The 56,005-nt window shown below is 67.3% G+C and carries 54 protein-coding genes and 2 pseudogenes (1 of these 56 cut by a window edge); 25 read left to right on the top strand and 31 right to left on the bottom strand.

Annotated features, from left to right (window positions below; genetic code table 11):
• The 5 genes from AC1DFC_RS18485 to AC1DFC_RS18465 all read left to right on the top strand — a co-directional run.
• Nucleotides 1-98 carry the final stretch of an FAD-dependent oxidoreductase gene (locus tag AC1DFC_RS18485; RefSeq protein WP_413335435.1) on the top strand. It extends 1,150 nt beyond the left edge of the window, so the window shows 98 of its 1,248 coding nt (coding positions 1,151-1,248); its start codon lies beyond the left edge, outside the window; the stop codon is at nt 96-98.
• Nucleotides 99-211: 113 nt separating this feature from the next.
• Nucleotides 212-922 carry a DUF3348 domain-containing protein gene (locus AC1DFC_RS18480; protein WP_007837265.1) on the top strand — a complete coding sequence of 237 codons (711 nt, stop codon included), beginning with the start codon at nt 212-214 and terminating at the stop codon, nt 920-922.
• Nucleotides 919-3,279, top strand: coding sequence for a DUF802 domain-containing protein (locus AC1DFC_RS18475; protein ID WP_478179761.1), 2,361 nt, complete (start codon nt 919-921; stop codon nt 3,277-3,279). The genes AC1DFC_RS18480 and AC1DFC_RS18475 overlap by 4 nt, the downstream gene beginning before the upstream one ends.
• Entirely contained in the window at nt 3,279-3,932 is a 654-nt protein-coding gene (locus tag AC1DFC_RS18470) for an OmpA family protein (RefSeq protein ID WP_478179781.1), read from the top strand. Before AC1DFC_RS18475 ends, AC1DFC_RS18470 begins: the two co-directional genes overlap by 1 nt.
• A complete protein-coding gene (locus AC1DFC_RS18465) occupies nt 3,907-4,590 on the top strand; it encodes a DUF2894 domain-containing protein (protein ID WP_478179760.1) in 684 nt (227 codons plus the stop codon). Before AC1DFC_RS18470 ends, AC1DFC_RS18465 begins: the two co-directional genes overlap by 26 nt.
• A gap of 4 nt (nt 4,591-4,594) precedes the next feature.
• Here the strand turns inward: AC1DFC_RS18465 and AC1DFC_RS18460 are convergent, their stop codons facing one another.
• From AC1DFC_RS18460 to AC1DFC_RS18445, 4 genes are all read right to left on the bottom strand, one after another.
• The gene (locus AC1DFC_RS18460) at nt 4,595-5,125 is read right to left on the bottom strand and encodes a C40 family peptidase (RefSeq protein ID WP_007837260.1); all 531 of its coding nucleotides are present in this window, start codon (nt 5,123-5,125) and stop codon (nt 4,595-4,597) included.
• Between the two features lie 123 nt (nt 5,126-5,248).
• Nucleotides 5,249-5,539 (bottom strand): HU family DNA-binding protein, encoded by a 291-nt coding sequence (locus tag AC1DFC_RS18455; protein ID WP_056593546.1) that lies wholly within the window; start codon nt 5,537-5,539, stop codon nt 5,249-5,251.
• A gap of 182 nt (nt 5,540-5,721) precedes the next feature.
• Nucleotides 5,722-6,348 carry a DUF938 domain-containing protein gene (locus AC1DFC_RS18450; protein ID WP_478179759.1) on the bottom strand — a complete coding sequence of 209 codons (627 nt, stop codon included), beginning with the start codon at nt 6,346-6,348 and terminating at the stop codon, nt 5,722-5,724.
• Between the two features lie 150 nt (nt 6,349-6,498).
• Nucleotides 6,499-8,646 carry a carboxypeptidase regulatory-like domain-containing protein gene (locus AC1DFC_RS18445; RefSeq protein WP_478179758.1) on the bottom strand — a complete coding sequence of 716 codons (2,148 nt, stop codon included), beginning with the start codon at nt 8,644-8,646 and terminating at the stop codon, nt 6,499-6,501.
• A gap of 239 nt (nt 8,647-8,885) precedes the next feature.
• On the opposite strand from AC1DFC_RS18445, the gene AC1DFC_RS18440 reads away from it, so the two are divergent.
• From AC1DFC_RS18440 to AC1DFC_RS18420, 5 genes are all read left to right on the top strand, one after another.
• Nucleotides 8,886-9,554 carry a response regulator transcription factor gene (locus AC1DFC_RS18440; protein ID WP_007837248.1) on the top strand — a complete coding sequence of 223 codons (669 nt, stop codon included), beginning with the start codon at nt 8,886-8,888 and terminating at the stop codon, nt 9,552-9,554.
• A gap of 19 nt (nt 9,555-9,573) precedes the next feature.
• Complete coding sequence (locus AC1DFC_RS18435) at nt 9,574-11,379, top strand: sensor histidine kinase (RefSeq protein ID WP_478179757.1); 1,806 nt, start codon at nt 9,574-9,576, stop codon at nt 11,377-11,379.
• A 214-nt stretch (nt 11,380-11,593) separates the two neighbouring features.
• Nucleotides 11,594-12,322 (top strand): hypothetical protein, encoded by a 729-nt coding sequence (locus tag AC1DFC_RS18430; RefSeq protein WP_007837246.1) that lies wholly within the window; start codon nt 11,594-11,596, stop codon nt 12,320-12,322.
• 169 nt (nt 12,323-12,491) lie between these two features.
• Entirely contained in the window at nt 12,492-13,070 is a 579-nt protein-coding gene (locus AC1DFC_RS18425) for a DUF4189 domain-containing protein (RefSeq protein ID WP_478179756.1), read from the top strand.
• A 7-nt stretch (nt 13,071-13,077) separates the two neighbouring features.
• A complete protein-coding gene (locus AC1DFC_RS18420; protein WP_007837244.1) occupies nt 13,078-13,203 on the top strand; it encodes a hypothetical protein in 126 nt (41 codons plus the stop codon).
• A 90-nt stretch (nt 13,204-13,293) separates the two neighbouring features.
• On the opposite strand, the gene AC1DFC_RS18415 is transcribed toward AC1DFC_RS18420, so the two are convergent.
• The 9 genes from AC1DFC_RS18415 to AC1DFC_RS18375 form a co-directional block, all read right to left on the bottom strand.
• Nucleotides 13,294-13,971: a methyltransferase family protein gene (locus AC1DFC_RS18415; RefSeq protein WP_478179755.1), complete on the bottom strand. Its 678-nt coding sequence runs from the start codon at nt 13,969-13,971 to the stop codon at nt 13,294-13,296.
• Between the two features lie 340 nt (nt 13,972-14,311).
• The gene (locus AC1DFC_RS18410; RefSeq protein ID WP_007837242.1) at nt 14,312-14,977 is read right to left on the bottom strand and encodes a response regulator transcription factor; all 666 of its coding nucleotides are present in this window, start codon (nt 14,975-14,977) and stop codon (nt 14,312-14,314) included.
• The gene (locus tag AC1DFC_RS18405; RefSeq protein ID WP_007837241.1) at nt 14,974-16,350 is read right to left on the bottom strand and encodes a cache domain-containing protein; all 1,377 of its coding nucleotides are present in this window, start codon (nt 16,348-16,350) and stop codon (nt 14,974-14,976) included. Before AC1DFC_RS18405 ends, AC1DFC_RS18410 begins: the two co-directional genes overlap by 4 nt.
• A 37-nt stretch (nt 16,351-16,387) precedes the next feature.
• The gene (locus AC1DFC_RS18400; protein WP_007837240.1) at nt 16,388-17,374 is read right to left on the bottom strand and encodes a hypothetical protein; all 987 of its coding nucleotides are present in this window, start codon (nt 17,372-17,374) and stop codon (nt 16,388-16,390) included.
• Nucleotides 17,375-17,386: 12 nt separating this feature from the next.
• Nucleotides 17,387-18,607 carry an MFS transporter gene (locus AC1DFC_RS18395; RefSeq protein WP_413335419.1) on the bottom strand — a complete coding sequence of 407 codons (1,221 nt, stop codon included), beginning with the start codon at nt 18,605-18,607 and terminating at the stop codon, nt 17,387-17,389.
• A gap of 97 nt (nt 18,608-18,704) precedes the next feature.
• Entirely contained in the window at nt 18,705-19,631 is a 927-nt protein-coding gene (locus AC1DFC_RS18390) for a VTT domain-containing protein (protein ID WP_237726160.1), read from the bottom strand.
• A gap of 401 nt (nt 19,632-20,032) precedes the next feature.
• Nucleotides 20,033-21,043, bottom strand: a complete 1,011-nt coding sequence (locus AC1DFC_RS18385) for an aldo/keto reductase (RefSeq protein ID WP_413313700.1) — start codon at nt 21,041-21,043, stop codon at nt 20,033-20,035.
• A gap of 86 nt (nt 21,044-21,129) precedes the next feature.
• Nucleotides 21,130-22,683 (bottom strand): alkaline phosphatase D family protein, encoded by a 1,554-nt coding sequence (locus AC1DFC_RS18380; protein ID WP_478179754.1) that lies wholly within the window; start codon nt 22,681-22,683, stop codon nt 21,130-21,132.
• A gap of 60 nt (nt 22,684-22,743) precedes the next feature.
• Entirely contained in the window at nt 22,744-24,000 is a 1,257-nt protein-coding gene (locus AC1DFC_RS18375; RefSeq protein WP_478179753.1) for a YVTN family beta-propeller repeat protein, read from the bottom strand.
• 142 nt (nt 24,001-24,142) lie between these two features.
• Between AC1DFC_RS18375 and AC1DFC_RS18370 the strand changes: the two genes are divergently transcribed.
• Together AC1DFC_RS18370 and AC1DFC_RS18365 are read left to right on the top strand one after the other, a co-directional pair.
• Nucleotides 24,143-24,718 carry a sigma-70 family RNA polymerase sigma factor gene (locus tag AC1DFC_RS18370; protein WP_007837233.1) on the top strand — a complete coding sequence of 192 codons (576 nt, stop codon included), beginning with the start codon at nt 24,143-24,145 and terminating at the stop codon, nt 24,716-24,718.
• Nucleotides 24,705-25,388 carry an anti-sigma factor family protein gene (locus tag AC1DFC_RS18365; protein WP_007837232.1) on the top strand — a complete coding sequence of 228 codons (684 nt, stop codon included), beginning with the start codon at nt 24,705-24,707 and terminating at the stop codon, nt 25,386-25,388. Before AC1DFC_RS18370 ends, AC1DFC_RS18365 begins: the two co-directional genes overlap by 14 nt.
• A 12-nt stretch (nt 25,389-25,400) precedes the next feature.
• Here AC1DFC_RS18365 and AC1DFC_RS18360 read toward each other — a convergent pair whose 3' ends face one another.
• From AC1DFC_RS18360 to AC1DFC_RS18320, 9 genes are all read right to left on the bottom strand, one after another.
• Entirely contained in the window at nt 25,401-26,651 is a 1,251-nt protein-coding gene (locus AC1DFC_RS18360) for an MFS transporter (protein WP_478179752.1), read from the bottom strand.
• Between the two features lie 132 nt (nt 26,652-26,783).
• Nucleotides 26,784-27,476, bottom strand: coding sequence for an urea ABC transporter ATP-binding subunit UrtE (gene urtE, locus AC1DFC_RS18355; RefSeq protein ID WP_413336235.1), 693 nt, complete (start codon nt 27,474-27,476; stop codon nt 26,784-26,786).
• Nucleotides 27,477-27,488: 12 nt separating this feature from the next.
• Nucleotides 27,489-28,367: an urea ABC transporter ATP-binding protein UrtD gene (gene urtD / locus AC1DFC_RS18350; RefSeq protein WP_478179751.1), complete on the bottom strand. Its 879-nt coding sequence runs from the start codon at nt 28,365-28,367 to the stop codon at nt 27,489-27,491.
• Complete coding sequence (gene urtC / locus AC1DFC_RS18345; protein WP_478179750.1) at nt 28,364-29,602, bottom strand: urea ABC transporter permease subunit UrtC; 1,239 nt, start codon at nt 29,600-29,602, stop codon at nt 28,364-28,366. Before urtC ends, urtD begins: the two co-directional genes overlap by 4 nt.
• Nucleotides 29,599-31,146: an urea ABC transporter permease subunit UrtB gene (gene urtB / locus AC1DFC_RS18340; RefSeq protein WP_478179749.1), complete on the bottom strand. Its 1,548-nt coding sequence runs from the start codon at nt 31,144-31,146 to the stop codon at nt 29,599-29,601. Before urtB ends, urtC begins: the two co-directional genes overlap by 4 nt.
• Before the next feature lie 185 nt (nt 31,147-31,331).
• Entirely contained in the window at nt 31,332-32,600 is a 1,269-nt protein-coding gene (gene urtA / locus AC1DFC_RS18335) for an urea ABC transporter substrate-binding protein (RefSeq protein ID WP_007837226.1), read from the bottom strand.
• Nucleotides 32,601-32,716: 116 nt separating this feature from the next.
• The gene (locus tag AC1DFC_RS18330; protein ID WP_007837225.1) at nt 32,717-33,043 is read right to left on the bottom strand and encodes a nucleotide pyrophosphohydrolase; all 327 of its coding nucleotides are present in this window, start codon (nt 33,041-33,043) and stop codon (nt 32,717-32,719) included.
• 87 nt (nt 33,044-33,130) lie between these two features.
• Nucleotides 33,131-34,609, bottom strand: coding sequence for an MFS transporter (locus AC1DFC_RS18325; RefSeq protein WP_478179748.1), 1,479 nt, complete (start codon nt 34,607-34,609; stop codon nt 33,131-33,133).
• 73 nt (nt 34,610-34,682) lie between these two features.
• Nucleotides 34,683-35,069, bottom strand: coding sequence for a hypothetical protein (locus AC1DFC_RS18320; protein ID WP_007837222.1), 387 nt, complete (start codon nt 35,067-35,069; stop codon nt 34,683-34,685).
• 116 nt (nt 35,070-35,185) lie between these two features.
• Here AC1DFC_RS18320 and AC1DFC_RS18315 point away from each other — a divergent pair, with 116 nt between their 5' ends.
• Nucleotides 35,186-36,112, top strand: coding sequence for an AraC family transcriptional regulator (locus AC1DFC_RS18315; RefSeq protein ID WP_478179747.1), 927 nt, complete (start codon nt 35,186-35,188; stop codon nt 36,110-36,112).
• A gap of 21 nt (nt 36,113-36,133) precedes the next feature.
• Here AC1DFC_RS18315 and AC1DFC_RS18310 read toward each other — a convergent pair whose 3' ends face one another.
• Together AC1DFC_RS18310 and ppk2 are read right to left on the bottom strand one after the other, a co-directional pair.
• Entirely contained in the window at nt 36,134-37,174 is a 1,041-nt protein-coding gene (locus AC1DFC_RS18310) for an extracellular catalytic domain type 1 short-chain-length polyhydroxyalkanoate depolymerase (protein ID WP_042674074.1), read from the bottom strand.
• A gap of 63 nt (nt 37,175-37,237) precedes the next feature.
• Nucleotides 37,238-38,158 (bottom strand): polyphosphate kinase 2, encoded by a 921-nt coding sequence (gene ppk2, locus AC1DFC_RS18305; protein WP_007837216.1) that lies wholly within the window; start codon nt 38,156-38,158, stop codon nt 37,238-37,240.
• Between the two features lie 146 nt (nt 38,159-38,304).
• Here ppk2 and AC1DFC_RS18300 point away from each other — a divergent pair, with 146 nt between their 5' ends.
• From AC1DFC_RS18300 to AC1DFC_RS18265, 8 genes are all read left to right on the top strand, one after another.
• Nucleotides 38,305-39,948 (top strand): inorganic phosphate transporter, encoded by a 1,644-nt coding sequence (locus AC1DFC_RS18300; protein ID WP_413334369.1) that lies wholly within the window; start codon nt 38,305-38,307, stop codon nt 39,946-39,948.
• A 9-nt stretch (nt 39,949-39,957) separates the two neighbouring features.
• A complete protein-coding gene (locus tag AC1DFC_RS18295; protein WP_007837212.1) occupies nt 39,958-41,001 on the top strand; it encodes a transporter in 1,044 nt (347 codons plus the stop codon).
• A gap of 97 nt (nt 41,002-41,098) precedes the next feature.
• Nucleotides 41,099-41,956: a 3',5'-nucleoside bisphosphate phosphatase gene (locus tag AC1DFC_RS18290; protein WP_056593640.1), complete on the top strand. Its 858-nt coding sequence runs from the start codon at nt 41,099-41,101 to the stop codon at nt 41,954-41,956.
• Nucleotides 41,953-42,930 carry a DMT family transporter gene (locus AC1DFC_RS18285; protein ID WP_413334367.1) on the top strand — a complete coding sequence of 326 codons (978 nt, stop codon included), beginning with the start codon at nt 41,953-41,955 and terminating at the stop codon, nt 42,928-42,930. Before AC1DFC_RS18290 ends, AC1DFC_RS18285 begins: the two co-directional genes overlap by 4 nt.
• 18 nt (nt 42,931-42,948) lie before the next feature.
• A complete protein-coding gene (locus tag AC1DFC_RS18280; protein ID WP_413315671.1) occupies nt 42,949-43,584 on the top strand; it encodes an L-threonylcarbamoyladenylate synthase in 636 nt (211 codons plus the stop codon).
• Between the two features lie 40 nt (nt 43,585-43,624).
• Nucleotides 43,625-44,281, top strand: a complete 657-nt coding sequence (locus tag AC1DFC_RS18275; protein ID WP_413334365.1) for a site-2 protease family protein — start codon at nt 43,625-43,627, stop codon at nt 44,279-44,281.
• A 12-nt stretch (nt 44,282-44,293) separates the two neighbouring features.
• Nucleotides 44,294-45,625, top strand: a complete 1,332-nt coding sequence (locus AC1DFC_RS18270) for a tryptophan--tRNA ligase (protein ID WP_413334363.1) — start codon at nt 44,294-44,296, stop codon at nt 45,623-45,625.
• 73 nt (nt 45,626-45,698) lie between these two features.
• Nucleotides 45,699-46,301, top strand: coding sequence for a LuxR C-terminal-related transcriptional regulator (locus tag AC1DFC_RS18265; RefSeq protein ID WP_007837193.1), 603 nt, complete (start codon nt 45,699-45,701; stop codon nt 46,299-46,301).
• Nucleotides 46,302-46,386: 85 nt separating this feature from the next.
• Here AC1DFC_RS18265 and shkS read toward each other — a convergent pair whose 3' ends face one another.
• On the bottom strand, nt 46,387-47,802 hold the full coding sequence (shkS, locus tag AC1DFC_RS18260; RefSeq protein WP_007837192.1) for a surface-behavior sensor histidine kinase ShkS: 1,416 nt from the start codon (nt 47,800-47,802) through the stop codon (nt 46,387-46,389).
• A 168-nt stretch (nt 47,803-47,970) separates the two neighbouring features.
• Here shkS and AC1DFC_RS18255 point away from each other — a divergent pair, with 168 nt between their 5' ends.
• Complete coding sequence (locus tag AC1DFC_RS18255; protein WP_413334361.1) at nt 47,971-48,372, top strand: phage holin family protein; 402 nt, start codon at nt 47,971-47,973, stop codon at nt 48,370-48,372.
• A 40-nt stretch (nt 48,373-48,412) separates the two neighbouring features.
• On the opposite strand, the gene AC1DFC_RS18250 is transcribed toward AC1DFC_RS18255, so the two are convergent.
• From AC1DFC_RS18250 to AC1DFC_RS18235, 4 genes are read right to left on the bottom strand one after another with little or no spacing between them, the layout of a single operon-like run.
• Entirely contained in the window at nt 48,413-49,525 is a 1,113-nt protein-coding gene (locus AC1DFC_RS18250; RefSeq protein WP_007836015.1) for an ABC transporter substrate-binding protein, read from the bottom strand.
• The gene (locus AC1DFC_RS18245; RefSeq protein WP_413334360.1) at nt 49,522-50,619 is read right to left on the bottom strand and encodes an ABC transporter permease; all 1,098 of its coding nucleotides are present in this window, start codon (nt 50,617-50,619) and stop codon (nt 49,522-49,524) included. The genes AC1DFC_RS18250 and AC1DFC_RS18245 overlap by 4 nt, the downstream gene beginning before the upstream one ends.
• The gene (locus AC1DFC_RS18240) at nt 50,616-52,136 is read right to left on the bottom strand and encodes a sugar ABC transporter ATP-binding protein (RefSeq protein ID WP_413334358.1); all 1,521 of its coding nucleotides are present in this window, start codon (nt 52,134-52,136) and stop codon (nt 50,616-50,618) included. The genes AC1DFC_RS18245 and AC1DFC_RS18240 overlap by 4 nt, the downstream gene beginning before the upstream one ends.
• Entirely contained in the window at nt 52,133-53,056 is a 924-nt protein-coding gene (locus AC1DFC_RS18235) for an SMP-30/gluconolactonase/LRE family protein (RefSeq protein ID WP_413334356.1), read from the bottom strand. Before AC1DFC_RS18235 ends, AC1DFC_RS18240 begins: the two co-directional genes overlap by 4 nt.
• Nucleotides 53,057-53,330: 274 nt before the next feature.
• Here AC1DFC_RS18235 and AC1DFC_RS18230 point away from each other — a divergent pair, with 274 nt between their 5' ends.
• Nucleotides 53,331-54,341 carry a LacI family DNA-binding transcriptional regulator gene (locus tag AC1DFC_RS18230; RefSeq protein WP_478179780.1) on the top strand — a complete coding sequence of 337 codons (1,011 nt, stop codon included), beginning with the start codon at nt 53,331-53,333 and terminating at the stop codon, nt 54,339-54,341.
• 191 nt (nt 54,342-54,532) lie between these two features.
• Nucleotides 54,533-54,775: a tannase/feruloyl esterase family alpha/beta hydrolase gene (locus tag AC1DFC_RS18225; RefSeq protein ID WP_007836020.1), complete on the top strand. Its 243-nt coding sequence runs from the start codon at nt 54,533-54,535 to the stop codon at nt 54,773-54,775.
• Between the two features lie 10 nt (nt 54,776-54,785).
• Here AC1DFC_RS18225 and AC1DFC_RS18220 read toward each other — a convergent pair.
• Nucleotides 54,786-54,914, bottom strand: a pseudogene (locus tag AC1DFC_RS18220) (LysR family transcriptional regulator); the annotation flags it as partial.
• A 46-nt stretch (nt 54,915-54,960) separates the two neighbouring features.
• Between AC1DFC_RS18220 and AC1DFC_RS18215 the strand changes: the two are divergent.
• Complete coding sequence (locus tag AC1DFC_RS18215) at nt 54,961-55,419, top strand: Rossmann-fold NAD(P)-binding domain-containing protein (protein WP_478179746.1); 459 nt, start codon at nt 54,961-54,963, stop codon at nt 55,417-55,419.
• A 205-nt stretch (nt 55,420-55,624) separates the two neighbouring features.
• On the opposite strand, the pseudogene AC1DFC_RS18210 reads toward AC1DFC_RS18215, so the two are convergent.
• Nucleotides 55,625-56,005 (bottom strand): annotated as a pseudogene (locus tag AC1DFC_RS18210) (TetR/AcrR family transcriptional regulator); the annotation flags it as partial.

Raw genomic sequence — 56,005 nt, 5'->3', positions numbered from 1 at the left:
TGCGGCTGCTGGCGCGCTGGCCGCTGCTGCGCAGGCTGCCGGCGCGGACCGTGGGCATGGGCGTGCGGCCCGAGCACGTGAAGTCGCCGCGGGCGTGATGGAACTGGCATTTCGTTACACAGCCGGGGCCTGGGGAGGCCGCCGGGCAGGCCTCTGCGAGAGGTCGCTGTTGTAGACTGCCAAGTTTTTCGATCAGGCGCGTTCAAGCGGTATGGGGCAAGTTTTCAGGCGCACAAGTTTCAACGGCTCGGCGCTCATTCGCTTGCTTTCCCGACTGGCTGACATCGATGCTCGCGAACCCGCACAACCCACCGCCGACCGACTGAGCCAGTGGTTCGGCTGGACCGATGCCATCTCGCTGTCCGCGGCGCTCGATGGCGCACCGGCAACGATGGCACAGCCCGGCACCCGCGCTCCCCGCAACACCGAAGAAGGCGAATGCCAACGCGTGCGAACCGCCCTGGCGAATGCCATCGCCGAAGACAGCACCTTCGGCACCGGCAAGGACGCGACGCCCGAGTTCACCCCGTACCGCCGGCGCTACCTTGCCCGGCAACAGGCGATGGAGGCCGGTGTCGGTTCGCTGCGCAGCCGGCTGCGCTCGGCGCTGGCAGCCAGATCGCCGGCCATGGCCCGGCTGGCATCGGTGGACGTGGTCATGGCGCAGGTGCTGGAGGCGCGCGAGCACAGCCTGCTGTCGGCCGTGCCCGGGATGCTCGAAAAGCACTTCGAGCGCTTGCGCAAGGCCGCCGGGACGCCTGACGAAGCAGAGACAGACAGCGGCACCCAGCCCCCCGATGCGTGGCTGGACGTGTTCCGCAAAGACGCCCAGGACGTGCTGCTCGCCGAACTGGACTTTCGATTTCAACCGGTCGAAGGGCTGCTCGAAGCACTTCGCACCCAGGCCACCAGGACCCCATGACCCGCTTCCTTCAATACGCCGTCTTTGTCGCAGGCCTGGCCGTCGTCGGCTGGGTGGGCGCCGGATACATCGGCACGAACCCGCTGGCGCTGGCCGTCACCGCGATCATTGGCGCGTCCTACCTCATGGGCGCGCTGGAACTTCATCGCTTCCAGCAGGCCACCTCCACATTGACGCAGGCCGTGGCGGACCTCTCCACCCCGCCAGAGAACCTCGGCGCATGGCTCGGCCGGCTGCATCCTTCGCTGCGCAACGCGGTGCGCCTGCGCATAGAGGGCGAACGCGTCGGCCTGCCCGGCCCGGCGATGACGCCGTACCTCGCCGGCTTTCTCGTGCTGCTGGGCATGCTCGGCACCTTCGTCGGCATGGTGGTCACGCTCAAGGGCACCGGCCTCGCGCTGGAAAGCTCGACCGACCTGCAGACCATCCGCGACTCGCTGTCCGCTCCCGTGAAAGGCCTCGGACTGGCCTTCGGCACCTCCGTGGCAGGCGTGGCCGCGTCGGCGATGCTGGGCCTGGCCTCGGCGCTGAGCCGGCGCGAGCGGCTGCAGGCCGGGCAATTGCTCGACACCCAGATCGCGACCACCCTGCGCGTCTTCTCGCTCACGCATCAGCGTGAGGAATCGTTCAAGCTGCTGCAGCAGCAGGCCCACGCCATGCCCGAGCTGGTCGGCCAGCTGCAGGCCATGATGCTGGCGATGGAACGCCAGAGCCACGCGCTGAACGAACGCCTCGCCACCAGCCAGGACCTCTTCCACAGCAAGGCCGAGGCCGTGTACGGCAGCCTCGCCACTTCCGTCGACCAGTCGCTGAAGCAGAGCCTGACCGAGAGCGCACGCGTCGCCGGCGCGGCAATCCAGCCGGTCGTCGAAGCCACCATGGCCGGCATCGCGCGCGAAACGGCCACGCTGCACGACACCATCTCGCAGACCGTGCAGCAGCAGCTCGACGGCCTGTCGACCCGCTTCGAGGCCACCACCACCCGCGTGGCCGATACCTGGAAAACAGCGCTCGCTGAACACCAGCGCACGAGCGAAGCCTTGTCGAAGGACATGCGCAGCTCGCACGACCAATTCGCGCAGACCTTCGAGCAACGCTCGGCTGCGCTGGTCGACACCGTCTCCGCCCGCCTCGAGAGCGCCGTGGGCAACGTGTCGGACACCTGGGGCAGCGCGCTTGCGCAGCATCAGCGCATGAGCGAAAAACTCTCGGGCGATGCGCGCCAGGCCCTGTCGTCGGCCGCCGCCGCCTTTGCACAGCACTCCGCGTCGCTGCTGGACACGGTCGATGGCGCACACGCGAGGCTGCAGACCGACATGGCATCGCGCGACGAGCAACGCCTCGCGGCCTGGACGCAATCGCTCACGGCCATGGCCGCCTCGCTGCAAAAGGAATGGCAGCAAGCCAGCGCACACAACGCGGGCCAGCAGCAACAACTCCTCGGCACCATGGCGCAGGCCGCGCGCGACATGTCGGCCCAGACCGAAGCGCACGCGAAGAACACCGTCGCCGAGATCGCCCAGTTGCTGCAGGCGGCTTCGGAAGCTCCACGGGCCGCGGCCGAGATCGTGTCCGAGATGGCATCGCGCGACGAACAGCGCCTCTTGGCGTGGACGCAATCGCTGGCCACCATGGCCGCATCGCTGCAGCAGGAATGGCAGCAGGCCGGCGCACACAACGCGAGCCAGCAGCAGCAACTGATCGACGCCATGGCGCAAACCGCGCGGGAAATGTCGGCCCAGACCGAGGCGCATGCGAAGAACACCGTTGCCGAGATCGCGCAGCTGCTGCAAGCCGCAGCGGAAGCACCGCGCGCCGCAGCCGAGGTTGTCACCGAGCTGCGCCAGAAACTCGCCGACAGCATGACCCGCGACAACGCGATGCTGGAAGAGCGCAGCCGCATCCTCGAAACGCTGGCCACCCTGCTCGATGCCGTGAACCATGCCTCCACCGAACAGCGCACGGCCATCGACACGCTGGTGTCCGCATCGGCCGACCTGCTGGAGCGCGTGGGCAGCCGCTTCACCGAAAAGGCCGATGCGGAGTCCGAGAAGATGGCCGCCGTTGCCGCGCAGATCACCGGCAGTGCCGTCGAAGTTGCGAGCCTCGGTGAAGCCTTCGGCCTTGCCGTGCAGCTGTTCAGCCAGTCGAACGACAAGCTCGTGGGCCACCTGCAGCGCATCGAAGGCGCGCTGGGCAAGTCCATCACGCGCAGCGACGAGCAATTGGCCTACTACGTTGCGCAGGCGCGCGAAGTCATCGACCTGAGCATCATGTCGCAAAAGCAGATTGTCGAAGACATGCAGCAGATCGCCAGCCGGCAGCAACAGCAGGCACCGGTGGACAGCGAAGCATGATGCGCGAAGACCTCGATGCCGGCTTCGACGAACCGGGCGTGCCGGTGTGGGCGGTGTTCGGCGACCTGATGGCGGGCCTGCTCGGTGCCTTCGTGCTGATCCTGGTGTGCGCGATCGGCATGCAGCTGGAGCTCGCGTCCAGGCTGGAGACCGAGGTCAAGCAGCGGCAGGCCGAGGCCAAGCGCCGGCAAACGCTGGAGCAAGCTCTCGCGGGGCCGCTCGCAGCCGGCCGCGTGACGCTGAACAACGGCCGCATCGGCATCAGCGGCAGCGTGCTGTTTGCCTTCAATTCCGCGGAGCTTCAGCCCGAGGGCCGGCAACTGCTCAAGAGCCTGGCCGCGCCGCTGAGCGCGTACCTCAAGTCGCGCGACGAGATCCTGATGGTGAGCGGCTTCACCGACGACCGGCAGATGCGCGACAACGCGCGCCAGTTTGCAGACAACTGGGAGCTCTCGGCGCAGCGTGCCTTGACGGTGACGCGGGCGCTGATCGAATCGGGCATACCGTCGTCGTCGATCTTCGCGGCGGCGTTCGGATCTGAGCAGGCAGTGGCCTCGAATGCAGATGCCGATGGGCGCTCGAAGAACAGGCGCGTGGAAATGGCGCCCACGCCGAGGCCCTCCAACAATGCCGGCGCAAAGCCCCGTGACTGATCACGAGACGTGCCTCGACACCGCCGCGATGGTCGCCGCATCGATCAAGCGCGGCGATCATCGTTTCGATCCCGTGCGCTTTCGTGTCATCGAAGCGATGGCCAGGCGCGCGGCCGCGTACAGCGGCGAGGCCCGGCGCATCCTCGACGACAAGGTTGCCACGCTGCTTGCCGTGTACGGCGAGGATCTTGGAAAGGCACAGCCATCGGATGTGGCGAAGCAGGAAGCCGCACCAGAGCGCGGGGCGCTCGCCGGCCTCGTCGATCACATTGCCCGGCATGCACCGGTGCCTGGCGACAGCTCGCCGCCCGCGGCGGGCAATGCGGCACGCGGCCTCCCCGCCTTTTCGCCTTCCACCGAACTGAAGTCGATCCGCTACTTCAAGAGCACATGGTCCAGGCTCAGCGCGGATCGGCGCTTGACGCAATCACTGGCGAAGGTGCCGGAGAACGCGGGCCCCCTCAACTCGCATCACCTCGTGCACCGTTCGCTCACGCTGATGCGCGACCTGTCGCCGGAATACCTCAACCGGTTCATGTCGTATGTCGATGCGTTGTCGTGGGTCGATCAGTTGAACGGCAGCAGCGCCGCGGCGGGCGCGGCGAGCCCGCGCACCGAGGGCCCTGCCAGGAAGAGCGGTCGCGGCAAGTCCGCCTGAACCCTCAGGGCCGCCGAGCCTGCGTCGGCTGGCGCGACCAATACACGCCGTCGAGCCTGTCGAGCCGCACCTCGCCACCGGTCGACGGCGCATGCACGAAGCGGCCTCCGCCCACGTAGATGCCGGCATGCGTCGGTGCGAACGAACCGAAGAGCACGAGGTCGCCGGTGCGAACGTCGGACATCGCCACCGGACTGCCGAAGGACGCCATCCGCGCCACCGTGCGCGGCGGCGACTGCCCCACGCTGTTGAGATAGACGTAGCCGATGAGGCCGCTGCAGTCGAAGCCGCCATCCGGCGTGTTGCCCCCATAGCGGTACGGCGTGCCGACCAGCCCCAGTGCATGGATCGCGATGCTGTTGGTTTGTTCGGCCGTCAGCGTGCTGGTGACGGCGGCTCCCGGCCGTGGCCCGGTGGGGCCTGCGCAGCCCAGAACCAGAAGACAGGCCCCTATCGGAAGGAGTCGAAGCAGCCACTGCGACAGCGGCAGCAAGAGCGCGTGGGAACGTTGCGTTGGCACAGGTGCGTCGGGCATGTCTGATGGCTGAGCTTGTGAACGTGCACGGACTCTAGCGCGGAACGCGACGGCTACCTGAAGACGGCCCCTCCGCAGACCGTGCGCTGCTGCGCCGGCGCCACGGAGGAAGGAAAGAAGCTCTTACTGGCCTGCGGCGGGCGCGTTGACCGCGTCCTTCAGCGCCTTGCCGGCGGTGAACTTGGGCGCTTTGCTGGCCTTGATGGTCATCGGCTCGCCGGTCGACGGATTGCGGCCCGTGCGCTCGGGGCGGCTCGCCACGGCGAAGGTGCCGAAGCCGATCAGTTGCACCGTGTCGCCGCCGGCCAGGGCGCGCGACAGGTTTTCGATGGTGGAGTCGAGCGCGCGGGCGGCGTCGGCCTTGCTGAGGTTGGTGTCGGCGGCAATGGCCGTGATGAGGTCGGTCTTGTTCAAGATGAGGTTCTTTCTTCGATCGGACGGTTGAAGGGAAATGAGTGGCGCGGAGCGCACCGGGCTCGAACTTTAAACGCCCCGCCGAGGGAGCGGGACATGCGCGCGTTTCAAAAGTGAAACATCGTGATCGATGCACGCTGGCGCGGGAAGAATCTGCAGCGCAACGGACTGCACCCACGCATTCACCGGAAGCCGAAGACCAGCAGCAGGTTGTTCGCGGGCATCGCGTGCCGCTCGCGCAACACGAGGCCTGCTCGGTGCGCCTCTGCCGTCACGTCTTCCACGCGGCGAATGCCCCATGCGGAATTTCGGGCGCGCAGATCTTCGTCGAACGCGAGGTTGCCCGGCGCCGTTGGAACTTCATCTTCCAGATACGGCCCGTACGTGATCAACACGCCGCCAGGAAGCAGATGCCGCGCGGCCCCCTGCATCAAGGCAGCGCATGTGGTCCAGGGCGCGATGTGCAGCATGTTGGCGCAGTAGATCGCGTCGAACTTCTTTTCTTCTTCAGCGGGTGCGGAACCCTGCAATGGCCATCGAGGGGCCATCACGTCGAGCAGGAGCGGCGGGCGGAGATTCGGTAGCGCGGCTTCCGCGACTCGGCTTGCAATCGCGGGGAGCATGCGGGCATCTGCGTCGGTGGGTTGCCATACCCATTGAGTCATGGTTGCCGCGAACCAGGCGGCGTGCTGCCCCGTACCGGACGCAATCTCCAACACAGTGCCACGCTCGCCGAGGAGGTGGATCAGCGCGTCCAGAATGGGCTGCTTGTTGCGGTCGGCGGCGGGGCTATGGGGAAGGTCGGGCATTCGAGGGGATTTTGATGAGGTTGTTTGAAGGACATCGGGGCAAGGGTATTTCGATGTTGCCATGAAGGCCTGGCTACCGTGCATCGAGCGCCAACCCGCAATTGAAAAAGCCCCGCCAAGGCGGGGCCGTGCAACGGGCTCGATGCCGATTCAGTGGAACTCGTAGAGCGCCACTTTCTTGCTCATCTCCAATTGGCGGGACGTGCGTGCCCAGAGCTCGAAGTTGTTGACCGACGTGCCTGCGGCGTACTGCAGCCCGAGGCTGTTGTCGCAGTGCAGATCGTTCACGGTCTGCGTCGAACAGCGCAGGACCACCGAGCGTGCCTGGCTCGCAACGCCCGTGCTGTCGTTGAAGCGCGCGCCCTGCTGGCCAGGGCCGGGGTTCGGTGCGCGCCCGTACGCCGTGAACGACGTGGGGGGAAGCGCGCCTTGCGGCACGGTCCATGCGTCCAGGTTGCCGTCGGCGCTGAAGTCGATGAGGTTCGGATCGTTCTGGCTTGGCGCACCGAAGACGAGGTTGCCCGTGGCCGAGCTTGCCGAGATCAGCTGCGAGCGCATCGCCGCCGTCAGGCCGACGAAGGCGACCTGACGGATCTCCCCGATGCTCTGCGCCCGCGACAGCGTGCGGTAGGACTGCGTCACGTTGCCGGGATTGCCGACAGCGCCGCCCACCGGCACGAACTCGAGCTTCCAGACGCTCTGGTCGTTCAGCGCGCTGATCTGCGCGTCGCTGTACTGCGGGTTCAGGAAGAACAGGCTGCTCTCCCTGTCGCTCGGGTTGCCCGCCGTCGCGGTGTTCTGGTACTCGCCGCGCAGACGGAAGACGCTGCCGGATGTCGGCGTCACGCCATCGTCCTTCGCGGCGACGAGATAGGACAGCCCCGCGGTCGGCAGGTAGACCCGCGTCGAGCCGGTGGGGGTCGTCAGCACCACCTGGCTGAAGATCGAATTGCCGTTGCCGTCCGTCTTGTTGTCGATGTTGACGTTGTAGCCCGTCGTGTAGTAGCTGAAGTCCGGCGTGTTGATCAGCTCGCGATGTTCGGAATAAGGCCGCACGCGGGCGGCGTAGGTGTAGCCGTTGCCCGACAGCTTGAGCGTGCCATTCACGTTGCGCGCAACGATGGTGTCGTAGTCGACGTTGCCGGACACGTCCGTCGTGCGGTAGCTCAGGAGCAGGTCGCCGTTCGCGCGAACGTGCTCGAAGTTGCCGCGGTCCCACTTGAGTCCGGTGGTGCCGGGCCTGAACAGGCCCGCGAAGGCGCCGGCGTTGCTGCCGTCGCGCCCCACGTACGAGCCGTTCTGGTAATAGGTGCCGGGGTCGTCGCCGACGAACATCGTGCGGCAGGCGGGCGCGATCACGTCGGTGGCGGTGCCCGTCACGGCCGACGTGTCGTTCGGCGCATTGACGCGCTGCGACAGCGGCAGTGCAAAGCATGCCGTGACCTTGTCGAACAGCGCCGCGACCGCCGCGGGCGACGGGACCTGTGCCAGATCGCCGGCCGCGATCGGAGGCAGCGTCGGCGTGGTGCTGTCGCTGGAACGGAAAGTGATCGAAACGGGCGCGCTGCCTTCGGTCGCGGGGACGGTCTTGACCGTGATCTCGATGTTGGCGGCGGTGCCGTCGGGGCGTACGCTCACCGAGATGGCGTCGAGCACCTTGTCCGGGCCGGTGCCGTCGGCCACGAAGACGCCGGAGACCGGATCGAGGGTCCCCTGGCCCAGCGTGCTCAGCAGCGGCTGGAGGGCGGCCACCAGGCTCGTCACCTGCTGCTGGATCGAGGCTTCGGTCAGGGCGCCGGGGTTCGCCTGGATGGCACCGGCCAGGCTGGCGGGGTTGCCGTCCGGCGACAGCCGGGAAACGATGATGGTGGTCAATGGCGAGACGTTGGCCGTGCCCCCCGTGGTGCTGGCGGTCGTGCTGTAGAGCGTCAGGTCGTCGCGCTGGGCCGTGATCACCAGCGGGGCCTTGGCGCTGGCGGGCAGAGGACAGGCGTAGGCCCCTGCGCTGTCGGTCTGCGTCGTGCACACGGTGGCGCCGGTCTGGTCGACGACGACGATGCTGGCGCCCGCGAAGGGCGCGCCGGTGGCGGCCACGCCGGACAGCTGCGATGAGGTCTGCGGCGGGTTCGAGGCTGGCGGCGCCGATGGCGGCGTCGACGGCGGGGCCGCTGGCGGCGACCCGGCAACGGGGAACAGGGCGGCGCCGCTGCCCCCGCCGCCGCCGCCACCACAGGCGGCCAACAACACCAGGCTGGTACTTGCCGCAGTCGCACACAGCGTTTTCTTGAAAGATGTCATGTCGGGAGGTCCTCGTAAAAAAACAGAGCCGGATGTCACAAAATGTGGAGCGCAGTGTGCGAAAGATGGCTGAAGGCCGCCTCCCCTGATCGCGGGATACGCGGCCTGTGCAAAGCAGGCAAAGCTCGCGCATCGGAAGCCCACGCGCGCCTGCGTGCGGGCCTGTCACTCACCGGTTCCCAGGAAAGAGACCTGAATGAAAACTGTGCTCGCGACACCCCCTGCGGCCGCGCTGTGCAATGACCGCCATTGACCGCGTCCGCGTCGCGCTGGTCGAGGACGAGGCCGGCACGCGCGCGCGCCTGTGCAGCGCGGTGGCCCAGAGCCCGGCGCTGGAACTGGTGTTCACGGCAGCCACGGCCGGCGAGATCCATGCCTGGCTGCGCGAGGGACGGCCCGACGTGCTGCTGGTCGATCTCGGCCTGCCCGACGGCTCGGGCTTCGAGGTCATCGAGTGGTGCCGCCAGCTCGCGCCGAAGGCCGAGACGATGGTGATCACGATGTTCGGAGACGAGGCCAACATGATCCGGGCCTTCGAGGCCGGCGCGCGCGGCTACCTGCTCAAGGACGGCACCGAGGACGATCTGTCGCGCCACGTACTGCAGCTGCACGCCGGCGGCTCGCCCATGTCGCCGATCATTGCGCGTCAGCTCCTGACTCGCATGGCGCCCGGCACGGCCGCGCCGATCGCTGCGGCCGCGCCCGCCGTCGCCTCGCTGTCGCCGCGCGAGACCGAAGTCCTCGCCCTGGTCTCCCGCGGCTATACCTACCCCGAACTGACGAGCCTGCTCGGCGTTTCGCTCAGTACCATCCAGACCCATGTCAAGAGCATCTACAGCAAACTTGCCGTGCATTCGAAAACCGAGGCGGTCTTCGAGGCCCGTCAACTGGGCTTGCTGGATCGCTAGCCTGGCGCTCGCGCTGCTGTTGGCCGCTCCGCGCGCCGAAGCGGGCAATGCCGGCGGTGAGGGCGGTGGGGCCGACGCGGGCTTCGTGCAGATCGACCGTGCGCTCGTCACGCTCTGGCCCGATGGAAGCCCGGCCGAGGCGCCCGTCGAGCGCGCCCTGCCACATCGGTGGGACATCGACCACCCGCACAGCGGCGGCAGGGCCCGCTATCAGCTCATGCTGCCGCCGGTCCGCGGTGCGGAGCCATACGCGCTTTTTTTTCCGCGCATCGGCAACCAGGTCGAGGTGCGCGTCGGCGGCCATCTGGTGACCAAGCTGGGCGAGCTGGGCGATGAATCGACGGACATGGCCAAGCTACCGGTCCTGATGACCGTGCCGGCCGCCCTGCTCTCGCATGACGCCCCCACCGAACTGCAGGTGGATGCGGCGGTGCAGCCCGGCCGCTGGGGCGGACTCAGCGCGGTCATCTTCGGCGTCCAGTCGGTGGTCGTTCCGATGTATCGCACCAATGAACTCTGGCGCCAGTCCGCTCCCACCGCAATCACCTGGGCACTCGTGTTCATGGGGCTGATTGCGGGCGGCCTGTGGTGGCAGCACCGGGAGGGCCTGTATGGCATCTTCGCGCTGATCTCGCTGTTCGGGGTGACGACCATCTCCGGCCGGCTGCTGATCACGCCGCCGCTGCCGTGGCCGGCCTGGGGCGCGGTCGGCGGCATCGCGCTATGCGTGCTCCTGCTGCTGATGGCGCGCTTCGTCATGGTGGCGATCGCCGAGCTGCGCCCCTGGATGCGGGTTGCCTTCTGGGTGTACCTGGGGCTGTGCGTATGCGCCGTCACGGCCAGCTTTCTGTGGCACCAGCCGTTGATCTACACCTTGGTGCTCGGCAGCCTGCTACTGCCGGCGATGGTGATGATGTACAGCATCGTGCGAAAGATGTGGATGGCGCCCACGTGGGAGTCGACGCTGATGTGCCTGGCCGGCGTCACGGCGATCGTCGCCGGTGCGCGCGACTTCATGGTGGTCCGCATTCCCGAGTCGGGTTCGATGTCCTACGCCATGCTGCCGCTGGCCGTGTTCTTCCTGGTGCTGGCGATGGGCGGGACGGTCGTGGGGCACTACGTTCGCCAGGTGGCCGCATACAGGGAGCTGAATGCCTCTCTGGCGCGGCGCATCGCCGAGCGGGAAGCCGAGCTCGGCGAGTCCCATCGGCTGCAGCAGCGTCAGAGCGAGGAGCAGGCCGCGCTGCAGGAGCGCCAACGCATCATGCGCGACATCCATGATGGCGTGGGCGCACATCTGGTGGGACTGCTCAGCATGATGAAGAAAGGCGGCGCCGCGGCCGAGGCGCTGCAGGAACAGGCTCACGCGGCGCTCGACGAACTGCGCATGGCGGTCGATTCGCTGCAGCCGGTGAACGGCGACCTCGCCACGGTCCTCGCCACGCTGCGCTATCGGTTGCAGCCGCGGCTGGAGGCCGCGGGGCTGCGGGTCGAATGGGAGGTGGCGGCGCTGCCCGAGATGCGCAGCCTGACGCCGACCACGGTGCTCAACGTCCAGCGCATCCTGCTCGAAGCCTTCACCAACGTGCTGAAGCACGCAGCGGCCACCACCGTGCGCGTGACGGCAAGGCGGGTCGAAGGCCCCGACCGGCTCGAGCTGCGCGTGCAGGACGACGGAGCCGGTATTTCCGCGGAGCAGGGCCGCGTGTCCGGCCACGGCCTGGGCAACATGCGGGCACGGGCGCAGTCCATCGGCGCGGCCCTTGTCGTCCAGCATGCGCAGCCGCATGGCACCATCGTCGAGCTGAGTTTGCCCATGGCTTAAGCACCAAGCGCACAGGAAGAACGGGATTCTGACAATGTGATTTTGGCAATGAGTCTGGATCTCCGATGACCATCACCATCACCGCCTTTGAACGGTCGCCCGATGGCGGCAAGGACGAAGCCGTGCACAACTGATTCGTTTCGCCTCGGCCCCAACACTAAGATCCAAAATCGCACACCATCTTTGCCAAACCAGGAAAATCAAGGAGGCCTCCATGCAACGAACGATCGTTCTCGCTCGTCTGGCTTTGCTCTTGCCGCTCTTTTTTGCAGCGGCTTCGGCAAGAACTCACCCGGAGCAATTCGTCTGTACCGGCACATTGAGCTCTGGCTCTGGCATGGCGGGTTCATCGCTGGAAAAGAGCGGTCGGGCGACCTGCTTCTTTGAGGCCGACACCTACGCCGAACAACGGGCGCAAAAGATCTGCAGACAGAACCAGCCGTGCGAAGTCGTCGCCATGACCCGCATCGACGGAGACAAGCGCATCATTGAACAGGTGCTTTCCATCAATGGCGTCCGGCAACCCGCGGGTGCTCTCCATGCACAAAAGGATGATGCTGCTGTGAACGGGCAAGCACGTGCAGAGGCGCTGGATTGCCCCGGCAAAACCTTCGAAACCTTCGTGGAGAAATTCGCAAACAGCATCTCCCTCCAGGCGAAGTTCACGCGCTGGCCGCTGCAATCCACTGCCATCGATGCCAAGGCGGAGCCAGAACCGAAGCCCGTGACGAAACAACTCACGCAGCGGCAAGTGACTTATCCGCTGATGACGGCGCTAGATCGCGCCAAACGCGAAGGCAAGATCATTCGGATCGCAAAGGACGAGGACTCGGGAGGTCAGATCGAAATTGCCGGATCGAACTCCGGAGAGAAGGTCCGCTATCTCTTCAAGCGATCGGGAATGTGCTGGAAGCTGACGGCTATCGACGATCAATCGATCTAGCACGACGTTAAATCTCTCTTGGGCATTGCACCTCTAACGCGAGGTCCGAAATGCGCATTCCTTCCTTCTGGCAGTTGGCGATCCTCAGTAAGCTGGATAGATGATCGTCCCCGTGCTACTCCTGCGACCATCGCGGGCTGGGAGGACGTCAATCAGATGGAAATTCGATATGAAACGACTCTTCCTGGTTTCGATGTTGATGTGGGGCCCAGTCTTGGCATACGCCCAGCAGCCACCTAACAGCGGATCACCCTGCCCGCCTGGAATGATCCCCGGTTACGGAAAATGCTATTCACCTAGCGATCCGGATCTATATGGTCCAAACGAACAACGGCAACGCAGCGCCAGGCCGAACGGCGCAGCCAACCACGGGGATGGCTGGCTTCGCTATGAAACTGGCAAATGGACGGAGAGCTTCGGAGCGTTTGCCGACGATGGGAGAGGCGTAAAGGGCTCTGGTGGCAGGTCGGAGGACAGCACAAGCGCCCAAGCTGCAAGAAAGGAAGCATTGCGCGATTGTGGCAAGCAGGATTGCCAGATCAGAATTGAGATGCGCAATGGATGTTGGGCGGTGGCTTATGGAAAAAGGAGCACGTTCTATTTTGGTACGGAGGTCGACATGGTTGGGCCCGACCCGAAAACGGCCGGCTTGAAGCTGGTTTCAAGCAAAGCGTTGGCCATGTGCAAGCAAGCAGGCGATGTGAACTGCGAAGTCAGAAACACCTCTTGCAGCCTCCCGTCTCAGTGAGGGTTCGATGCTGCGCACCTTTCTAAAAGGGCACATCACGCTGATGTTCGAGATGCCCGGGAACGTCACGCGCAAGATCCGGGTTCCGATCGATCTCTCCATCGCAGACAAGGATCCGCGGCCCGCCATCTAGGGTTCGGGCTGTTCGATAGGCATCCCCGACGCTCGCCGCCAGCCGACCGCCTCCAGCGAACCGACTTCTTGTAGGCGGCCATCCCACTTCCTACCAGAGGTGCGGAATGAGGCGATGACGTACACGGCTTGCGTATTCGTTGTACCCGGGAAGATCACGGCGCAAGATTTTTTCCTCATCGAGAAGCCGCCAGAAAAGCACCGGCAGGATGAGCGGGACGAGACAGATCGTGAGCCACGAGCCAAGTGCAAGCGGCATGCCGATGAAAAGCCAGAGTGCGCCAGCGTACATAGGATGACGCACATAAGCGTAGGGGCCGCTGTCGATCACTTTTTGATCATCCGCGACACTGATGTTTGCTGCTGCAAAACTATTGACCTTCAGCACCCAGAAAATAAAGAGGAACGACAAGACGATCACGATGTTCCCGACAAAGGACAGGTACGCGGGCACCGGCGAGACGCCAAATCGGTAGTCGAGTGAAGGCAGGATGATAAAAATAAAAAACGCGAGGATGATGAGCGACACGATGATCTTCTGCGACCACTCTTTCTCATGCTGCGGTCCGGCATTCATACGGCGTTCGAGAAGCGGCCTGTCGTGAAGGGCGAGATAGACGGTGAAGCCGATGGTCGAGGCGGAAAAGACTGCGATAAAGAGCCAGCCTTGCCAGTATTGCCACGTGCCCGCGGGCAAGAAAATGAAGGCGACGAATACGACCATCCCCGCAACCCCTTGCGCGATGGCTTTCTTGTAGAGCGGGTCCATAGACGAGTGAATGGTATATCCGACGCTCCGCAACAAGCGACCCAAGTGCGAAATTTCCGATGACCGCTCTGGAGGGCGAGAGCCGGCAGCTCAGAGGCCTTCGCGCCAACTTCTCCTGCGGCTACAGTCGGCCACACGCAGACGCTTGGGGAACACGATCAGTTCGCCCCGAAGCTGATTCAAATGGAATGCTCAGAGCCCATAACTGCCATCTTCACTTTAGAAGGCCTGTCTCGCGCAGAAAGAACTTCTGTTGAAGATTCCTCGATTCCTTGGCGCAATCGTCAATCGGCAGCGCCGGTACACAAAGCGCTGGCAGTCAACGAAGCAGGCAAGCGATTCAGGAGCCCTGCCCGAACTCCCGCGCATGCTCCACCGCGTACTTGATGAGCTCCGCCTGCCCCTCGATCCCCAGCCGCCGCTTGATGCTCTGCCGATGCGCCTCCACAGTGCGCACGCTCAGGCCCAGGTCACGCGCGATCTGCTTGCTCGACTCCCCTCGCCCCAGCGCAGAAAGAATCTCGCTCTCGCGCGGGGTGAGCAGCGGCCTCGGCTCCTGCGTGCGAAACAGCTTCTTCGACACGGCTGGGCTCAGGAAGGTACCGCCCGCCGACACAGCCTCGATGGCCGCGACGATCTCCGCCGCGGGCGCGTCTTTCAGCACGTAGCCGCGTGCGCCCGCCTGCAGAGCCTTCTGCACGTACTCGGGGTTGTCGTACATGCTGAGCATCACGATGTGCGGCGCGCCCTGGCGTTGCAGCAGCAGCGCCGCGAGCTCGATGCCGTTCATGTCCTTCATGCCGACGTCCATCAGCATGAGGTCGGGCCGCAGGCTCTCCACCAGCGCAAGCGCTTCGGCGGCGCTGCCGGCCTCGCCGACGATCTGCAGGTTGGGCATGGAGCCGAGCCGGGCGCGCAGGCCGTCGCGCACCAGCGGGTGATCGTCCACCAGGAACAGGCGCACGGCCGCAGTAGGCATGTCCTTGGCTTGTTGTGTCGTGGTCATGCGGCCTGTGCCTTCGCGCTGCGGGCCGGCACCTCGGCCTCGATGGAGGTGCGCCCCGCGTTGGAGTTCATGGTGAGCCGCCCGCCGATGGCCTCCATGCGCTCGCGCATGTTGCGCAGGCCGATGCCGCGCCGCGGGTCGAGCTGCACGGCCTGAATGTCGAAGCCGGTGCCATCGTCGCTCACTTCCAGACGCACGCCCTCTTCGTCGTCGAAGTTCAGCGCAATGTGCACGTGCTGTGCGTGCGCGTGCTTGCGCACGTTGGTCAATGCTTCCTGCGTCAGGCGGAAGAGCGCTGTCTTCACTTCGGGCTGCAGCTCGAAGGATTCGCCGCCCATCATCATCGACGCATCGACTCCGCCCTCCTCCCTGAACTCGTCGACCAGCCGCTCCAGCGCGGCGGGCAGGCCCAGTGTGTCGAGCAAGGCGGGGCGCAGGCGGTGCGAGATGCGGCGCACCTCGATCAGCGAATCGTTGAGCCGCTGCAGCGCCTTGGCCAGCGCGGGCGGCGTGGTGGTGTGCTGCTGGCGGTCGAGCGATTCCACGGCGGACTCGATCAGCAGCTTGGCCGACACCAGCGTCTGGCTAGTGCCGTCGTGCAGCTCGCGCGCGAGGTGGCCGCGCTCTTCTTCCTGCGACTGCACCACGCGCCGCGCGAGCAGGCGCAGCTTGGCCTCTGCCGTGCGGTGCTCGCTGAGGTTCAGCAGCAGGCCGGCGGCGCTGACCACGCCAAGGCACAGTGCGGCGATGCCGGCAATCCACAGCAGCGTGGCGGTGACGTTGGCGTTCATCTGCCGATCGAGGGTGTCCATGGTCGACTGGATGTCGTCGAGGTACAGGCCGGTGCCGACCATCCAGTTCCAGCGCGGCAGCGCCGTGACGTAGCCGAGCTTGGGCGCCATCTGCGCGCTCGACGGCTTGCGCCACTCGTATTCGATGTAGCCGCCGCCGTTTTCCTTCGCGCCCTTGATCAGTTCCTGGATGGTGTAGCGGCCGCGCGAATCGCGCAGCTCCCAGAGGTTCTTGCCGACCAGTTCGGGCTGGCGCGAGTGCATGAGCGAGTTGCCCTCGAGGTCGTAGACGAAGAAGTAGCCGTCGTCGCCGTAGTTGAGCGCGGCGAGGCGGCGCAGAGCCTCGTTGCGGGTGGCTTCGTCGTCCTGGCCGGATTCGTACAGCGGAAGCAGGTTGCTCACGGCCAGGTCCACGTAGCTGCGCAGTTCGCTGCGGCGCTGGTCCATGTAGCTGCGCTCGATGAGGGCGCGCTCGCGCTGGGCGAGGTCATGCTCCTGGTGGCGCACCGCGAGGGCCACGAGCACCAGTGCGATGAGCAAGGGTGCCACAGCGAGCGCAACGATCTTGGTGCGGAGGTTCATCGGGGGGCAAGGCTACCACCGCCGCCTGGCCGGCCTTTCAGAGCTCGGGGTTCGTCAGTGGCAGCAAGGCGCGGTCGTTCAGGGCGTCCAGCAGTGCATCTTGATCGGCGCCGCCTTCGAGCATCAGGTCCAGGTTCTTTCCCGTCAGCGGCCGAATGGCAAGAAAGCTGAACTCGTAGCCGAGGCCGCTTGCACGACGGCGGCTGATACGGGCCTGCCGCAGGTCGGCTTGCCAGCTGCCGTCGGTGCTGCGCAACTGCACACCGTCGAGTTCGAAGGCGCGCACCCGCGAGGGCGCGAAAGTGCTGACCTGCGAGAAGGGAATGAACCACACGAGCCATGCAGCCAGCGGCACGACCACGCACAGCCCCACCATGGTCTTCAGAAAGCCCGCGTCGGAAGCATTGAGCAGCAGCGCAATGGCCGCCGCACCCGCCAGCGCGTAGCCCGCCGCAATCCAGGCCAGGAAACAACGCCAGCAGAAAACCATGGCGCGGCTTTGCAGCACGCCTGTGGCCGTCGGCGTGGGGCAGGCTCGAAGCGAGAGGTAGTGATTGAGGGCCGGCACCAGGTCATCGACGGGCACCGCCAGCATCAGCTTCTTGAAGGGCCGGGTATGAACGATCAGGTAGTTGTCGCTGTCGGGAATGCTCTCGAAGGTCAGCACGTCGATCCAGTCGACGTGGCCGAGCCCTTGCACCGAGAGGCCGCTTTCGTCGACGTCGACCTGCACGCTTTCGTTGAAGGGCTTGGGCCGGCGCTCGCCGGGTTTCAGCCAGCGCGCCTCGAGCCAGAGCCACGCGCGCACGACGACCACCAAACCCACCAGCCACAGCGCGAAGAGGGCAAGCCAGGCCACCATGCCCAATGCGATGTACCAACCCGTCGCCTCCAGGTCGATGACCCATACACCTGCAACGCCCATCAACAATGTGTAGGCCGTACAGAGCAACAGGATGGGCCAGATCAGGGCGGCGTCGTGCTGGGTGACCTGGATGCGCCGCGAAAAAACCGGAGGGCTCATTGAATGCCGCGGCTACCGTCCAACGGCGATGCCCACGGCCCGCGGGCGGAACTCGGTCGCGTAGTACAGCAGCGCCAGCAGCACATACCCGCCGCCCAGCAGGCACAAACCGCTCCATCCGTGGAAGGCATACACGGCCGCGGCGATGCCCGAGGCCACCGCCGCGCAGATGAAGATGAAGGTCATGAACAGCCCGTTGAGCCGGCCGCGCAGCTCCGGCGCCAGCATGAACAGGCTGCGGAAGTTGAGCACCTGGCACAGCTGCACCGCCCCGTCGAGCAGGATGCCCGCCGCGACCAGCCCGGCCACCGAGCGGTAGCGCATGGCGACCGCGCCGAGCACGAAGGACAGCAGCGCGACGACGATGGCTGCGCCGGTCGCAGGCCGCGTCCACCCTCGGTCGGCCAGCCGGCCCGCCACCGGCGCGAGCAAGGCGCCAGCGGCGCCGGCCAGCGCGAACAGCGCAATGCCGCGCTGTCCCATGCCGAACTCGTGCACCAGCGCCAGCGGCACGGCAGTCCAGAAGGCCTGGAAGGCGGAGAACATCATCCCCTGGTAGAAGCCGCGCCGGCGCAGCAGCGGCGTGTTCAGCACGATGCCGGGCAGCGAGGCCATGGTGCGCGCATAGCCCACCGAGGCATGCGGCCGGCGCTGCGGCAGCACGCGCCACAGCACGGCAATGAGCGTGGCCATCAGCGCGGCCGAGAGCCAGAACACCGCGCGCCAGCCCAGCGCGGAAGCCACCACGCTGGCAAAGGGCCGCGCCAGCATGATCCCGCCCAGCAGGCCGGCCATGATGTTGCCGACCACCTTGCCGCGCGTGGCCTCGGGCGCGAGGTGCGAGGCGAAGGGCAGCAGCACCTGCGCCGCGACCGCGCATGCGCCCACCACGAACGAGGCCACTAGGAAGGTGATGGCGGAGTTCGAAAGCGCGATGCCCACCAGCCCGATCACCGCGCCGAACAGCGCGCCCACGATGAGCTTGCGGTTCTCGACCACGTCGGCCAGCGGCACCAGCAGCAGCAGGCCGGCGCCGTAGCCGAGTTGCGTCAACGTCATGATCAGGCCGGCCAGCCCGGCATGCAGTTGCAGCGTGTCGGAGATGGGGCCGATCAACGGCTGGGCGTAGTAGATGTTGGCCACGCACAGGCCGCAGGCGATGGCGAAGACCAGCGTGAGAGCGGGCGTAAGACCGGCCGGAGAAGCAGAAGCTCTGGAGGCGGAAGAAGACATGAGGAGTCCCGGTTCGAGAGGGCAACCTTAGGGGTTAACCCGAAGCCGGGGGACCATAGCACGGGAGGCCGATTCCTGCAGCGCTCAGGCCTTGCGATCAGTCCACGCTCGTGGGCCTGCCCGAGGCCACCCACGCATCGAGCCCGCCCGTCAGCGGCAGGGCCCGCCGCGCCCCGCGTGCCAGCAGCACGCGCGCGGCCTGCGCGGCCGACACCTCGTTGGGGCAATTGCAGTACAGCACCACGTCGCGCCCTGCCGCGTGCGACAGGTCGAGGCTGCGCTGCTGCAGCGCCTTGAGCGTGTACGACTGCGCTCCCGGAATGCGGCGCGGATCGACCTGCACGCCGGCCTGCCCGCGCACGTCGATCACCAGCGGCGGCTCCTCGCCGTTCAGCAGTTCGTGCAGCTCTTCCACCGAGATGCGCGGCATGCCCGTGAGCCGCATGAAAGCGCGCCGGCGCCAGTAGCGCACCGCGAGGATCACCACCAGCACAAGGGCCACTGCCGCGGTGGCGATGCCGCCGGCCTGCGCCAGCACGGCCAGCACTTCCTGGATCTGGTTGCGAAACACCCAGCCCAGCCCGAGGAACAGCCCCGTCCAGACCAGCGCCGCGCCCACGTCGAAGCCGATGAAGCGCCGCACCGACATGCCCAGCGCCCCGGCCATCGGCGGCGCCACCACCGACACGCCCGGCACGAACTTGGCAGCCACAAGCGAGAGGCCGCCCCAATCGGTGATGAGCGATTCGCCGCGCCGCACGCAGGTGTCGGGCGACAGCGAGATGCGGCACAGCATGCGCATGAAGCGGTAGCCGAAGCGCCGCCCGGCATAGAACCACGCACCGTCGCCCAGCAGGTTGGCGATGACGGCGGCCATCACCACGCCGGGCACCGAGACATCGCCGGCTGCCAGCAGCGCGCCCGTCAGCACGAGCACCGCGGCCGCCGGCACGGGCAGCCCAAGCCGCGCGGCGAAGCTGGCGGCAAACACCACCAGGATCGCGTTCTGCACGAGCAGGGACATCAGCTGCGCCATGGCTGCCTTTGTGGCCCGGATGCCGGTCGAAGTTGCGGGGATTGCGTGCGGTTCATGCCGGCAGCGATTCTCAGGCATGGCCCAAGAACGTACCGTGCGCGGGCCATTGCCGAATGGTTTTCGGTTTTGCTCCCTCCCCTCCTGGGGGAGGGTTGGGGTGAGGGCACGACGGCGATGGAAAAAGCGGCGCCTGTGCAAAGGCCTGCCCCCATCCCAGCCTTCCCCCAGAGGGGGAAGGAGCAAGGCAAGACCGTCCCCGGTTTTGCTCCCTCCCCCGCTGGGGGAGGGTTGGGGTGGGGGCACGACAGCGATCGAAAAAGGCGCAGCGCCCGTGCAAAGGCCCGCCCCCATCCCAGCCTTCCCCCAGAGGGGGAAGGAGCAAGACGAACTCAGCGCGGGGCGTCGCCCTTTCGGTATTCGGCAGTCAGTTCGTCGAGCTTCTGCTTCAGCGCCGGATCAAGCTTGTATTCGGCGGCGGCCAGCGTCGCATCCAGCTGATCGGGCCGGCTCGCACCCAGCAGAGGCGCGGTGATCAGCGGATTCGCCATGACCCACGCCACCGCCAACGTGGCCAGCGGCACGCCGGCCTCGTCCGCCAGCCTGTGCAGCTGGGCCACGGTGTTGAAGCTGCGCTCGTTCCAGTAGCGGTCCTGGTACATGCCACCGGCGGTGCCGAGCGTGAAGCGCGTGTTCTCCTCCGGCTTCGCTCCGGGCTTGTACTTGCCGGTCAGCAATCCGCCGGCCAGCGGGTTGTAGGGAATCACGCCCAGGCCTTCCTCGCTGGCCAGCGGCAGCAGCTCGCGCTCGATCTCGCGGAACAGCAGGCTGTAGCGCGGCTGCACCGACACGTAGCGCGTGAGCTTGAGCAGCTCGGCCTTGCCCAGCGCGCGCGCCAGCCGGTAGGCCAGGAAGTTCGACACGCCGATGTAGCGCGCCCGCCCCGACTTCACGATCACGTCGAGCGCCTCCAGGCTCTCTTCGAGCGGCGTCTCGCGATCGTCGCTGTGCAGCTGGTACAGGTCGACGTGGTCGGTCTGCAGCCGCTTGAGCGAAGCATCGATGGCGTCCAGCAGGTGCTTGCGCGACGCGCCCTGGTCCCAGCTGTTCGGGCCGACCTTGCCGACCGCCTTGGTGGCGACGACGAAGCGGCGGCGGCCCGCGGGGCCCTGCTTTTGCAGCCAGCGGCCGATGATTTCCTCGGTGCGGCCGGTGGTCTCGACCGTGCCGCCGAGCGGGTACACGTCGGCAGTGTCGAGGAAGTTGATGCCGCCTTCGGCCGCCTTGTCGAGGATCTGGTGCGACACCGTCTCGTCGGTCTGCAGGCCGAAAGTCATGGTGCCGAGGGCGAGCCGCGACACGGTGAGGCCTGTGCGGCCGAGACGGATGGTGGGAATGCTCATGGGGTCTCGCTCCGAGGAAAGAGAGGGATGAAGAATGGCGGCGGCCATCATAGGCATGGCCGCGCGATCCTGCAGGCGGCGGAGATTCAGGTGGATTCGAGATGCACGCCGGGCGCGCCCCGGGCCACCGAGAAGCGGGCCATGGGCGCCACGGCCGAATCGGCGTTCTTCTCGTTCTCCACCGCGCGGAACTCGACCTCGCAGCCGCGGGCATCGAGCGTCACGAGCGCGTAGCCGCGCTTGTCGCCGCGGCCGTAGCGCAGGTGCTCGTTCTTAGCGAGCATGTTCGCCACGTTGGCGGCGCTCGGCCCTTCGGAGGTGATGGCGCCGCCGACGAATTCGGTCGCCACCGCCGGCCCTTGCGCCTCGCGCCGCAGGTCGGCGGCCCAGAAGGCGTGCACGTCGCCGCTCGCGACCAGCGCGTTGCCGCCGCGCGCCTTGTGTGCGGCCAGCCCGTCGAGCAGGCGCGCGCGGGCGGCGGCGTAGCCGTCCCATCCGTCCATCCAGTAGCCGTGCTCGGGGCCGCGCTTGCGGTCGGCCTCGGCGAGCAGCGTGGGCTGGGCGAGCACGGTCCACTGCGCGGGTGGCGCCGCGAGTTCGCGCGCGAGCCACGCCTCCTGCGCCGCGCCGAAGAAGCTGCGTTCGGGCGCGAGCCGGCCGGGGCAGTCGGCCAGCGGCGACGCGCTGCGGCCCGCGAGGCAGGCGTGGTGCGAGCGGTACTGGCGTCCGTCGGTCAGCAGCACGTCGAGCATGCGGCCGAAGCGATGGCGGCCGTAGATGGTGGCGTCGGGCCCGCGCGGGCGCATGCTGGCGGGCACCGGCATGTGCTCGTACCAGGCCTGGTAGGCGGCCGCGCGAATCGCGAGGAATTGCGCGGGGTCGACGGTGCGCGGCGATAAATCGTTCGCGTAGTCGTTGGCCACTTCGTGGTCGTCCCAGGTCACGAGCCAGGGAAAGGCGGCATGCGCGGCCTGCAGGTGCGGATCGGTCTTGTAGAGCGCGTAGCGGTTGCGGAACTCGGCCAGCTGCGTGGGAATGCCGCCCTCGTGGCGCCGCACGTGGCGCGAGCCCCAGGAGCTTTCATAGATGTAGTCGCCGAGATGAACCACGAAGTCCAGCGGCTGCGCGGCCATGTCGCGGTAGGCGGCGTAGTAGCCCTGCTCGTACTGCTGGCAGGAGGCGAAGGCGAAGCGCAGCGGCTGCTGCGTCCCGTCGTCCTCGGCGGGCGTGGTGCGCGTGCGTCCAATCGGGCTGCGTGCGCCGCCGGCCGTGAAGCGATACCAGTAAGGGCGGCCCGGCGACAGCCCCTGCACTTCGACATGCACCGAATGCGCAAGCTCGGCCGTAGCGATGGCCGAGCCCTTCGCCACGACGCGCCTGAAGCCCTCGTCGTCGACGACTTCCCATCGCACCTCGACGGGCGCATCGCCCATGCCGCCGCCCTGCAGCGGCTCTGGCGCCAGGCGTGTCCAGAGCACGAAGCCGTCGGCGCACGGCACGCCCGAGGCCACGCCCAGCGTGAACGGATCGCGCGACGCCGTGGCCGGCTGCGCATTCAGCCGCAGGAACGGATGGCCCAGCGAAGCGGCGGCCAGCCCGCCGCACAGCAGGCGTCGGCGCGAGAGTCTTTCTTCCTTCATCCGGGGCAATGTCCCCCGGTTCGCTCGCCCCTGTCAATCGGGCCGGACGAAAGCCGACAGTCAGGACCCTGGCTGCGAGCCCACCACCGTGACCCGCGCCGTCATGTACGGATGCACCGAGCAGACATAGTCGTACACGCCCGGCTTGTCGAAGACGCGGGCGAAGGCCTTGCCGGGCAGCAGCAGGTCGATGCCCGTCGAGCCGTCCTTGAAGACCAGGCCGTGCGGCGCGCCGTCGTCGTTCTGCCAGCTCACGCGCTGGCCGGCCTTGACGGTGATCTGCGCGGGCTCGAAGGCGAAGTTGCGGATGGCCACGTGTGCCGAGCCGCCTGCGTGCGCGCCTTCGGAAGCTGCCGTGCGCTGCAACGCGATCTTGCGCGGCGCGTTGCCCACCGCCACCGTGTGCATGGGCCCGCCCGCAAGGTCGACCACGCTGACGTCGTTCGAGCCCTCGTTGCTCACCCACAGCTTCTTGCCGTCCGCCGACAGGTCGAGCCAGTGCGGCTGCTTGCCCACAGGGATGCTGCGCACCGCCGCGTGCGTGGCCGGATCGAACCACATGACCTCGCCTGGCCCCTGCACCACCACCACACCGCTCGCCATGCCCATGAAGTGCTGCGCGATGTGCGGCGACACGCCCGTGGGAATCGGCACGCCCCACTGGTTGGTGGCGGGGTCGAGCACCTGCACGGCGGCCACGCCGGCCAGCGTGAGGTACAGCGCCTTGCCGTCATGGCTGAACTCGAGGTCGCGCGGCGGCTTGTCGAGCGGGATCTGCGTGACCACGGCGCGCGTCGCCATGTCGATGACCACCAGCGCGAAGTGCCCCGGCTCCTGCGAAGCGACGTAGGCCTGCCGCCCGTCGGGCCGGATGGCGATGGTGTGCGGCTTGGGCACCGGCACGGTGGCGCTCACGCCGTGGGCCGATGTGTCGACGAAAGCCACGCGGTCGTCGCCGTTGACGGCCACCAGCAGCCACTTGCCGTCGGTGGTCATGGCCAGGCCCTGCGGCCCCTTGCCCACGTCGATGGCGCGCGTGACACGGTCGCTCGCGGCGTCGATCTCGCTCACGGCAGCGGCGCCCGAGCCGCTCACGAACACGCTGCGCCCGTTGGGTGCGACGATGATGCCGTCGGGCCCCGCCGCCACAGGCAGCGTGGCGACGACGCGCTCGGTGCCGGTGTCGATCACGCTGACGGTGCTGTCCTTGAAGTTGCCGACATAGGCCTTGGGGCCTGCTGCAAGCGCGGCGCCGGCCGAAGCCGCCAGGGCCGCAAAGATGACGAGGATTCGCGCGAAGCCGGGCATGGCGATCATGGTGAAGACCTCCTGGAAGAAGAAAGAAGAAGCAGAATCCGCAGAGGGCATGACGCATGGCATGCCCTGCTTATTCCAGCGGGGGCCGAAAAAAACTGGAATAAAAAACCGGGCTGCCACGTCATGCAGGAAGAAGGAGCCCTTGAGCCTGTCGACCGACCGCACACGCCAGTTCGAAGCCGCCGCGCTGCCGCATCTCGATGCGGCATGGAACCTTGCGCGCTGGCTGCTGCGCGACGACCAGCTGGCCGACGACGCGGTGCAGGAGGCTTATCTGCGCGCGTTCCGGTTCTTCGATGGGCTGCGCGGCGAGAGCGCCCGGCCGTGGCTGCTGGGCATCGTGCGCAACGCCTGCTACGACTGGATGCGGCAGAACCGGCAGCTCGCCGACCAGGTGGAGTTCGACGAGCTGCGCGACAGCGAGGCGGTTTCAGCACCCTCCTCGCCCGAAGCCGGCGATCCGGCGCGGCAGTGGGAGCAGCGCGCGCAGGGCGAGCGAATCAACGCCGCCATCGATGCGCTGCCGCCGGTGTACCGCGAGGTGATCGTGCTGCGCGAGCTGGAGGAGATGCGCTACGAGGACATCGCGCGCATCGCGGGCGTGCCGCTGGGCACCGTCATGTCGCGGCTGTCGCGCGCGCGGGCGATGCTGCGCGAGAGCCTGCGCGACGAACGTCCCGGCGACGCGGGAGGAAGGACACGCCATGTCAATGTCTGACGAGGAACTGGGCACGCTGATCCGGCGCCATGCCACGCGGCACATGCCGCCCGAGGGGCTGGCCGCGCGCATCGGGCAGGCGGTGCGTGCGGAAGAAGTTGTTGTTGCCGCCTCGCCCACGCCCGCTCCGGTGCGGCGAAACCGGGGCCTGTGGCAAGGGCTGGCATGGTTCGGCACCGGCGCGGCCACGGCCTGGGGCCTGGCGCTCGTGCTTCTGGCAACGCCGGTGCCGCCTTCGGACGCTCTCGCCGAGGGCGTCACCGCCAACCATGTGCGCTCGCTGATGGCATCGCATCTGGCCGATGTGGCCTCGTCCGACCATCACGCGGTCAAGCCGTGGTTCGCCGGCAAGCTCGACTTTTCACCGCCGGTGGTCGACCTTGCCGCGGAGGGCTTTCCGCTCGCGGGCGGGCGGCTCGACTACCTGGACGGGCGCACGGTGGCGGCGCTGGTCTACCGCTCGGGGCCGCACGTCATCAACCTGTTCGTGTGGCCGGCTGCGGATGCAAAGGCGCAGGCGCCGGTGCTCTCCGCGCGGCAGGGCTACCAGCTCGTGCACTGGGCCCAGGGCGGCATGCAGGCCTGGGCCGTGTCGGATCTCAATGCAGTCGAACTGCAGAACTTCGCGGCGCTGCTGCGCGAGCGCGCCGCGACGCCCGCTGCGAAGTAGCCGGCAGCCGGCTCAGAAGGCGACGGCGGCCGGCCGGCGTGCGGCGGCACGGGCGCTTGCGATCGCCCAGCCGAAGATGCCCAGGCCCGCCAAAGCGAGCAGTGCGCCGACCCAGCCGGTCGAAGTCCAGCCCAGCCCGGCGGAAATCGCCACGCCGCCAAGCCATGCGCCGAGCGCGTTGGCCATGTTGAAGGCCGAGTGGTTGAGCGCGGCGGCGAGCGTCTGCGCGTCGCCGGCCACGTCCATCAGGCGGATCTGCAGGGCCGGGCCGATGGCCACGGTCGAGCCGATAAGGAACACGGTGAATGCTGCAGCCACGACGTGGTGCGCCGCGAAGGTGAACACCGCGAGCACCAGCGCCGCATAGGCCAGGACACCGCCGATGGTGCGCATCAGCGACTTGTCGGCCAGCCGCGAGCCCACGAGGTTGCCCACCACCATGCCGAGGCCGAAGAGCGCGAGCACGATGGGCACGCCGCCCACCGGCATGCCGGCCACCTCGATCAGCGTGGGCTTGATGTAGCTGAACACCGAGAACATGCCGCCGAAGCCGATGGCGGCGATGCCCAGCGTGAACCACACCTGCTTGCGCCTGAGCGCGCCGAGTTCGCGCCAGGGGCTGGCGCCGGCGGCGGGCGCCATGTCGGGAATGTCGCGGCGAAGCAGCGCGATGGCCACCAGCGCGATGAGGCCCACGAACACGAAGGCCGCGCGCCAGCCGAAGAACTGGCCCAGCCATGCCGCGATGGGCACGCCCACAAGCGTGGCACCGGTGAGCCCCAGCATCACGAGCCCCACGGCCCGCGCGCGGCGCCCCGGCGGAGCGAGCGTGGCGGCCACCAGCGCGGCCACGCCGAAGTAGGTGCCGTGCGGCAGTCCGGCGGCGAAGCGCAGCAGGTTCAGCAGCAGGTAGTTGGGAGCCGCGGCGCTGGCGAAATTGCCGGCCGCGAACACGGCCATGAGCACGATCAGCAGCGCGCGGCGGCGCCAGCCGGCGGCCAGCACCGCGAGCACGGGCGCGCCGATGACCACGCCAAGCGCATAGGCGCTGATGACGTGGCCGGCCTGCGGGATGCTCACGCCGATGTCCCGCGCGACCTCGGGCAGCAGGCCCATGATGACGAACTCGCCGGTGCCGATGGCGAAGCCGCCGACGCCAAGCGCGAGCACCGCGCGCAGGAAGTTGGCGGGCTTGCCCGAAGGCAGGGAAAAGGAAGAAATGTCGGTGACCGCGCTGTCCAGCGCGGGTGGGGAGGCGTTCAAGGCCAGGCTCCTGGGAGGGGTGCCCGGCGGCCGCGGGCAAGGCGCGATTTTAGGGTAAACCCTGAAATCGCGCCGATACGCAATTGCCGAAGACCTTGTACTGGCAGGGCCGCGAGGGCCTGGCCAGTGGGCTCAGATCGCCACCAGCTGCCGCACGCCCTGCGCTTCCATGTCCTTGCCGAGGCCGCGCGCGATGATCTCGCCGCGCTCCATCACGAGATAGTCGTCGGCCAGTTCCTGGGCGAAGTCGTAGTACTGCTCGCACAGCACGATGGCCATGTCGCCGCGGTCGGCCAGCATGCGGATGACGCGGCCGATGTCCTTGATGATGCTCGGCTGGATGCCTTCGGTGGGCTCGTCGAGGATCAGCAGCCTGGGCTTGGGGGCCAGGGCGCGCGCGATGGCGAGCTGCTGCTGCTGGCCGCCGGAGAGGTCGCCGCCTCGTCTGTTGATCATCTGCTTGAGCACGGGGAACAGCTCGAACAGTTCCTGCGGGATGGGCGTGCTGCCGCTCTTGTAGGCGAGGCCCATGCGCAGGTTTTCTTCCACCGTGAGCCTGGCGAAGATTTCGCGGCCTTGAGGGACGAAGCCGATGCCGGCCCTGGCCCTGTCGTAGGGCGTGGCCTTTTGGATCGGCTTGCCTTCGAGCTCGATGCTGCCGCTCTTGATGGGGACGAGGCCCATCAGCGACTTGAGCAGCGTGGTCTTGCCTACGCCGTTGCGGCCGAGCAGCACGGTGACCTTGCCGAGCGTGGCCTCGAAGCTCACGTCGCGCAGGATGTGGGAGCCGCCGTAGTACTGGTGGATGTTCTTGACTGTGAGCATGGGTTCGGTTCCTCAGCGGCCGAGATAGACCTCGATCACGCGCTCGTCGGCCTGCACTTCGTCCAGCGTGCCCTGCGCAAGCACGGAGCCGTCGCACAGCACGGTGACGATTTCGGAGATGGTGCGGATGAAGCTCATGTCGTGCTCCACCACCATCAGCGAGTGCTTGCCCTTGAGCGTGAGGAACAGCTCCGCCGTGCGCGCCGTTTCCTCGTCGGTCATGCCGGCCACAGGCTCGTCGAGCAGCAGCAGCTTCGGGTCCTGCATCAGCAGCATGCCGATTTCGAGCCACTGCTTCTGGCCGTGACTCAGGTTGCCGGCCAGGCGCGACACGCTGTCGGCGAGGTGGATGGTTTCGAGCACCTCGGCCAGGCGGTCACTCTGTGCCGAGTCGAGCCTGAAGAGCATCGAGGCGCGCACGCCCTTGTCGGTCTTCAGCGCGAGCTCCAGGTTCTCGAACACGGTCAGGTGCTCGAACACGGTCGGCTTCTGGAACTTGCGGCCGATGCCCAGCTGGGCGATGTCCGCTTCGCGATGACGCAGCAGGTCGATGGTGCTGCCGAAGAACACGGTGCCCTCGTCGGGCCGGGTCTTGCCGGTGATGATGTCCATCATCGTGGTCTTGCCCGCACCGTTGGGGCCGATGATGCAGCGCAGTTCGCCGGGCGCAATGTCGAGCGACAGCTTGTTGATGGCCTTGAAGCCGTCGAAGCTCACGCTCACGTCCTCGAGGTAGAGGATGCGGCCATGGGTGACGTCGACCTCGCCCGGCGTGACGTGGCGGCCGAAGTCGGCGGCGCGGCCACCCGATTCGGTGCTGCCGCTGTCGTAGGGCATGCCGCGGGCGCGGGCGGCGCGCTCGGCGCCGGCTTCCATCAGGTCGGGGGTCATGCGCGTGCTCCCTTCGGTTCGGCGCCCAGCGGCGCGTGCAGCGATTCCGGCTCCATGCCCTGCGAGGCGGCGAGTGCGCGTTGCGCTTCTTCGCGGCCGTCGCTCACCGCCGCCGTGGCGCCGGCCGCCGGTGCCTTCTCCCTCGACAACCACTTGCGCACCAGCCCCACGATGCCGTTCGGCAGGAACAGCGTGACGGCAATGAACAGCGCGCCCAGGAAGTACAGCCAGTACTCGGGGTACGCCACCGTGAGCCAGCTCTTCGCGCCGTTGACGATGAAGGCGCCGATGATCGGCCCGATCAGCGTGGCGCGCCCGCCCACCGCCGCCCAGATGGCGATCTCGATGGAGTTGGCCGCGCTCATCTCGCCGGGGTTGATGATGCCGACCTGCGGCACGTACAGCGCGCCGGCCACGCCGCACATGATCGCGGAAATGACCCAGATCGTGAGCTTGTACGGCAGCGGGTTGTAGCCCGAGAACATCACGCGGGTCTCGGCGTCGCGAATGGCCTGCAGCACGCGGCCGAACTTGCTGCCGATGAGCCACTTCGCGAACAGGAAGAAGCCCAGCAGCGTGGCGCCGGTGAGCGCGAACAGCGTCATTCGCATTTCCTGCGTGGCGATCGGAATATTCAGGATGCGCTTGAAGTCGGTGAAGCCGTTGTTGCCGCCGAAGCCCGTCTCGTTGCGGAAGAACAGCAGCATGGCCGCGAAGGTCATCGCCTGCGTGATGATCGAGAAGTACACGCCCTTGATGCGCGATCGGAAGGCGAAGAAGCCGAACACGAAGGCGATCAGGCCCGGCACCGCGACGATCAATATCAGCGTGGCAACGAAGCTGTCGCTGAAGGTCCAGTGCCAGGGCAGCGCCTTCCAGTCGAGGAACACCATGAAGTCGGGCAGGTCGCTCTTGTAGTTGCCGTCGCGGCCGATCTGCCGCATCAGGTACATGCCCATCATGTAGCCGCCGAGCGCGAAGAACAGGCCGTGGCCCAGCGAGAGGATGCCGGTGTAGCCCCAGATCAGGTCCATGGCCAGCGCGCAGATCGCGTAGCACATGATCTTGCCGACCAGCGCCACCGCGTAGTCGCTCATGTGCAGCGGGCTACCGGCGGGCACCCACATGTTGAGCACCGGCGCCACGGCGCAGACCACGATCAGCGCGAYGAAGAAGGCCGTCCAGCCCTTGCCGCTCAGGAGCGGCCCCTTGGTTGGAAGTACGACCTTGCTCATGCCTCAGCGCTCCGGCCTTTCATTGCGAAGATGCCCTGCGGCCGCTTCTGGATGAAGATGATGATGAAGACAAGCACCGCGATCTTCGCGAGCACCGCGCCCGCCCAGCCTTCGATGAACTTGTTGAGAATGCCCAGCCCCAGCGCCGCATACACGGTGCCCGCGAGCTGGCCGACGCCGCCCATCACGACCACCATGAAGCTGTCGACGATGTAGCTCTGGCCCAGGTCGGGGCCGACGTTGCCGATCTGGCTCAGCGCGCAGCCGGCAAGGCCCGCGATGCCGGAGCCGAGCGCGAAGGCGTAGGTGTCGATGCGCGCGGTGTTCGCGCCCATGCAGGAGGCGATCGGCCGGTTCTGCGTGACGCCGCGCACGAACAGGCCCAGCCGCGTCTTGCCGATGAGCCATCCCATCGCGAGCAACACCAGCGCCGCAAAAATAATGATGCAGATGCGGTTCCACGGCAACGTGACGTTGCTCAGCATCGAGAAGCCGCCGCTCATCCAGCCGGGGTTTTCCACACCGACGTTCTGCGCGCCGAACAGCGTGCGCACGAGTTGCTGCAGCATCAGGCTGATGCCCCAGGTGGCGAGCAGCGTCTCGAGCGGGCGGCCGTAGAGGAAGCGGATCACGCCGCGTTCGAGCACCGCGCCGACCAGCGCCGATGCGAGGAACGACACCGGGATCGCAGCGACGAGGTACAGCCCGAACGTCGACTCGGGCAGGTACTTCTGGAAGATGCCCTGCATCACGTAGGTGGCGTAGGCGCCGATCATCATCAGCTCGCCATGCGCCATGTTGATGACGCCCATCAGCCCGTAGGTGATGGCGAGGCCCAGCGCGGCGAGCAGCAGCACCGAGCCCAGGCTGATGCCGCTGAACACGGCGTTGATGCGGTCGCCCCAGACCAGCGAGCCGTCGATGCTGGCGATGGACGCGACGATGGCGGCCTTGACGTCCGCTTCGGTTTCGTCGGCCAGGCGCTGGTTGAGCAGCAGCTTGGTGTCGGGGTTGCGGTTGCTGCCCAGTTCCTTCGCGGCCACGAGGCGCTTGGCCTTGTCGGCGCTGGTGAGCATGCTGGCGGCGCGCACCAGTTCGAGTTGCGCCTTGATCTTCGGGTTGGTCTCGGCGGCCAGCGCCTTCTCGACCATCGGGATGCGTGATTCGTCGGGCTCCTTGAACAGGGCCTGTGCGGCTTCGGCGCGCACCGCGTCGTCCTTGCTCGTGAGCTTGAGCGCGGCCTGCGCGGCATCGAGCGCGCCGCGCATGAGGTTGTTGTTGACGACGTCTTCGGCGGTGTCGGGCACTTTCAGCTCGGCGCCGGTGACGGGGTCGAAGCCTTTGTCGTCCTTCATCACGAAGACCTTGTCTTCGGTGTACTTGACTGCGTCGTCGGACATCGCCTGGATGAAGGCGGCGGTCTTCTCGTCGGCCGTGAGCACGGCCTTGTTGAGCGCGGCGATGCGGGCTTCGGATTCGCCGGAGGCGATGGCCCGGGCTTCGTCGGCGGTCAGCGCGTGGGCGGCCGATGCCATGAGGAGCATGGCGGCAAAGGCGCAGTGAAGGGTTCGTCGAAGCATCTTGAAAGTGGGATTGGGGTTGGCTCCCTCCCCTTCCGGGGGAGGGTTGGGGTGGGGGCACGCGGCACCTGCACAAGCGCAGCGCTCGAATCGACCGCCGCCAGCCCCCACCCCTGCCCTCCCCCAGCGGGGGAGGGAGAAAAGCACACTTACAGCGACTTGCCAGCCGGCTGGTCCGGCTTCTTGTCGTTGCCTTCGATGTACGGACTCCACGGCTTGGCCTTGACCGGGCCCGGCGTCTTCCACACCACGTTGAACTGGCCATCGGCCTTGATCTCGCCGATGAACACGCTCTTGTGCAGGTGGTGGTTCTTCTCGTCCATCTTCGACACGATGCCCGAGGGGGCCGTGAAGGTCTGGCCGGCCATGGCGGCGATCACCTTGTCGGTGTCGGTCGACTTGGCCTTCTCGACCGCCTGCTTCCACATGTGGATGCCGATCCAGGTGGCTTCCATCGGGTCGTTGGTGAGCGGCTTGTCCTTGTGGCCGGCGATGTTCTTGGCCTTGGCGTACTCGCTCCACTGCTTGATGAAAGCCGTGTTGGTCGGGTTCTTGATCGACATGAAGTAGTTCCATGCGGCAAGGTGGCCCACCAGCGGCTTGGTGTCCACGCCGCGCAGCTCTTCTTCACCCACCGAGAAGGCAACCACGGGCACGTCCTTGGCCTTCAGGCCGGCGTTGCCGAGTTCCTTGTAGAAGGGCACGTTGGAGTCGCCGTTGATGGTCGAGACCACCGCCGTCTTGCCGCCGGCCGAGAACTTCTTGATGTCGGCAACGATGGTCTGGTAGTCGCTGTGGCCGAACGGCGTGTACTTCTCGTCGATGTCGGTGTCCTTCACGCCCTTGCTCTTCAGGTAGGCGCGCAGGATCTTGTTGGTGGTGCGGGGGTACACGTAGTCGGTGCCCAGCAGCACCCAGCGCTTGGCGCCGCCGCCTTCCTTGCTCATCAGGTAGTCGACCGCCGGAATGGCTTGCTGGTTGGGCGCTGCGCCCGTGTAGAACACGTTCTTCGAGAGCTCTTCACCCTCGTACTGCACGGGGTAGAACAGCAGGCCGTTCATTTCCTCGACCACCGGCAGCACCGACTTGCGCGACACCGAGGTCCAGCAGCCGAAGATCACCGAGACCTTGTCCTGGCCGAGCAGCTGCTTGGTCTTTTCGGCGAACAGGGGCCAGTTGGAGGCCGGGTCGACCACCACGGGTTCGAGCTGCTTGCCCAGCACGCCGCCCTTCTTGTTGATGTCGTCGATGGCCATCAGAACGGTGTCCTTCAACACGGTTTCCGAGATGGCCATCGTGCCCGACAGCGAGTGCAGCACGCCGACCTTGATGGTGTCGGCGGCAAATGCGGGCGCAGCAGAAATGCTGGCCAGCGCGACGGCGGCGGTGAGCGCCTTGAGTGTGAAACGACGTTGCATGTGGACTCCTGCTCCGGGGTTGGTTGACCTTGGCGCCAGCGCTGTGCTGGCGTGGGAGGGAGTTTGCGGAATGCACCAGGACGGGGAAATACGCCGGGTGGCGTACACGGAGGTACTCAGGCGGACGGCGGCGGTGCCGGGTACTTCCGGGCGTTGACCAGCATCTTGCTTCTTGCCGCTTCCACCAGGTCGATGCCGAGCTTGTCGGCAAGCTGGAGCAGGTAGAGGAAGACGTCGGCAATCTCCGTGCCGATCTCGGCACGCTTGTCGGCCGGCAGCGAGCGGCTCTGCGCTTCGGTGAGCCACTGGAAATGTTCGAGCAGCTCGGCGGCTTCGACCGAGAGCGCCGACGCGAGGTTCTTGGGGGAGTGGAACTGCTCCCAGTTACGGGCCTGGGCGAAGTCGCGCAAGGCTTGGGTGATTGAGGTCAGATCGGATTCCATGGCACACCAGTCGTCGGGCGGCGAGTGTGGCACGCTCCAGGGAAGAAGCCCAATCCGGGCATGCACATACCCGGATTGGGCAAGGCGTCACAACCGGGGCGCCGAGGGCCGGGTGCCTCGCCAGTGGAACATCGCGACGAGAAGAGCCGACACCATCAGGTACACCAGCGCCACCCCGAACGCGCCCGAATACGCAGCGGTGTCCGTCGCATTCTCCAGCCTCCCATAGAACAGGATCCCGATCAACGCCACCCCCAGCGCATTGCTCGCCTGCTGCACCATCGACAGCACGCCCGAGGCCACGCCCGCATGCTGCGGCGGCAGGCCGGCCAGCACGGTGGACACCAGCGGCGCCATCACCATGCCGAGGCCTGCGCCCTGCACCAGCAGCAGCGGGACCATCCAGGCGACCACATGCGAGTGGCCCGCCCATCCCGCCACGTTGACGAACTGCAGCGCATGCCCCGCCGCCAGCACGAGGGCGCCGAGCGCGATGGGCGGCTTGCCGCCGAAACGCCGTGCGAGGCGCGCACCGGCCATCGACGTCGCGAAGAAACCGACCGCCAGCGAAGTGAAGACCATGCCCGACGCCAACGGGCCCAGCGCCAGGCCCTGCTGCAGGTACAGCGCCAGCACGAAGTACAGCGAGGCGTTGCCCACGTAGAAGGCCAGCGTGGTGAGCAGGCCCGTGACAAAGCGGCCGTTGGCCAGCAGCGCCGGCGCCACCAGCGGCGCACCGCCGCGCAGGGCGAGCCGGCGCTGCTGAAAAGCGAATGCGGCCAGCAAGGGCAGCGCGGCCGCAAGGCACAGCCAGCTCCACAGCGGCCAGCCTTGCTCGCGCCCTTCCACCAGCGGCAGCACCACGGCCACCGATCCCGCGGCCGCCAGCAGCATGCCGGCGAGGTCGAGCCTGCTGTTGCCGTTGTTCGCCAGCGGCGGAATGACGCGCGGCGCGAGCACCAATGCCAGCAGCCCGATGGGCACGTTGATGAGGAAACAGCTGCGCCAGCCGAGCCCCGCCGGATCGGCGTGGATCAGCAGGCCGCCGACCAGTTGCCCGAGCGTGGCACCGAGCCCCAGCGTGAGCCCGTAGGCCGCGAAGGCGCGCGCCCGGCCTTCGCCGATGTAGGCCAGCCCGATCATCGCCAGCACCTGCGGCTGCAGCAGCGCCCCGGCCAGGCCCTGCAGCACGCGCGCGGCCACCAGCATCTCGGCATTCGGCGCGAAGCCGCAGGCCGCGGAGGCCAGCGTGAACAGCAGCAGGCCCAGCATGAACATGCGGCGCCTGCCGAACAGGTCGCCGAGCCGGCCGCCGGTGATCAGTCCCGCCGCGGTGGCCAGTCCGTAGCCCGCCACCACCAGCTGCAGGGTGCCGGCGCTCGCCAGCAGTTCGCGCTGCATCGACGGCAGCGCGACGTTGACGATGAAGAAATCCAGCACCACCAGGAAAGTGCCGCTGAGCATGACCCACAAGCCGAGCCGGCCGGGCCCGGTCGCGCCTGCGCTCTGCTGACCGCCCGATGGAGAAAGCGATGCTGCCGAGGCAGCGATGTTCGACTGAATCATGGTGGTAACCAGTGTTGGGAGAAAGGGGCGCGACGACAATGACCTGCGAGGTCATGGCCGATGCGCCGGCCGCTCAGACGGAAGGCGTCGGCAGGATGAATTGGTAATCGACGGCAATGCGGCCGTCCCCGGCCAGCACCAGGAACTGCAGCCCCAGCGCGGCCACCGGGCCGCCCGCGGCCGGGACCATGTGCCAATGGAACATCACCGCGTCGTGCAGGAACTGGGCATCGCCCGCGCAGACGAAGCGAAAGCCCGCATCGCGCACGTTCTTCTCGTGCGAGCCGGTGACCCGCCGATGCAGCGCCTCGTAGCCTTTGGCCTGCAGCGTGCGCACGTAGTGCTCGCCCTCGGGCACCCAGAGGCCGGCGATCGCGGTGCGGCGCGCGGTGGCATCGGGCTCGTTCCAGGCTGCGACGTAGCGCTCGGCGAGTTCGGCGGATTCATTGCGTTCATTCATGGTCTGCTCCGGTGTGCTGCAAGAGTGAAGCCGCAGTTTCGGCCTCGACTGCTGGACAGTGAATGCCCGAAAATCCACCCTTCTTGTCCATTCGTCCAACACCACAGGAGCCGCCCATGGACCCGCTCGACGATGTCTTTGCCGCGATGCGCGTGCGCAGCGCCTTGTATGCCCGCCTCGAGGCCCGCGCACCCTGGGGCCTGAGCCTGGCCGGCGGCGAGAGCGCGCGCTTCGGGCTCGTGGTGCGCGGCGGCTGCCTGCTCGAGGTCGAGGGCGTGGCGCAGCAGGTGGCGCTGGCGGCGGGCGACTGCTATGTGCTGGCGCACGGCACGCCCTACGTGCTGCGCGACCATCCGAACACGCCCACGGTGAGCTGCACCTCCGTCGTGCGCGACCGCATCGGCGGGCTGGTGAAACTGGGCGGCACGGGCACCGCGGCCTCGGTGATCTGCGGCTGGTTTCACTTCGACCAGCGCGCCGCGCAGCCGCTGCTGGCGCTGTTGCCAGTGCTGCTGCACGTGAAGATGGAGCAGGCACGCGCCCTGGCGCTGCAGGGCACGCTGCAGCTGCTGGCCATGGAAACCGGCGAGCCGGGTCTCGGCTCCAGCCTGCTCGTGAGCCGGCTGGCCGACATCGTGTTCGTGCAGGCGGTGCGCGCGCACGTCGCGGCGAATGGCGAATCGCAGACCGGCTGGCTGGCCGCGCTGGCCGACGCGCGCATCGGCCCGGCCCTGCGCGCCATGCACAAGGACATCGCACACGGCTGGACGGTGGAGGCGCTGGCCGGTGCCGCGAGCCTGTCGCGCTCCGCCTTCGCGCAGCGCTTTCGCGAGCGCGTGGGGCAGTCGCCGCTGGAGTACCTCACGCAATGGCGCATGTTCAAGGCCGGCAACATGCTCGGCCAGGGCGATGCCGCGGTGGGTGCGATCGCAAGCGCGATGGGCTACGAATCGGAGGCCGCATTCAGCAAGGCCTTCAAGCGCGAGAAGGGCATTGCGCCCGGTGCGTGGCGGGCGGCCGCGCGCGAAGGCGCCACGGCATAGCGCCTCCTCTTCAGGCCTTCGCTACGGCACTGCGGCCTTGAACTGCGCCGCCGCGAACGCCCAGGCCATGCGCGTGGCATCGGGCCCCTCGGGGTCGCTGAACAGCAGCTTCGGCGCGCCGCCGCTCCACGAATGGCCCAGTCCCGCGATCTCGCACAGCGTGACGAGCGCGCGGCCCTTGCGCCTGAAGTCGGTCACGCGCATTGCGCGGCGCTTGCCGCGCTGCATGTCGCGCGGCAGTCCGGGCCGCGCGCCCACGGCCGTGGCCCACACCGCAGCGCTGCTGACGGCATTGCTCGGCGCGACCACCGCGTCGGCATCGCCGTGCAACACCAGCATCGGCGGCAAGGTGGTGAAGACGGCCGCAGCGCCCATCGCCTTGCCGACCGCCGTGGCAGGCATCGGCGGCACATTCTGTCCACGCATGGCGCCGAGGGCGGTGGCCGACGACTTCGCTGCGCCGGGCGCCACACCCGAGTGCATGACGACGGCGCGGAAGCGGTTCGGATAGCGCGTCGCAAGCAGGGCCGCCATGCTCGCGCCGGCCGAGAGACCGGCAAGCGCCACGCGGTCGCGGTCCACGGGATACAGCATGCAGGCCTGGTCGATGGCGGCCATCAGCGTCGCGGCTTCGGCGTCGGCCTTGCCGGAGCGGCGCTCGTACCAGTTCCAGCAGCCCTGCGGGTGGGCGATCCGGTCCTGCTCGGGATAGAGCACCAGGAAGCGCTGGCGCACGGCCAGCGCGTTCATGCGCGTGCTCGCGGCAAAGTCGCGCCCGGTCTGGCCACAGCCGTGCAGCATGACCATGAGCGGCAGTTTCTCGCCGGGCTGCAGTTGCAGGTCGGCCGGACGGAACAGGTGATAGCCGCGCGCGCCGCCCGGCCCCATCGCCATGCCGCTGAGCCAGTCGCCACGGCCTGGCGGCGGCTTGAGACGCTTGGCGGTGGCGCGCTGCACCTGCCCCGCCACGCGCTTGCTGTTGCTCAACGTGAGCTTGGTGAGTGCCTTGAGGTTGCGCTCGTAGGCGCGGGCGAAGACGGAAGCGGTGGAACGACGGGCCATGGCGCGCAGTGTGAAGGCAAAGCGCCGGGCGGCCAAACGGCGGCCCTCCCGCCATCCGGCGCCTCAGTAGATCTCCGGCACGATCATGTTGGCCGGCACGGGCTGGCGCAGGTAGTCCGCATGGCGCACGCGCTCCGGCAGCTCCACCGGCGGATGCGGCACCTCGTTGTAGGGCAGCTGGCCCAGCAGGTGGCTGATGCAGTTCAGCCGCGCCTTCTTCTTGTCGACCGCCTGCACCACCCACCACGGCGCCTCGGGGATGTGGGTGCGCTCCAGCATGATTTCCTTCGCCTTGGTGTATTCCTCCCAGCGGCGGCGGCTCTCGAGGTCCATCGGGCTCAGCTTCCATTGCTTGAGCGGATCGTGGATGCGGCCGAGAAAGCGCATGTGCTGCTCGTCGTCGGTGATGGAGAACCAGTACTTGATGAGCTTGATGCCCGAGCGCACCAGCATCTTCTCGAACTCGGGCACGGTGCGGAAGAACTCCTCGTACTCGTCGTCCGTGCAGAAGCCCATCACGCGCTCGACGCCGGCGCGGTTGTACCAACTGCGGTCGAACAGCACCATCTCGCCCGCGGCGGGCAGGTGCGCGGCGTAGCGCTGGAAGTACCACTGCGTGCGTTCGCGGTCGTTGGGCGCGGGCAATGCGGCGACACGGGCCACGCGCGGATTCAGGCGCTGCGTGATGCGCTTGATGACGCCGCCCTTGCCTGCCGCATCGCGGCCTTCGAACAGGATGACGACCTTCTGCTTGCTGTGCTGCACCCAGTCCTGCAGCTTGACCAGTTCGCCCTGCAGGCGGAACAGCTCCTTGAAGTAGGCCTGGCGGGCAGCCTTGTCGGCGGACACGGTGGCTGACGGATCGAGGCCGTCGATGTTGCGGTCCTCGATCTCCAGTTCGAGCTCTTCGTCGTAGCTGTCGATCAGGTCGCGGGCGATGCGTTGCATCAGGTCTTCGTGGTCGGGAAGTGCGCTCGTCAGCATGGTGGGCAAGAAGAAGGTGAAAGGGTCGAAAAAAGCATGCTGCTCGCCCCATATGACGGCTGCGTGACGGCCCGAAGCCGATTGACACGCCGTTGTCACACGGCGCGAACACCATCCGAAGCCATTCCAACACCCCAGAATCGCCCATGAACACGCTCGCAGCCCTGCATGCCGAGTTGCCGTCCGCGTCCTCGGCGCACCGGCCCAGGCTCGACGCCAAGCCCGGCCCGCTCACGCTCATCACCTTCGTGGGCCTGCTGGCCGCCGGCCTGCTCTTCACGGCCTGGAGCCTGGTCGGCGACGTCACGGCCTCGGGCGCGCCGGTCACCACCTGGGTGCCCTACATCCTGCTGGGCGTGGCCCTGCTGATTGCACTGGGCTTCGAGTTCGTCAACGGCTTCCACGACACGGCCAACGCGGTGGCCACGGTGATCTACACGCACTCGCTGCCGCCCAACTTCGCGGTGGTGTGGTCGGGCTTCTTCAACTTCCTGGGCGTGCTGGTGTCCAGCGGCGCGGTGGCCTTCGGCATCATCGCGCTGCTGCCGGTGGAACTGATCCTGCAGGTGGGCTCGGGCGCGGGCTTCGCGATGGTGTTCGCGCTGCTGATCGCCGCCATCATCTGGAACCTGGGCACATGGTGGCTCGGGCTGCCGGCTTCTTCCTCGCACACGCTGATCGGCTCGATCATCGGCGTGGGCGTGGCCAATGCGCTGATGCATGGCCGCGACGGCACCAGCGGTGTCGACTGGGCGCAGGCCACCAAGGTGGGCTATTCGCTGCTGCTGTCGCCGATGGTCGGCTTCGGCTGCGCTGCCCTGCTTCTGCTGGCGCTGCGCGCCTTCGTGAAGAACCGCGCACTGTATGAAGAGCCCAAGGGCAGCGAGCCGCCGCCGTGGTGGATCCGCGGCCTGCTGATCCTGACCTGCACGGGCGTGTCGTTCGCGCACGGCTCCAATGACGGCCAGAAGGGCATGGGACTGATCATGCTGATCCTCGTGGGCACGGTGCCGATGGCCTATGCGCTGAACCGCGCGATGCCCGCCAACGAGACCGTGAAGTTCGTGGCCGTGGCCGAGATGGCGCAGAACGCGCTGAACCGCAGCGTGCCCGGTTCTCTGCCCGCGCAGCAGGCGGCGCCGCAACCCGCCGCTGCGCGCGAGACGCTTTCCACTTACGTGCGCACGCGCGAGTTCAGTCCCGCGGTGGTGCCCGCGCTGGCCGCGACCGCGGGCAGCATCGGCGAGCAGGTGCGCAGGCACGGTTCGCTCGCAGCGGTGCCGGCCGAGGCCGTCGCCAACGTGCGCAACGACATGTACCTGGCCTCCGAAGCCATCCGCCACCTCGACAAGAGCGGCGCCGCCAGGTTCGACGGCGAGACGAAGCTGCGCGTGGGCGCGTTCCGCCAGGAGCTGGACGATGCGACGCGCTTCATCCCGCTGTGGGTCAAGGTTGCGGTCGCCATCGCATTGGGGCTGGGCACGATGATCGGCTGGAAGCGCATCGTGGTCACGGTGGGCGAGAAGATCGGCAAGACGCACCTGAGCTACGCGCAAGGCGCCTCGGCCGAGGTGGTGGCGATGATCACCATCGGTGCGGCCGACATGTACGGGCTGCCTGTGTCCACCACGCACGTGCTGTCCTCCGGCGTGGCCGGCACCATGACGGCAAGCGGCTCGGGCCTGCAGATGTCCACGCTGCGCAACCTCGCACTGGCCTGGGTGCTCACGCTGCCGGTGGCGATGCTGCTGTCGGGGTCGCTCTACTGGCTGTTCATCCGCATCTTCTGACCACGCATCTTGTCGGCACTCCATGACCTCGCCGCCCAGTCCTATGGCGGCGACGAAGCCGGGCTGATCTCCGGTTACCTCTTCGACGCCTCGGCAGCGGAGCCCGCGCGGGCCATCGACTCGGCGCAAGCCGCCGCATGGCTGGCCGAAGAGCGCGACCGTGAATGCACCGAGGAAAACCCCGCGTACGTCTGGCTCCATTTCAACCTGAGCCACGCGCATGCGGAGCGCTGGCTGTTGCGGCACGCGAACCTCTCCGACACTTTCTACGAGACGCTGCACGAAGGCCTGCCCTCCACGCGCATCGAGCGCGACGACGATTCGCTGATCGCCGTCATCAACGACGTGCATTTCGAGTTCAGCTTCGAGCCCTCGGACATCTCCACGCTGTGGATCAGCGTGGGCCCGCGCCTCGTGGTCACGGCGCGCACCAAGCCGCTGCGCTCGGTCGACACGCTGCGCACGGCCGTGAAGGCGGGCGACGCGCCGCGCTCGAGCACCGAGCTGCTCGAGCACCTGCTGCGTGCGCAGGCCGATGTGCTGGTGAAGATCGTGCGCGGCGTCACCTCGCGCATCGACCGCATCGAGGACGAGTTGCTCGCCGGCCGCCTCGACCACAAGCGCGCGCGGCTCGGCGTGCTGCGCCGGCTGCTGGTGCGGCTGCAGCGGCTGCTGGCGCCGGAGCCGGCCGCGCTGTTCCGCCTGCTGCAGGGGCCTCCGGGCTGGATGTCCGAGCCCGACGCGCAGGCGCTGCGCGGCTCGACCGAGGAGTTCTCGGTGGTGCTGCGCGACATGCAGGCGCTGCAGGAGCGCATCAAGCTGCTGCAGGAAGAGATCGCCGCCAACGTCAACGAGGACAACAACCGCAGCCTGTTCGTGCTGACGGTGGTCACGGTGCTGGCACTGCCGATCAACATCCTGGCGGGCCTGTTCGGCATGAACGTGGGCGGCATTCCGCTGGCGGACCACAAGCACGGCTTCTGGATCGTGGTGGCGATCGTCGCGAGCTTCACCGCGGTGGCGGCCTGGGCGGCTTTCCGCAAGAAGCGCTGAGCCCCATGCCACGGCGCAGTAATGCTATTTATTTAGTAGCGTCTCGCGCAGCATCCATGCGCCCGCATCGATGTTCCAGACCCCCTAGAATGGCGGGGTGTCCTCCATCCTCAATGCCGATCTTCACTGCCACTCCGTGGTCTCCGACGGCACGCTGACGCCCGAAGAACTGGCCGCGCGCGCAGCCGCCAACGGGGTCGAACTCTGGGCCCTCACCGACCACGACGAGGTCGGCGGCCAGCATCGCGCCGCCGCCGCGGCCCGTGCCAACGGCATGCGCTACCTCACCGGCACCGAGATCTCCGTGACCTTCGCGGGCGAAACGGTGCACATCGTCGGCTTGGGCTTCGATGCCGACGACGCGGCCATGTCGCAAGGCCTCTACGACACGCGCGGGGGCCGCGGCAAGCGCGCACAGGAAATGTCCGAGGGGCTGGCCAAGGTCGGCATCCACGGCGCGTACGAAGGTGCGCTCAAGTTCGTCGGCAACCCCGAACTCATTTCGCGCACGCACTTCGCGCGCTTCCTCGTCGAGAAGGGCCACTGCCGCGACACGCCCGAGGTGTTCCGCAAGTTCCTCACCGAAGGCAAGCCCGGCTACGTGCCGCACCGCTGGGCCACGCTGAAGGACGCGGTGCAATGGATCACCGGCGCCAAGGGCATGGCCGTGATCGCGCACCCGGGCCGCTACAAGTTCACGGCCAACGAGGAGTACGCGCTGTTCCTCGAATTCAAGGCGCACGGTGGCAAGGCGATCGAGGTCGTCACCGGCAGCCACACGCCGGCCGAGTTCGTCGAGTACGCCGACAAGGCGCTCGAGTTCGATTTCGCCGCCTCGCGCGGCAGCGATTTCCACAGCCCCGACGAGAGCCACTGCGACCTCGGCAAGCTGCCGCCGTTGCCCGGTGCGCTCACTCCTGTGTGGGAACTGCTCGGCGATCGCATCCAGCAGTGAGGCAGAGTTCCGGGCCCGGTATCGACAACGCGGCTACCGTTGCGCTGGCGAATGCGCGCGTGGCGCAGCAGCGCAGCCGCAGCAAGGAATCGGAACGCATCCTCGCGGGCATCGGCATGGTGCTGGTCGCGAGCGCCTGCTTCGCCACGCTCGACACTGCCACCAAGTTCTCGACCATCGGCGTGCCCATCTTGATGGCCGTCTGGTTTCGCTATGCCTTCCAGGCCGTGGCAACCACGGCGGTGCTGCTCCCGTTGCACGGCACGGCGCTGCTGCGCACGCGGCACCCGCGCTACCAGTTGCTGCGCGGCGCATTGCTGCTGGTGTCGAGCACGCTGGCCTTCCTGAGCCTGCGCTACATGCCGCTGGCCGAGTTCACTTCGATCGTGCTGATCGCGCCGCTGGTGATCACGCTGTTGGCGGCCACCGTGCTCAAGGAGCAGGTCTCGCCGCTGCGCTGGATGCTGGTGGCGGGCGGCTTCATCGGCACGCTCGTCATCCTGCGCCCGGGCGGCGAGGCCTTTGGCTGGGCGGTCCTGCTGCCCATCGGGCTGGTGCTGACCAACGCGTGGTTCCAGGTGCTCACGAGCAAACTGGCGCAGACCGAGAACCCGCTCACCATGCACTTCTACACAGGCTGGGTCGGCACGCTGCTCGCGTCGTTCGCGCTGCCTTTCGTATGGGCCGCCCTGCCTTCCTGGCAATGGTGGGCGCTGCTGTGCCTGATGGGCTTCATGGGCACGGTGGGCCACTTCATCCTGATCCTGGCTTACCAGCGCGCGCCGGCGTCCACGCTCACGCCGTACCTCTATGCCCAGATCGCCTTTGCCATGCTGGGCGGCTGGCTCGTTTTTTCACAGATGCCCGACCGCTATTCGCTCATCGGCATGGCGCTGATCGCGGTCTGCGGCGCGGCCGGTGCGTGGCTCACGGTGCGCGAGCGCCGCGTGCCCATCGAACCCGCCGAATCCTGATCAGGAGATCTTTCCCTCATGGCCCAGTACTTCGAAGTCCACCCCGAGAACCCGCAGCAGCGGCTGCTGAAGCAGGCCGCCACGCTGCTGGCGCGCGGCGAGATCGTGGCCGTGCCCACCGACTCCAGCTACGCGCTGGCCTGCCACCTCGACGACAAGGACGCGGTCGACCAGCTGCGCCGCATCCGCCAGGTCGACGAGAAGCACCACCTCACGCTGCTGTGCCGCGACCTGAGCGAGCTGGCCAACTACGCACGCGTCGACAACAAGCAGTACCGCCTGCTGAAGGCGGCCACGCCCGGCCCCTACACCTTCCTGCTCGAAGCGACCAAGGAAGTGCCGCGCCGCGTGAGCCATCCGCAGCGCAAGACCATCGGCCTGCGCGTGCCCGACCACAAGGTGTTGCTGGAGCTGCTGTCGCTGCACGGCGCGCCGCTGCTGGCCACCACGCTGATCGCTCCCGGCGAGACCGATGCGCTGAACGACGCGCAGACCATCCGCGAGCGCTTCGAGAAGCAGATCGCCGCGGTCATCGATGCCGGCGCCTGCCCTTCGCAGCCGACCACCGTGGTCGACCTCACGCCCATGGGCACGGGCGACGACCCGGTCGTGGTGCGTCAGGGACGCGGTGCATTGGCCGTGCTCGGCCTCTGAAATCGGGCTGATAACCACTCCCATCTGACACAATCGCCCAGTGGATTCCAACCTGATACAGACCATCCTGATCTACGCGCTGCCGGTGATCTTCGCGATCACAGTGCACGAGGCGGCACACGGGTATGTGGCACGCCATTTCGGCGACAACACGGCCGAGGTCATGGGACGCGTCACCCTCAACCCGATGAAGCACATCGATCCCATCGGGACCATCCTGATGCCGTTGATGCTGTACTTCGCGACCTCGGGCGCCTTCCTTTTCGGCTATGCCAAGCCGGTGCCGGTCAACTTCGGGCGGCTGCACCATCCGAAGCGCGACATGATCTGGGTGGCGCTGGCCGGGCCGATGTCGAACTTCATTCAGGCCTTGCTTTGGACGCTGGTTTGGGCGTCGCTCAAGCTTCTCGATATCGATGAGGAATTCTTTCGCGAGATGGCGGAAGCCGGCATCCGGGTCAATCTCGTCATGTGCGCCTTGAACCTGTTCCCGCTACCGCCGCTCGATGGTGGGCGCGTGCTCGCCGGCTTGCTGCCAAATGGGCCCGCACAGAATTTCATGGCCCGCATTGAACCTTTTGGCTTCTTTATTGTGATGGGATTGATCATTGCAAGAATCCTGGACACCTTCTGGATGCGGCCATTGATGACCCTTGGCTACGACTTCATCAATCTCCTTCTTTCTCCGCTGCGTTAAGTTCTTCGTCAAATGGCCTCGTCTTCCAAAGCTTCCTTGCGCGTCCTGACCGGCATCACGCCCTCGGGCACGCCGCACCTCGGCAACTACGTCGGCTCGATCCGCCACTCGGTGCGGCAAAGCGTCGCGCCCGGCGTGCAGAGCTTCTTCTTCCTGGCCGACTACCACGCGCTCATCAAGGTACAGGAGCCGGCGCTGATCCAGCGCTCCACCCTCGAGATTGCCGCCAGCTGGCTGGCCTGCGGGCTCGACCCCGAGCGCGTCACCTTCTACCGCCAGTCGGACATCGTCGAGATCCCCGAGCTGACCTGGTTCCTCACCTGCGTGACCGGCAAGGGCGTGCTCAACCGCGCGCATGCCTACAAGGCGCAGCTCGACAAGAACGTGGCCAAGGGCGAGGACCCCGACGCCGACGTGACGGCCGGCCTCTTCATGTACCCGGTGCTCATGGGCGCCGACATCCTGATGTTCAACGCCCACAAGGTGCCCGTGGGCCGCGACCAGGTGCAGCACATCGAGATGGCGCGCGACATGGCGCAGCGCTTCAACCACCAGTACGGCGAGCACTTCACGCTGCCCGAAGCCGAGATCGACGACGCCGTCGCCACCCTGCCCGGCCTCGACGGCCGCAAGATGAGCAAGAGCTACGGCAACACGATCCCGCTGTTCGCACCGCGTGCACAGCTGCAAAAGCAGATTGCCAGCATCGTGACCGACTCGCGCGCGCCCGGCGAGCCCAAGGACACCGAAGGCTCGGCACTGTTCCAGATCTACCAGGCCTTCGCCAGCGCCGAGGAAACCGAGACGCTGCGCAAGGCGTACGCCGGCGGCATCGGCTGGGGCGACGCCAAGCAGTTGCTGTTCGAGCGCATCGACCAGGAAGTGGCGCCGCTGCGCGCACGCTACGACGCGCTCATGAACGACCCGGCCCAAATCGAGCGCATCCTGCTCTCCGGCGCCGCGAAGGCGCAGGCCCTGTCGAAGCCCTTCATGGCCAGCCTGCGCCATGCGGTCGGCCTGCGCAATCTCGCGGCCGGCAAGGACACCGGGCAAGCCCGGGCGGCCAAGGTCGCGAAGCCCAGTTTCAAGCAGTACCGCGAGAAGGCGGACGGGCTGTTCTATTTCAAGCTGTTGGATGCGCGCGGCGAAACCCTGCTGCAGAGCCGTGGATTCGCATCGCCGCAGGAAGCGGGCCGTACCATCGCGCTCTTGCAGACGCAGCGCGGCGAAGCGCTGGCCGCGCTGGCCGGCCAGCTGGAACCCATCGGAACAGAAGAAACACGCGCCGTCACCGAGGCGCTTGAGGCATTGGCGGAGGCAACACCCACGACCAGCGGGAGTTGATCCGGCAAACCCATCGGCTTACCTGCCGGTGAGCAGGACGAGAGAAGACGGTGCGATCACAAAGGAAGAAAACATGAGCATTTATGTCATCGACGACCACCCCCTGATGCGCGACGCGATCGTGATGGTCTTGCGGCGCTTGCGCCCGGCCGAGAACATCGTCGAGCTCGAGCGCCTCGACAAGCTCGCGGGCTCTGTGCAGCAGCGTGGCGCGCCGACCCTCTTCTGCCTGGACCTGAAGCTCCCGGACACCAATGGCGTGTCGGGCGTGATCGCGGTCAAGCAGGTCTATCCGAACGTGCCGATCGCCGTGTATTCGGCAGCGCCGTCCGCGGACATGGAGGACGCCTGCATCGAGGCCGGCGCCGACACCTACATCGAGAAGTCGGCCAGCTCCAACGAGCTGGCCGCGGCGTTGCGCGGCCTGCTGATGGCAGGCTCGGAAGACGAAGCCGACGAGATGCCGGCCGCCAACAGCGGCAAGCTCTCGAAGCGGCAGACGCAGCTGATCGCCATGCTCGACAAGGGCATGAGCAACCGCGACATCGCCACCGACCTGGAGATCAGCGAGCACACGGTGAAGGTGCACCTGTGGCGCCTGTTCCGCAGGCTGGGCGTGAAGAGCCGTACGCAGGCGCTGCACTACGCGCGCACGAACGGTTTGCTATCTGGTTAACCCCCCTCGGGGTTTCTGGAAATGAAAAACCGCGCATCAGCGCGGTTTTTTTATGGGCGGCGCAAGAGCACCGGAGGACGATTGCTCAACCACCCGACGCACTCACCCGCGCCTGCGCCACCGCCTCGTCGGCGTCGTGCAGCGCCACCCGGAACACGCTGCCGCGGCCCAGGCGCGAACGCACGCTGACAGGGTGGCCCAGCACGTGCGACAGCCGCGCAACGATGGCCAGCCCGAGGCCGAAGCCGTCGGAGGTGCCGGCATGGTCCGCCACCTTGTAGAACTCAAGGAACACGTCGCGCAGATGCTCGGGCGCGATGCCGATGCCGGTGTCCCACACCTCCACGCGCAGGCCGTCGCGCGTCTGCCGCGCGGCCAGCAGCACGCCGCCTTCCGTCGTGTACTTGATCGCGTTGGCCAGCAGGTTGCCGATCATGCGGCGCACGCGGATCGGGTCGGTCAGGAACGAGCCCTCGCATGCGTGCACGCGGAAGTCCAGTCCGCGGCTCTCGGCTACCGGGCGGTATTGCAGTTCGAGGTCGTGCAGCAGCTCGGACATGTCGACCCGCTCGACGTGCAGGCGCACCTGGCCCGAATCGATGCGCGCCAGGTCGAACATCGAGTCGAACAGTGCATTCACTGCGTGCGTGGCGCGCACGATCTTGGGCGCGAGCTCCAGCACCAGTTCAGGCTCGTTGCGCAGCCAATCTGCGTACAACGAAAGTGCCAGCACCGGCTGGCGCATGTCGTGCGCAGCGCTGGCCAGGAAGCGGTTCTTCATGGCCACGGCCGATACCGCCGCCTGCCGCTGCTGGGTCAGCGACTTGATCAGGATATGGTTATGGAACAACAGCTCCAGGCTGTTGCGCGCCGTCTCGTGAATGTGCCGCCCCGCCCGCAGCAGCAGGAACCAGTGCAGCACCGGCAGCACCGGCATCAGGTAGCCGAACTGGAACTGCGGATGCTGCAGGGTGATCGAGGCCAGGCGCAGCAACACCGCGCCCAGCATCGTGATGAACAGCGTGTTGACGTAGCGCTTGAGCAGCGGTGGATGCAGCGCCAGCCCGTTGAGCGGAAAGGTGCCCACGCCAGCCACGATGAGCCAGCTCATGAACTGGTTGACCTGCGGCGTGCGCTCGAAGAACAGCAGCACCGAGAGGCCCCACACCACCGCGCTGGTGCTCCAGACGAAGCCATAGCGTTCGGTGAACTGCTGCTGCGCCGCCGCACTGCGCCCGGCATAGCGCACCGCGTAGACCTGTGCGCCCCAGGCGCGGCAAGCGGTGGCGAGCAAGCCTGCCACCAGCCAGGTGAGCAGTTCCCAGCGGGGCACGTAGGCCCAGCTCAGGCCGACCATTGCCGGCATCAGCGCACCCGAAACGAAATACGAGCCCTTCGCAGAGCGCATGAGGCTGCGAATGAGTTCGCCGCGCACCCATGATTCGGCTTCGTCGGCCGAAGCCGGGGCGGGGGTCATGCTGGCGATCGACGCATTGGCCATAAGACCGGGGATCTTAACGGGCCGCCCAACATCGTTTCACCAGGTAACCTTCGAAAACGGCGCCCGCCGATCCGGACCTTAAGCAGGAAGGATTCATGCCCTGCCGGCGGGCGGGGTGGGCACAGGCACCCCGGCTAACATGGCATCTGCTTGTGCAACCCGAACCCCATGCTGAACAACCTGACCCCCTTCCTCATCCACTGGGCCATCACCGCCCTCTCTCTGTGGGTGGCCAGCCACCTCTTTCGCGGGCTCAAGTTCGACAGCACCGGCGCGCTGGTGGTCTCGGCGCTGCTGCTGGGCCTGGCCAACGCGATCGTCAAGCCGCTGCTGATCGTGCTCACGCTGCCGCTGACGCTGGTGACCTTCGGGCTCTTCCTGCTGGTCATCAACGCGCTGATGATCCTGCTGGTGGCCGCGCTGGTGAAAGGCTTCCGGGTGTCGGGCTTCTGGACCGCGCTGTTCGCGAGCATCTTCATCTCGCTGCTGAGCATCTTCATCGGCTCGTTCGTCACGGGCAGCGACCCGACCGAGAAGGTGCAGATGCCGCAGAGCGGCAACTGGCTCTGAGCGCCTTCGCGCTCAGGCGGAAGACATCGAGCGACGCGCCCTACTTGCCCCACACGGCCTTGTACTTGTCGCGATACCCGTTGTCCGGATCGAACACATTCTTCGGCCCGCCGTCCTTGCCCACGTTGCCCACGGTCACGAGGTGCACCCTGGGCACGTAGCCCGACCACTTCTCCTTGGCGAAGGCGCGGTTGAGTTCGTCGACGATCTGCCAGCCCTGCATGTTCAGCGGCTCGGGCACGGTGCCGGCCTGGAAGCGCTGCGTGCGGATGCGCTGGTACGCGGCCTCGGAGCCGTCGCCGGCCGACACCGCCTTTGGGTTGCCGTCGCCCTTCTTGCCGGCCGCCGTGAGCGACGGGCCCATGAAGTCGAAGTACAGGTCGTTGATGGCCAGTGAGTGCGTCCACTTGTCGCCGAAGCGCTGCAGCAGCGAGGTGGTGAGCTGCGGCATGCGGGTGGAGCTTTCGGCGATCGGGCTGTCCTCGAAGCTCAGCACGGTGCAGCCGCCGCACTTCTTGATGACGGCCTCCATGGCGCGCGCCTTGTAGAGCGCAATCGCGTACTGCGAGTCGGTGAAGATCACCACGCCGGCCTTGCCGTTCGAATCGGCCACCACCCACGAGGCGGCGACGTCGGCCACGTCGTCGGTCACCGTGGTCACGTTGGCGAAGAGGCCCGCCTTCTCGTTGGGGCCAGGCTGCTCGCCCGAGTGCCAGCCGACCAGCGGAATGCCCGACTTGGCCGCGCCCGAGAACGCGGCCTTCTGCTCGGTGGTGTCGAAGCCGCCGACCACGATGCCGGCCGGCTTCACGGCCAACGCCTGGTTGAGCGCGGCGGTGCGGCCGCTCACAGTGCCCTGCCCGTCGATGACGCGCACCGTCCAGCCGATGGCGCGTGCCGCTTCTTCCACACCCTTGCTGACACCGACGATGCCGCCGTTCTTCATGTCGCCCGCGACGAAGACGATGGTCTTGCCGGCGGCGGCCTTCGGGCCGGCGGTGGGGCCGTCCCATTTCTCCTTGGTCATGGTCGCGACCTCGACCTTCTGTTTCGCCGCTGCGAGAAAGTCATCGGCCATCGCCTTGTGCGCCAGCGTGGCGGCGCACAGGGCCAGCACGGCGGCGGCCGCGCGTGCGTGAACACTCTTCTTCATGCTTTGTCTCCGGTGGTTGTGATGGGAACGGACTGCACGTGGTCGAGCTGGCGCTCGGCGATGCGCCGCTTGATCGAGCGGTTACGCCGCTGCTGCGCCCAGCCCGCGATGCCGATGGACACCAGCAGCGTCAGGCCGTTGAACAGCGGCTCCACATAGAAGGCGCCGCCGAACTGCTGGATGCCCGAGATGCCGATGGCAAGAATGGCCACGCCGACCAGCGTGCCCCACACGTTCACGCGGCCGGGCCGGATGGTGGTGGAGCCGAGGAAGGCGCCGACCAGCGCCGGCAGCAGGAATTCGAGCCCCACGCTCGCCTGCCCGATCTGCAGCCGCGATGCGAGCAGCACGCCCGCGAAGCCCGACAGCAGCCCCGACGCGACGAACGCGCCCATCACATGCCTGCGCACCGAAATGCCGTTGAGCTGCGCCGCCTTCGGGTTCGCGCCGATCACGTACAGCGCGCGGCCCAGCGGCGTGAATTCGGTGACCACCCACAGCGTGAGGCTCACCGCGAGCACGTAGAACGCGCCCACCGGCAGCCCCAGCAGGCTGCCACCCGCGATGCCGACGAAACCATCGGGCAGTTCGCCCACCACCTGCCGACCGCCGCTGTGCCACATGGCCACCGCGTAGATCACGGTGCCGGTGCCCAGCGTGGCGATGAACGAATCGATCTGCGCGAGCTCGACCAAGAGCCCGTTGAGCACGCCGAACAGCGCAGCGCACAGCAGCACGACGAGCACCGCCGCCGGCCACGGCAGGCCGAGCTGCGTCTGCAGGCTGATCGCGAGGATGTGCCACAGCACGATGCCGTAGCCCACCGTGAGATCGATCTTGCCGGTGATCATCGGGATGGTCGCGGCCAGCGCCAGCAGCGCGATCACCGACTTGTCGGCCAGGATCGCGCGCAGGTTGAACAGTGTCGGGAAGGTGTCGGGCAGCAGCAGCGAGAACAGCAGCGCCAGCGCCACCATCAGCACCACCAGCCCGTAGACCGGCATCGCGCGGCCGATGCCCTGCGCGAGGGAGATGGTTTCGCCGTCGAGGGACTTGTCGGGCTCCAGCGCCGTGGACTTGATCGAACTGCTCATGCTGATATTTCCTCGCGCGTTGCCGCGCCTGCTGCCAATGCCAGGAGTCTTTCAACCGTGATCGCCTCGCCCGCGAGTTCGGCGGCGATCAGGCCGTCGCGGAACACGAGCACGCGCGTGCACACGGTCGCGATTTCCTCGAAGTCGGTGGAGACGACGATCAGCGCCGTGCCGGCCTCGGCGCGCTCGCGCAGCACGCCGTAGATCTGCCGCTTGGCGCCGACGTCCACGCCGGCGGTGGGCTCCTCGAGCACCACAAGCGGCTTGTCGAGATGGAACCAGCGCGCCAGCACCACCTTCTGCTGGTTGCCGCCGGAGAGCTGCTGCACTTCGGCCGAAGGCGCGGGTGGGTTGATGTCGAAGCGCTGGATGAGCGAGAGCGCGTGGCCGTTCTCGCGGCGCGGGCGGTCGAAGGCCAGGCCGCGGTCGCCGTGCAGCGCCGCGTTGGGGAAGAGGTTCTCGAGCACGGTCATCGAGCCGGCGAGGTTTTCCTCGAGGCGTTCACCCGCGACGTAGGCCACGCCCGCTCGAATCGCGTCGGCCGGGCAAGTGAAATCGCATGCATTGCCGAGCAGCTGCATGCGGCCGGCCGACAACGGCTCGCGGCCGAAGATCGCGCGGCTGATGGCCTCGTGGCCCGCACCGCGCAGGCCGACGAGGCCCAGCACCTCGCCGCGGTGCACCGCCAAGCTCAGCGGGCCGGCGTTGCCGCTGGCCGCACCGTCGAGCTGCAGCACGGGCTCGCGCCGCGCCGGGGCCTTCGCCTTCTGCACCGAAGCCGACAGCGCCTTGCCCACGATGAGCCCGACGAGCTCGCCTTCGTTCGTCTGCGTCGTGGTCTTCACGGCCACCAGCTTGCCGTCGCGCATCACGGCCGCGCGATCGGAAATGGCCATCACCTCGTCGAGCCGGTGCGACACGTACAGCATCGCCATGCCCTGGCGGCGCAGTTCGCGCAGCACGCCGAACATGCGCTCCACGTCGCTCATCGGCAGACTGGCCGAGGGCTCGTCGAGCACCAGCAGCCGCGCCTTTACTTCGAGCGCGCGGCCGATGGCGAGCAGCGATTTCTCGGCGCGCGTAAGAGAGAACACGCGGCGGCCGGGGTCGATGTCGCAGCCCACGCGCGCCATCACGCGGCGCGCCGTGTCGTTCGCGGCCTTCCAGTCGATGAGGCCGAAGCGGCGCGGGTAGCCGGTGCCCAGGCCCACGTTCTCGGCGACCGTCATCCATTCAACGAGGCCGAGGTCCTGGTGGATGAAGGCCACGGGCTGCTCGCGCCGGTCGCTGCGCCGCCAGTCGGCCTGTGGCTTGCCGTCGAAAAGAATCTCGCCCTGGTCGGCGAGATGGATGCCGGCGAGCAGCTTGATGAGCGTCGACTTGCCCGCGCCGTTCTCGCCGAGCAGCGCGAGGATTTCTCCGGCGCGCACGTCGAGCGTGACGCTGTCGACGGCCTGCGTGCCGCCGAAGCGCTTGCTGATCGACTGGAACTGCAGCAGTGGAGAAGCGGTGCTCATGCGCCGGCCGCCCCGCGGGTGTTCAGGCGGATGCGGTAGAGCGAGGTCGAGGCGCACACGTACAGCTCGTTGCCGTCGCTGCCGCCAAAGGTCAGGTTGCCCACCTTCTCCGGCACCGCGATGCGCGCCACGCGCGTGCCGTCGGGGTGGTAGACCTGCACGCTGTCGGCGCTGCTCGTGTAGACGAAGCCGTGCACGTCGACGCGAAAGCCGTCCGCGAGCCCCGGCTCCACGACCGCGAACACGCGCGGGTTGCCGAGGTCCTGCCCGCCGATCACGTCGAAGGCGACGATGTGGTGGTGCCCCGAACCGTCGGTGCGCAACGCGGCCGACGTGTCGCTCACGTAGAGCAGGCTTTCGTCGGGCGAGAAGGCCAGGCCGTTGGGCTCCTCGACGAAGTCGCTCACCGAGCGCAGCGCGCCGCTCGCGGGATCGAAGCGGAACACGTGGTTGCGGCCCAACTCGCTTTGTGCCTTGTGCCCTTCATGGTCGGACACGATGCCGTACGGCGGATCGGTGAACCAGATGCTGCCGTCGCGCTTCACGACGATGTCGTTGGGCGAGTTGAGGCGGCGGCCCTGGTAGCGGTCGACCACGACCTCGTCGTCCAGAGGCAGCAGCCCCGAGCCGAAGCGCGTGCGCACGATGGCACGCCGGCCGTGCGAGCAGTGCAGCAGGGAGCCATCGGCTTCGCGCGTGTGGCCGTTGGTGAACTCCACGCCCTCGCGCCACACGCTCATGCCGGCCTCGGCATGCCAGCGCAGCATGCGGTTGTTGGGGATGTCGCTCCACAGCACCGCACTGTCTTCGCGCATCCACACCGGGCCTTCGCTCCAGGCAGCGCCGGTGCACAGGCATTCGAGCGGGCCGGCATCGCGGGCGACGGAGGCAAAACGGGAGTCGAAGACTTCGATGGTCATGGCCACAGCGCTGGTCCCTGAAGTTGGGGTTCGCAGTGTGCACTCGAAAAGATACCGGTAACCTAGGTCTTTCCCGTACACCTATTGCGCCATCTTTCATTCTTATGGAATCGCAATTCGCTGTATTCTTTATGCATCGAACTCGGCGAATCAAAGGTTATCGGTATCAGATACCGTGTCGCATATCCTCGAACCCGCATTTCCGAGAGAGAGAAAGAAGAAGCCCTTGCCCTCAAACAAAGCCACCACCGCCCCCCTCGCCCGTCCTGCGACGATGGCCGACGTGGCCGCGCGCGTCGGCGTATCGAAGATGACGGTGTCGCGCGCGCTCAACCGGGGCGCGAGCAGCGACCGCGTGACCTCCGAGGCGCTGCGCCAGCGCATCCTGCAGGCCTGCGAGGAAATGGGCTACGTCATCGACCAGACGGCGCGCACCTTCTCCAGCAAGCGCTCGGGCTTCATCGCGGTGCTGATCCCCTCGCTCAACAACTCCAACTTTTCGGAAACCGCGCAGGGCATCACCGCGGCCATCGAAGCGCGCGGCCTCCAGGTGCTGCTGGGCTACACCGACTACCGCGTGGAAACCGAAGAGCGCCTGCTGCGCGCCATGCTCGCGCGCCGGCCAGAGGGCGTGATCCTCACGGGCGGCTCGCACACGCCCGCCGCACGCGCGATGCTGCAGGCCGCCGGTGTGCCAGTGGTCGAGACCTGGGACCTGCCCGCCACGCCCATCGAGCACACGGTCGGCTTCTCGAACGCAGAGGCCGCGGCCTCGATGGTGCGGCATCTGCACGGCAAAGGCTACCGGCGCATCGCCTTCATCGGCGGCACCTCGAACCGCGACACGCGCGGCGCCGACCGCCAGCGCGGCTACGCGCAGGCGATCCGCGAACTGGGTCTGCCCGACGGCCACGTCATCAGCTTCGGCCAGCCGCCCATTTCGATGGCGCAAGGCGGCGAGGCGGTGGCGCAGCTGATCCGGCAATGGCCCGACGTGGATGCGGTGATCTGCGTGTCCGACCTCTCGGCCTTCGGCGCACTCATGGAATGCCAGCGCCGCGGCTGGGACGTGCCGGGCCGCATCGCGATCGCGGGCTTCGGCGACTTCGAGGTGGCACGCGCCTGCCACCCGCGCATCACCACCGTGGCAGTGGATTGCGTGGGCATCGGCAAGGCGGCCGGAGAGCTGCTGCTGCGCGTGATCGACGGCACGCGCGAAGGGCATCGGCCGCCTGCGGAGACGGTGCTGATTCCGTTCCACATCGAGCAGCGGGAGAGTTCGTAGGTCCATGCCGGATTGGCTTTCGCTTCAACATGCCTACGACGATGCGGCCGATGTGCCGGCCCTGCTCACGCCACGGCTTCCACTTGCGCCCGCCCGCGTAGCGTTGAGTTTGGAAGAATGAGCGCCTGATCGGGGCAGCTCGGGCGCGGGCTGGCTGCCCCCGCTTTCCTGCGGGCCCACGGCGGTGCACGGTGAGGCAGCTACCATCGCCGAAAAATCAGGAGACGCTGCTGATCTGCATCGACCTGCTGGCCGCCATGGATGCCTGGGTCGAGAGGGGCACGGCGCCCGACCAGCTGGTCGCCACCCAGTCGGCGGCAGACGGCACCACCGCCATCGCCAGGCGCCCGGTCTGCGAGTTTCCGAAGTTCCCGCGCTACAACGGCACGGGCGACCCGAACAAGGCCGAGAGCTTTACCTGCTCTGCAACCTGAGGCCGGTCTTCTAGCCGTTCAGTACGAGAGACTCCTCCGGATACTGCCCGCACATGAATTCGACAAACGCGCGAACCTTCGGCGCGGGAAGTCGTCGCGATGTATGCAGGACCCAGAGCGCGACCTCCACGCCCGAAATCGAGAGCCTCGACATTCCGGCGACCATCCTTCGCCCCGCCTACTTCATGCAGAACGAGCGCATGGTCCAGCAGGTGATCCAGGGTTACGGCGTCTACCCGATGCCGATCGGCTCGGCGGGCGTCGCGATGATCGATGCGCGAGACATCGCGGACGTCGCTGTCGCCGAACTGCTGCGCCGCGACCGCGCACCCGTGCCGCTGCCACGTGCGACGCTGGAGCTGGTCGGGCCCGAGCGGCTGACCGGAGCGTCGGTGGTCAGGATCTGGAGTGCCGCGCTCGGTCGCGAGGTGACTTACGGCGGAGACGACGTGGCGGCCTTCGAAGGACAGATGGCCTCGATGGCGCCGTCCTGGCTTGCCTACGACATGCGCTTGATGATGGCGGGGATTCAGAAGTTCGGCATGCATGGCGCGGACGGCGCAGCGGATCGCCTGCAGGCCATGCTCGGTCGTCCTCTGCGCAAATACACCGACTTCGTCAAGCAGGCCATTGCCGCGTCGTAGCCCGGCTTCGACCCGGTCGGAAACCTGTGGGGCATCGAAGAAGGCCAGACGAAAAGAACAGGAAGGTGGCGAACATGTTTCATGGTGGATGAGGCTCCGCAAGCGACTCTCAAGAAACGATCAAGCCTTGCATCATGGTCCGGCCATGAGGCGACGTTCGATGCCTCCCGTCAGTTCGCCAGGAAGCGGACCTTACAGATCACACTCAGCTGGGCTTTGACCGACTCTTTCCGCCTGACGCGCCGAGCAATGCGTGCTCCGTCCCTGCAGCGATCTGGTCCGCGAAGGCGCCGTTCCCAACGGCACGCGCGAGCGTGACAGCGCCCGCCAGCGAAGAGAGCGCGGCGCATGCGGCTCCGATATCCCGTGGCGCACTGGGTGAGGCGGGGCCATCGACGATCGCCTGTGCAACGTCGCGCAAAGCCTTCTCAAACGTTGTACGGGAGGCTTCGTCCGATCGTGCCACTTCCGCCGGCATCGTCTGCAGCGTGCAGCTCTCTGACAGGTCACAGGTGCGCTTCGCGCTGAGGTAGAAGCGCACAAACTCCGCCCACCAAGCGCGTCCGTGCTTTTCTTGAAAGTACAG

Source organism: Variovorax sp. 10L421 (assembly GCF_056395365.1).
The sequence above is the reverse complement of the archived record's forward strand: the minus strand, read 5'-3'. Positions and strand labels throughout refer to the sequence as shown.

Coding starts and splice junctions, on each gene's coding strand:
- urtB (WP_478179749.1), bottom strand. CDS start 31,146: ATGCTCCTCATGGCATCGGCCGCCCACGCGCTGACCGCCGACGAAGCC.
- AC1DFC_RS18425 (WP_478179756.1), top strand. CDS start 12,492: ATGAAACGACTCTTCCTGGTTTCGATGTTGATGTGGGGCCCAGTCTTG.
- urtA (WP_007837226.1), bottom strand. CDS start 32,600: ATGCAACGTCGTTTCACACTCAAGGCGCTCACCGCCGCCGTCGCGCTG.
- AC1DFC_RS18375 (WP_478179753.1), bottom strand. CDS start 24,000: ATGATCGCCATGCCCGGCTTCGCGCGAATCCTCGTCATCTTTGCGGCC.
- AC1DFC_RS18385 (WP_413313700.1), bottom strand. CDS start 21,043: ATGAGCATTCCCACCATCCGTCTCGGCCGCACAGGCCTCACCGTGTCG.
- AC1DFC_RS18415 (WP_478179755.1), bottom strand. CDS start 13,971: ATGGACCCGCTCTACAAGAAAGCCATCGCGCAAGGGGTTGCGGGGATG.
- AC1DFC_RS18230 (WP_478179780.1), top strand. CDS start 53,331: ATGGCCGACGTGGCCGCGCGCGTCGGCGTATCGAAGATGACGGTGTCG.
- AC1DFC_RS18245 (WP_413334360.1), bottom strand. CDS start 50,619: ATGAGCAGTTCGATCAAGTCCACGGCGCTGGAGCCCGACAAGTCCCTC.
- AC1DFC_RS18410 (WP_007837242.1), bottom strand. CDS start 14,977: ATGACCACGACACAACAAGCCAAGGACATGCCTACTGCGGCCGTGCGC.
- AC1DFC_RS18465 (WP_478179760.1), top strand. CDS start 3,907: ATGCCGGCGCAAAGCCCCGTGACTGATCACGAGACGTGCCTCGACACC.
- AC1DFC_RS18450 (WP_478179759.1), bottom strand. CDS start 6,348: ATGCCCGACCTTCCCCATAGCCCCGCCGCCGACCGCAACAAGCAGCCC.
- AC1DFC_RS18315 (WP_478179747.1), top strand. CDS start 35,186: ATGGACCCGCTCGACGATGTCTTTGCCGCGATGCGCGTGCGCAGCGCC.
- AC1DFC_RS18265 (WP_007837193.1), top strand. CDS start 45,699: ATGAGCATTTATGTCATCGACGACCACCCCCTGATGCGCGACGCGATC.
- AC1DFC_RS18480 (WP_007837265.1), top strand. CDS start 212: ATGGGGCAAGTTTTCAGGCGCACAAGTTTCAACGGCTCGGCGCTCATT.
- AC1DFC_RS18470 (WP_478179781.1), top strand. CDS start 3,279: ATGCGCGAAGACCTCGATGCCGGCTTCGACGAACCGGGCGTGCCGGTG.
- AC1DFC_RS18430 (WP_007837246.1), top strand. CDS start 11,594: ATGCAACGAACGATCGTTCTCGCTCGTCTGGCTTTGCTCTTGCCGCTC.
- AC1DFC_RS18215 (WP_478179746.1), top strand. CDS start 54,961: ATGCAGAACGAGCGCATGGTCCAGCAGGTGATCCAGGGTTACGGCGTC.
- urtE (WP_413336235.1), bottom strand. CDS start 27,476: ATGCTCACAGTCAAGAACATCCACCAGTACTACGGCGGCTCCCACATC.
- AC1DFC_RS18445 (WP_478179758.1), bottom strand. CDS start 8,646: ATGACATCTTTCAAGAAAACGCTGTGTGCGACTGCGGCAAGTACCAGC.
- AC1DFC_RS18235 (WP_413334356.1), bottom strand. CDS start 53,056: ATGACCATCGAAGTCTTCGACTCCCGTTTTGCCTCCGTCGCCCGCGAT.
- AC1DFC_RS18310 (WP_042674074.1), bottom strand. CDS start 37,174: ATGGCCCGTCGTTCCACCGCTTCCGTCTTCGCCCGCGCCTACGAGCGC.
- AC1DFC_RS18365 (WP_007837232.1), top strand. CDS start 24,705: ATGTCAATGTCTGACGAGGAACTGGGCACGCTGATCCGGCGCCATGCC.
- AC1DFC_RS18325 (WP_478179748.1), bottom strand. CDS start 34,609: ATGATTCAGTCGAACATCGCTGCCTCGGCAGCATCGCTTTCTCCATCG.
- AC1DFC_RS18255 (WP_413334361.1), top strand. CDS start 47,971: ATGCTGAACAACCTGACCCCCTTCCTCATCCACTGGGCCATCACCGCC.
- AC1DFC_RS18420 (WP_007837244.1), top strand. CDS start 13,078: ATGCTGCGCACCTTTCTAAAAGGGCACATCACGCTGATGTTCGAGATG.
- AC1DFC_RS18250 (WP_007836015.1), bottom strand. CDS start 49,525: ATGAAGAAGAGTGTTCACGCACGCGCGGCCGCCGCCGTGCTGGCCCTG.
- shkS (WP_007837192.1), bottom strand. CDS start 47,802: ATGGCCAATGCGTCGATCGCCAGCATGACCCCCGCCCCGGCTTCGGCC.
- AC1DFC_RS18320 (WP_007837222.1), bottom strand. CDS start 35,069: ATGAATGAACGCAATGAATCCGCCGAACTCGCCGAGCGCTACGTCGCA.
- ppk2 (WP_007837216.1), bottom strand. CDS start 38,158: ATGCTGACGAGCGCACTTCCCGACCACGAAGACCTGATGCAACGCATC.
- AC1DFC_RS18440 (WP_007837248.1), top strand. CDS start 8,886: ATGACCGCCATTGACCGCGTCCGCGTCGCGCTGGTCGAGGACGAGGCC.
- AC1DFC_RS18460 (WP_007837260.1), bottom strand. CDS start 5,125: ATGCCCGACGCACCTGTGCCAACGCAACGTTCCCACGCGCTCTTGCTG.
- AC1DFC_RS18400 (WP_007837240.1), bottom strand. CDS start 17,374: ATGAGCCCTCCGGTTTTTTCGCGGCGCATCCAGGTCACCCAGCACGAC.
- AC1DFC_RS18395 (WP_413335419.1), bottom strand. CDS start 18,607: ATGTCTTCTTCCGCCTCCAGAGCTTCTGCTTCTCCGGCCGGTCTTACG.
- AC1DFC_RS18270 (WP_413334363.1), top strand. CDS start 44,294: ATGGCCTCGTCTTCCAAAGCTTCCTTGCGCGTCCTGACCGGCATCACG.
- AC1DFC_RS18330 (WP_007837225.1), bottom strand. CDS start 33,043: ATGGAATCCGATCTGACCTCAATCACCCAAGCCTTGCGCGACTTCGCC.
- AC1DFC_RS18475 (WP_478179761.1), top strand. CDS start 919: ATGACCCGCTTCCTTCAATACGCCGTCTTTGTCGCAGGCCTGGCCGTC.
- AC1DFC_RS18300 (WP_413334369.1), top strand. CDS start 38,305: ATGAACACGCTCGCAGCCCTGCATGCCGAGTTGCCGTCCGCGTCCTCG.
- urtD (WP_478179751.1), bottom strand. CDS start 28,367: ATGACCCCCGACCTGATGGAAGCCGGCGCCGAGCGCGCCGCCCGCGCC.
- AC1DFC_RS18240 (WP_413334358.1), bottom strand. CDS start 52,136: ATGAGCACCGCTTCTCCACTGCTGCAGTTCCAGTCGATCAGCAAGCGC.
- AC1DFC_RS18405 (WP_007837241.1), bottom strand. CDS start 16,350: ATGAACCTCCGCACCAAGATCGTTGCGCTCGCTGTGGCACCCTTGCTC.
- AC1DFC_RS18280 (WP_413315671.1), top strand. CDS start 42,949: ATGGCCCAGTACTTCGAAGTCCACCCCGAGAACCCGCAGCAGCGGCTG.
- AC1DFC_RS18380 (WP_478179754.1), bottom strand. CDS start 22,683: ATGAAGGAAGAAAGACTCTCGCGCCGACGCCTGCTGTGCGGCGGGCTG.
- AC1DFC_RS18390 (WP_237726160.1), bottom strand. CDS start 19,631: ATGTCCCTGCTCGTGCAGAACGCGATCCTGGTGGTGTTTGCCGCCAGC.